The organism is Microbulbifer sp. TYP-18, assembly GCF_040932045.1.
In the GTDB taxonomy this organism is placed as follows: domain Bacteria; phylum Pseudomonadota; class Gammaproteobacteria; order Pseudomonadales; family Cellvibrionaceae; genus Microbulbifer.
Map to the genome: position 1 here is coordinate 1 of NZ_JBFRBC010000015.1, position 57,671 is coordinate 57,671.

A 57,671-nucleotide genomic window follows, 5' to 3' on the forward strand; every position below is an offset into this window, starting at 1 on the left:
TCGGTAGGGCCTGGAGAGCACTCGCAAGTGTTTGTAAAGGTCGCCACCCTCAGCCTTATCGGCGTAAACAATTTGATAAATCGTCTCATGGTGCAACGACACCTGCTTGTGTCTCAATAGGTAGCCCGCTACTTGTTGAGGGCTATGAAACGGTATCGTATTTTGGGAGGACATTGTAAGACCTGCTCGATGCGATCATCCTGTTTACCTGATTCACAGAAAAACCGAGCCCGCTTCGTATACAGGAGTCTTCACCAGAGTCATATAGACAAGGTCCGCCGCAGGCAAAGTACCAGACTCTTCAAATTCAAACTGACGGAGCGAGCCTGGAAAGTGGAAGGGCTGTTCGGCGAGGCGAAAGATAACCACTGTCTCCGACGGGCCAAATACCGAGGATTGGCAAATGCCCAAATTCAGTTTTACCTGACCGCACTGACGCAAAACCTCAAACGGGTGGCAGCGATGAACCCATTTTTGCGTAAATTAGCGATTAAAATTCTAAATATGGCTTCCTGGAGGGCCGTTCAGGGCGTCTGGGTAAAAAATGATGGCTATCGCCTCGAATTCCTTCCAACGGCAGTCGAGCGGTCAGCGCATTGGGAAGTCGGGTAATAAGAGAAAAATGGGTGGTTTTTCAACAGCCCGTCTGAACTACTACATTTAAGCAGCTGATTAAGCACAGCTTCCATTAAATCACGACCCTGTGATTTAATGGAAGCTGTGCCTAACCTAAACATTTAACGATCGACTGGTATTTTATTAACCCTCACTAGCGGCCGCTCATTAGACCTGAAGGTTTCGCTAATATGGTTCACTTTGCGCGTAGCCTTCTATCCTTTCAAATGTGTACCCAAATATGCCAAGTGCATAGTCATCTCGAAGAATGGTAAGGAAGTGATCCCCCAGATCGGGATTCCAATAACGATTTAGAGGTGCGAAACCAGATCGAGAATTAGAGGAAACATATCCTTCCTCTGTCACAAATTCATAGCCAAATGCAGCAAATCCTGGGTCATTGCGCGTTATAGTAAGAAAACTATCACCCAGTGTTGCATTCCAATAGCGATTTAAGGGCACAAAACCAGATCTGGGTTTTGAGGATACATATGCTTCTATCTTTTCAAGTGAGTACCCAAGAAATGCATATAGGTTGTCATTTCGATCGATTGTGAGAGTGTGATCACCAATCGCGCTATTCCAATAACGATACAGTCCAACAAGAAGATCGTCCATAGCGTTAACTGCGGCTGCAGCATCGACAATTCCTGCGCCACAACCATTGCAGGTACCTGGCGCTATTCTTGCGGTTTCTTGTAGAACTATTGAAATCTGCTCTGGCGTTGCTTTCGGCTGTACGGACAGCATTAGTGCCGCCACGCCGGCGATATGCGGCGCGGCCATGGATGTGCCTTCGTAAAAAGCGTAGGTGTCAGAACCCGGGGAGGTTACTCCTGTATTGAGTGTAGATAGGACGCCATTCTGGTTTGATTTGTTACCCGAAGTTTCCCCTCCTGGTGCTGCGATTTCAACTGTGTTGCCAAAGTTTGAGTAATACGCTCTATTTCCTGCTCTGTCAGTAGCAGCGACAGTAATAACACCATCACAATTAGCTGGGCGACGGGTGGAGGCATCAGTGTTTTGATTGCCTGCAGAAACAACAACGACTGAACCCCTATCCGTGGCGCCATTGATGGCCTTTTGATAGGTTTCACCACAAGCGCCGGAACCACTCAAAGACAGGTTGAGCACCTTCGCTACATTGGCATTTGTAGGAACACCAGGGACATTGCCACCGGAGGTCCAGGTGATCGCATCAGCAATATCAGAAATATATCCGCCACCACAACCCAAAGTACGAGCCGGTACTATCTTCGCGTCAAAGGCCACGCCCGCAACACCTATAGAATTATTCGTCTTGGCCGCTATCGTTCCAGCAACGTGCGTACCATGCCATGAATCTGCCCGTCCAGAACATCCATCACCTGGATCGATCGCATCACTGTCACGACCGTCACCATCCAGCGATACATTAGGATCGTGAATGAAATCATAACCAGGCAAAATGTTCGCAGTGAGATCAGCATGTGGCCGATATCCAGTATCAATTACGGCTATATTAACGCCCGAGCCAGTTGATTTATTCCATGCACTGGGCGCCCTTATGCCGCCAGTGCTTTCGAAGTAATGCCATTGTTCATTATATCGAGCATCATTTGGGACAAAGGCAGGTTGCATCAAGGTATCTGCCTCTGCGTACTCTATGGAACTGTCTACTTTAGCGATCGCTTTAGCAAGATTTTCAACTACCTCATCTGGAAGCTTTTTGTCAAGACGGACAACTTCTGCCCCCAAGGACATTGTTCGTTGGCTAGAAAGAGCAACGCCGTAATGTGAAGCAACCTGTTGTATTCCATTTAGTTTTTGTGCAAATTGATGACCTGAGATTTTTCCCTTGTATTTGATAATTAGTTGATTGGTTTCCTGACTTTTGACAACTCCACTTACCGCTAATAAAAAAAAAGAGATGCATAAATAATTCATAAACCGAAATCTGAAAAGCTTTTTCATGTTCTTATCCTTTATAATAATTTCCTTTTTATGTATTCTTCATTACGGTATCGCTTTTTGACTTTATTTCATCGAATTTTCGTTTCCTCCATGATTTTCGAATAGAATATGAATTGCTTTGTAATTTTTATGGATTAACTTAAATATTTTTACTATTTTGCAGCATATTTAAATACGATTTCATGGCTATCTTCTTTCAAAGCATTATTTGATTTTTTAAAGAAGAGTATCACTTATCTTATGTAGGGTGAAGTAACTAAATTTATAATTAAAGTTATTAATAAAGAATTTAATATTTCTAATTGGTATTGATGAAATAGATTGCTATTGATAATTTGATCTGGCAGTTCAGATTTTATTTGTAAATTTTTTAGTAACTCTAACTAATAATTAACCAATAACAAGGAAGTATGCAATGCTTAAAATATCTACATTGCTCGTAACAGCTGTATTTTGTTTCTTTGCGGTTACCACTATGTCAGCTGAAGTTTCAACTTATGCTAGTGATCATAATATTGTTACTACTGAGCAAATTATCAGTTATTCTGATCCTGTTGTGTCTGGTGGAGGTTCTTGCATCGAATATTTATGCGAAGGCGCTTATACTTGTGGCGGTCACCTTTCTGGGACAACCTATTGCCCTAGTTCGTGGAACTTTACCTTCCCAGGGCAGTCAGGAAACTTCCCGGATAGCGTTTGTGTTGGTGGCTGGGGTATCAATCCCAAATACTCTGAGCGTACAGGTAAGCTTATAGGCTTTCAGTGTCTTATTTTTTAAGAAATGTTTGTTAGCTCTATCTCTAGAGAAATTTCATCTTTTTTAAATTAAGCCCGTCCAGTGCGGGCTTTTCCGGCTCTGGTGATCTTATGTTTAATAGCGATTGTGTCATTGAGGTGGAGTTGTCCGGTTTGTGTTGAAGAAATATCCGTCTAATTCTGAAACAATACCCATAGGTTGTTGAACCTCATATTAGCGGCGCCTACACAGCCTGGTTGGTTTTGGATAAACTACGTTTGCTTATGCGTGGTGTGAGTTTGGCATACACGGCGGAGCGGGCTTCTGCCTCCAAAGAATATGCTTCTGAAAATCATGGAGTATGTACACAGAAAGGACTGGCGCCTAACTAAACACTGAGGTTACTTTGAAAGCTTGGACAAAAAAACAGACTGTATGTATTGACAGTGCGCAGTGAAATTGCTATTTTCCGGTAAGCTGCAGCAGAAGTATGTGCAGCTATCATCCTGATAGGCCGCCATAAGTCGGCTTTTACTGTAAAACAAATACTCCCCTAACTCACAACCTCGCCGGTTGATCCTGGCGGGTTTTTTTATTTCCGGTGATCCCATGTTCAAGAACGACTACTTCACGGAAGAGGAGTTGGCTTGCCGTTGTTGTGGCAAAAACCACTTCTCGGATGACACCTTGCACCGATTGATCAGGGTGAGGGAGCGGTTTAAGAAACCAATGGTGATCAACTCGGGTTATCGCTGCCCGGCGCACTGCGCCTTTACCGGCTCCATGGAGTCCGCGGACCGGGTTAAGGCGGCGCTGGTGGACCTGTGTGTGGACCTGTGTACGGAGCTGGAGCGCATTCAACCGGAGTTGGTGGACTTCGATATTGAGTTTGGGGAGATCTACGCACGGCCCAAAACACTGTGACTGCACCATGCTGGGTGGTCGCAAATCGGGTTAGATTGAACGACAGAGGAGGGGCGCTGCTAATCAACTAAAATCGAGGTTATGTCGTCGGGCAGGCTACAGCCCATGTGCCACTAAGCCTCTCGCTATGTCGTATACTGTTTAGCATTAGACATAGAATATAAAGACCAGTAAAATGAATTTCCAATTGAAAACCCGGACTTCAGGCTTACTCATGGCAATTCGTAAACCCATTCCGTTATATCCCACATATGGCGAACTCAAGGACTTCAGCTTCAATGATTATCCAGATGTCCGATACTTTCTGGAATCCGGTGAGCCCTGGTGGCAAGCCCACTGGCACTGGGGTCAGGAGTTCCTGAACTACACGGGCCGTAACAAGTCCGAGCATACCTTTACACGCTTCCGAAATGAAACCGAACGTTTCCTGTTGTGGGTGTTCCTCGTCAAAGGTACACCCATGGAGCGACTGCGCAAGGCCGATATTCTCGAGTATGCGGATTTCTGCTGGCAACCGCCAGTATCCTGGATCTGCCTGGCCAACCACGGCAAGTTCATGCTCAACAACGGCCGATATATTCAGAACAAATCGTGGGCGCCGTATAAGCTCAAGCTGCCAAAAAACAGTGACACTAGTAACTCAGCTTCTGACAAAAAAAAGTACAAGCCGTCACAACAAACCTTATCCGCCACATTTACCGGGATTATTGCTTTCTATAAGTATTTGATGGACGAGGAATATCTGTTCGGTAATCCTGCGCAGATTGCCAAACGCGACTGCCGTCATTTCATTAAGGATGCCCAGGTAAAGGAAGTCCGACGGCTTACCGAGGCTCAGTGGCAATATGTGTTTGATGTTGCACTTACAATGGCCAACGAAGATCCTATCTATGAGCGGAGCTTGTTTGTAATTTGTGCATTGAAAGCCTTGTTTTTGCGAATATCAGAGTTATCTGAGCGTCCCCAGTGGACCCCTATCATGAGCCATTTTTGGCAAGATTCTGATGGCAACTGGTGGCTAAAGATTTTCGGTAAAGGCCGAAAATTACGCGATATAACGGTCCCAGATAGCTTCATTCCATTTCTCAAACGGTATCGCGCTTATAGAGGCTTAAGTCCACTGCCAACTTCAAGGGAGATTCAGCCCATCGTCGAGAAAATTCGCGGACAAGGCGGTATGACTTCCCGGCAGCTTACCCGCGTAGTCCAGCAAGTTTTAGATCGGGCCTACGATGAAATGCGTCAGGCTGAGAATGAAGATAGTGCGCAGAAACTTAAAGAAGCATCTACACACTGGCTCAGACACACAGGTGCGAGCATGGAAATTGAGCGCGGGCGCCCACTCAAAGATCTATCTGAGGATTTGGGGCACTCTAGTATGGCCACAACCGATACTGTTTATGTCCACACAGAACGCAAGGTTCGAGCTAAGAGTGGGAAGCAGAGAGGCGTAAAATAATCGAGTTTGACGATATACGCCGCCAAACAAGAGTTGAGCTGGTAGAGGGTTATGCAATGAGGGAGAGCACATCCATCGTCAATATACAGGCAGCTCCATACCGGCAAAGATCTCATCCACCTCCGCGCGGGAAGAAGCATAGGCTGCCTGGTCCACCAGTTCACGGGTCAGATGTGGGGCAAATTGCTGGATGAATTCATACATAAAGCCTCGCAGGAATATGCCCTTGCGGAAGCCTATTTTGGTGATACTGGATTCGAATAGCCCACTGGCATCCAGAGCTACAAGGTCCTCTTCCGCTTCGTCCACCGCCATGTCGGCTACGATGCCGATACCCAGGCCAAGCCGCACATAGGTCTTGATGACATCCGCATCGGCGGCGGTGAACACCACCTTCGGGGACAGGCCTTTTTGCAAAAACGCTTCATCCAGCTTGGAGCGTCCGGTAAATCCGAATACATAAGTAACAATGGGGTGCTCTGCGACCTCTTCCAGGGTCAGCCTGGAGGTACTGCACAGAGGGTGATCCCGCGGCACCAGGACGCAGCGATTCCATCGGTATACGGGCATCATGACCAGGTCGCTGAACAGCTCCAGGGCTTCGGTGGCGATGGCAAAGTCGGCGGTGCCGTCCGCCGCCATCTCCGAAATCTGCATAGGGGTACCCTGGTTCATGTGCAGGGACACTTCCGGATAGCGGGTAATAAAGGATTTGATTACGGCAGGCAGTGCGTATCGCGCCTGCGTGTGGGTAGTGGCAATAGACAGACTGCCTCTCCGGTCATTGCTGAATTCCTGCGCAACCTGTTTGATGTTTTCCACCTTGCGCATGATTTCACCGGCAGTTTTGAGAATTGCCTCGCCAGCGGGCGTGACCCGGGTCAGGTGCTTGCCACTGCGAGCGAAAATCTCCACACCCAACTCATCCTCCAGCAATCGAATTTGTTTGCTGATACCGGGCTGGGAGGTGAACAGGCTCTGTGCTGTGGCAGATACATTGAGGTCGTGGTGGGCAACTTCCCAGATATAACGCAACTGCTGCAGCTTCATAGTCGATCCCTTGGTAATTTTCCCTATTGTCGCCACCCCTGCTGTGTGAAGTGGCTCTCCATGTACAGTTATAAAACTACGGAAAGATATGCAAGAAAAGAATAGCAGCCAAGTATCTTGCTGGGCAAATAACGGGGTGAATTTGCGCAGGAAAGACACCGCAAGAGGCGCCATTACCCATTGAATACCGGGCCAACCTGTCTCTTTCCCCTAATTTTGCCGGGAGGCCTGGGGCAGAACTCCGACCATTACAGAGGGACGGATGCCGACAACGCCTAGTCTTCCAGGTTGGCAATCCCGTGGGGCACATGTCCAGTGGCCACATGTTCCGCCGCGGATGCACAATGATTGGGCTGATCGTCGAAAAATACGTCAGCTCCGAAAGCGCGCAGAAACTCTCCCTTGGGCAGTCCACCCAGGAACACCGACTCGTCGATGCGGATGTTCCACTCCCTCAGGGTGCGAATGACCCGCTCATGGGCCGGCGCGGATCTGGCAGTGACCAGGGCGGTGCGGATGGGGCAATCGGGGCCGAACTCCACTTGCAGTCGCTGCAGGGCCTCGAGAAATCCCTTGAAGGGCCCTCCTCCCAACGGTGTCTGTGCCCTGGCCTGCTCGGCTGCGGTAAATGCGGCCAGCCCTTCCCGCTTGAAGATTTGCTCAGCCTCGTCAGAGAAGATGACTGCATCGCCGTCAAATGCGAAGCGCAGCATGGGGTCGGAGCGGTGCCCTTCCCCGCCGGCGACCAGTGTTGCAGCCGCAACCCCCTGTTCCAGCGCCCGGCGCACATCCTGTCCGTCACTGGATAAAAACAGGTGACACCCAAATGGCGCAATATAGCGATAGGGGCTGTCGCCGTTACAAAAGGCCGCGCGGGTAATATTCAGGCCATAGTGCTCAATGGAGTTGAAAACCCGCAGGCCTGTGTCGGCACTATTGCGGGACAGTAGAATTACTTCAACGCCAGCTTCGCCACTGAGCAATTGGTTGATCCGCAGGAATTTTTCCACCAGTGGAAAGGCATCGCCCTTGGCCAGAACGTCGTTCTCTTTTTCAATCTGATAGGCGGCAAAAGCCTCGAGCCCCCGCTCTTCAAACACACGGTGGCTATCTTGCAAGTCGAACAGGGCCCGGGACGATATTGCAATCACCAGTTTGTTCGACAGGTGCATCAGGGGGACTCCACGTCGTCGAGTCCAGCCGGCCGGCGCTCCCTTCGGTGGCGACTCAGCAGGGTCAGGAGCATCGCCTGCAAATCCTCCTGGGTGCGTGCGGAGCGGACCCCGCACTGGTTGACGACTACCAGCAACAACGCATGGCAGGACTCCAGGGTGGCACGCGCGAGGCGATTCAATTCATTGGGCGGGCACAGAAAATCGAGGCGCCTGAACATGGCGATCAGATGATTGATCACCAGTTCGTCATGCCTCTCGTCCAGTTCGTGTAATTCCGGTATTCCCCACATGGCCTGTACCAGCGGCAGCAGGCCCTGTTGCTCGCGGTAAACAGCGACCAGCCTGTCCAGCAGCTCCTGCACGAATTGTTCCAGCGGCATTAGCTCCAGTTCACAGTCCGCCAGAGCTTCAAGTGCCGTTGTCATACTGGTGAGCCACTGTTCTCCCATAGCGTAAAGGATGGCATGCTTGTTGGGAAAATAGTGGTAGAGGGAACCCACAGAAACGCCGAGTTCCCGGGCAATGAGGATGGTGGTGAGATCGTTGAGGCCCACTTCCTCCAACAGACGCCCGGTGGTGTCGAGAATCTGCCGGGTACGCTCCCGTGCGCGGGCCTGAACCGGAGCCCGACGGGGGGCCAGTTGGCTCTTGCGTTTACGTTGTTCAATATTGGACAAAGCGGACTCCCCCTGTGCATGGGGTGGAGTTTACCACCAAAACCATCGCTTTGACCTGAGCTATTCGGTGGGTATCTGCGGCCAAAAAAGCCGGCATCACTGCCGGCTTTGGTATGGAGGCGGCCTGCGATTCAAAAGCGGTAATCCAGATTAACGCCGAGAACACGACCGCGGGATGGATCTGTCTTGGTGGCTGGCAGATTGTAGTCTGCTTCCGCGTATCCCCAGTGGTAGTATTCTTCATTGGTGAGATTTTCGGCATAGATGCCCGCTGTCCAGCTGTCGTCGGCGGAAGTGAGCGCCACGCGCAGGTTTATGATATTACGCTGATCGAGCCGTACTTCTTCGGTGTTCTCCAGGTCGGAAAACTGCTCACCGGTATAATTGTATTCGGTGGATACGGATACTTCACCAAGGTCTGTCATGTGCGAGTAGGTGAGGATCGCGGAGGAGGAAAAATTCGGAGACAATGCCATTTCATTGCCATCACAGCTCTCACACAACTCTTGGGGTGCGCCACTGAACTCGGTATCCAGCCATGCCAGCCCGAGATAGAGATCCAGGTTATCGGTAATCAACCAGCGTGCATCCATTTCGAGACCCTGGCCTTGGGACTCCCCTACGTTGCGGGTTACCGCCGCTGCACCGACAAAGAACGCCTGCTGCAGATTATCGTAGGTATAGTGGAAGGCCGCCGCGTTCAGCGCCAATCGGTTATCCAGCAGGCGCGCTTTCACGCCCAACTCATAGGACAATACCTGCTCCTCGTCAAAGCGGTTGGGTTCGGCATTACCAGCGTTTACTTCGTAACCCTGTTCTTCCAGCCACTGGGCCTGGCTGTCTTCGTCGGTGCCGTAAGCGGGGTCGATGATGTGGTAGGTCAGATAGTCAAAGCCGCCGGATTTATAACCGGTCGCGACACTGGCATAGGCCGTGACTGCATCACTGAGCACCTGAGTGAGCGTTGCACGACCGGATACGTTACTCCAGGTATTGTCACCGCTGATGGGGCCATCCGTGTACAACGCCTGGTAGTTCCAACCGCTGGTAAACGTCTCGGGAGTGGGGGAATCCACGCTGAATTTCTTCCGGTCTTCGGTATAGCGTATCCCCAGACCCAGGGTGGTGGCGTCAGTCAGATCGAAAGTAGTATTGGCGAACACACCCCAACCGGAGTATTCGCCACGGGTATCGGCGGCTTCGATGGAGAGTCTGCCGGGGGCGTATTGCCAGGCTTCACCCTCGAGACCAAACGCCTCGTCGAGAACGTCTTGGGGCAGGCTCGCGCAGGTATCGAAGCTATCCAATCCCTCCTCCCACTCAACCGCATAGATACCGTCGCAGATAAAATCCTCATTGTCGGTACCGGCAAAGGAGGCATCGAGATCTTCCTGATAATAGGAAGCTCCCAAGACCCAGTTGAAGGGGCCACTGCTGTTTGAGGTCAGGCGAAATTCCTGGCTGAAAAAGTCACCACTCTGATCACGGGTGTAGACATCGATAGGATCGCTGGTACCGTCGAAATCCTCCAGGTAGCTGTAATTGTGGGTCTTGTAACCGGTGATGGAGGAGAGAGTGGTGCCACTGGCCAGGTCGTGTTCCACGGTTAGGATGACATCACCAATTTCAGATTCGTCTTTGCCCTGGGCGTCGTTGTACACCTGATCGTAATCACCGTCGGTGTCCAGCGCGCGGTAAATGGTACCGTCACCCTCGCGATCTTCGTACTGCGCCATCAGGGTAATGGAGGTGCTGTCAAAACCCTGGTAAACGGTGGTGATCCGCACAGCGTCGGTTTCGCTGGCCCCCAGGTCCCGTCCACCGGCGAGGTTTTCGATGTGACCATCTTCCTGGCGGTGTATTCCGGCGATGCGCACGGCGAAGTCTTCGCCCAGTGGCAGGTCTACGCCACCCTCGAAGTTAGCGCGATTGTACTCTCCGGCGTTAATGGAAAGGTCCCCGGCAAAGGTGTCGCCGGGCTTCCGCGCCACCATGGAGATGGCACCGGAAGCGGTATTGCGCCCAAACAGGGTACCCTGTGGTCCCTTGACCACCTCGACCCGCTCCAGATCGTAGAGACTGGGAGTGGCCCCGGTGCGGCTCTGGTAGACGCCATCCAGAAAAACCCCCAGCGCGGGATCGCTGCCGCTCCCGAAGCTGTTGTTGTTCACACCGCGCACAGATACTGCATCGAAGAAGGAGTCATTGGTCTCACCGGAAATACCCGGGGTCAGGGCAAAAAGGTCTTTGAAATCGTTCAGGTTGCTCTTCTTGACCATATCGCCGGTGAAAGCGCTGACCGCTATGGGCACATCCTTGAGGGATTCGGCGCGCATCTGTGCGGTTACGGTGATCTCCTCAATCTCGGCGGCAGAGGCGCCGGTACTCAGTGCAATGACAATACCACCGATGGCGGAAGCGAGAAGGTTTCTACTGGACTGCAAGTACAAGTCTTTAACAGGCATCTTAGCCCCCGTCTTTGTTTTTGTTCAGGGTTGTCCACCCGATACAGCGATGGCCGCACCCAACGATAATGAAGTTGCTAATCTCGGTTATCTCATAAACCGAATTATTATTCAAATTTATCCTGCGCCATGCCGTTGATCTCAGCTCCCAAGCTTGTCCTTGAGGCCGTAATAGAGCATACCGGCCACCAGGCCAGGCCAGCGCAACAGGGTGCCGCCAGGAAAAGTTGGAGTCGGTATCTGCGCCAATACGTCAAAACGCTCCTCTGTCCCCGCCACCGCCTCGGCAATCACCTTGCCGGCAAAGGTAGCTGTGGGCACTCCATGACCGGAGTAGCCTTGAGCGTAATAGACGTTGGGCTCCAGGCGGCCTATGTGGGGCATGCGGTTGAGGGTAATCGCCAGGGTTCCACCCCAGCCGAAGTCAATCCTGGTGCCCGCTAACTGTGGGTAGACTCTCAGCATATATTTGCGGACAAAACTGCGGACATCTTGCGGATACCGGGATGTATAGTTCTCGCCGCCACCAAAAATAAGGCGGTTATCACCGGAAAGCTTCCAATAGTTGATCACAAACAGCGTGTCCTGCAGCGCGTAATCATTGCCTATCAACTCTTTCGCCAGTGCTTCGGACAGGGGTTCGGTGGCCAGGACAAAATTGTTGATGGGCATTATCTTGCCCGCCAGGCGCGGCTCCAGCCGACCGAGATAGCCATTGCAGGCCAGGATCACATTCTTGGCGTTTACTTGCCCTTTGGCAGTTTCCACCCGGCATGGGCTACCACCCCGATAGCCTGTCACGCGGCTGTACTCGTAAAACTCCACCCCGGCGCTGGCGGCCGAATCCGCAAGTCCCAGAGCAAAATTCAGGGGGTGCAGGTGCAGAGATCCACTGTCCAGTTGGGCACCATAATAGCGCTCGGATCCCACCAGGCTTCTGGCCTGGTCGCGGCCGATATACTGGATCTGCTCGTATCCGTAACGTTGGCGCAAAAGCGCCGCTTCCTGCTCCAGGTCAGCATCGTGGCTTCGCTTGGCGGCAAGGTGCATAATGCCGCGTTTGAGATCGCATTGAATCCCGTGGCGCGAGATCAGATCCTCCACTAACCCTACCGCCGCGACACCCATGTCCCACAGCTGCCGGGCGGTATCCAGGCCGAACATATGTTCCAGGTCATCCTGTCCCCGGCGCTGGCCGACCCCCACATGCCCACCATTGCGTCCGGAGGCGCCCCAACCGACCCTTTCAGCTTCGAGGACTACTACCTTGTAGCCGCGTTCCGCAAGGTGCAAAGCGGAGGATAGGCCCGTGTAACCGGCGCCAATGATACAGACATCCGCATCGACAGTAGTTTCAAGCGAAGGATAAGCGGACGTCGTATTGGCGCTGGCAGCATAGTAGGACTCGACGTGCCCGGGGAATATGTCAGCGGTGCCGTTGGCGGACATAGAGTTTTCTCCAGTGGTGTCCAGGGAATAACCGAATAACTCTTCAGTAAAGTTGAATAATAATTCGGTTTTCTGCAATAATCAAAACCTGTGCACCGGAAAATCCACCGGCCAGCGGATGGGCGGCTGTGTTTAAGCGACTGTCACCTGGCAGTCTGCCAACGCAGGCGCGGTGCGTATACTAAGGGCTATTCACACTAAACTCGATCCCCCCTGGAGACATGGATCGAGAGGCAGAGTTCTGTGCTGCGCAGGCAAGTCAGCCCATGCCGTTGCTGCGGCAAAGGCAACAGGCCTCCAGCGCGCCCCATATAACTGAGCGATACACAGCACTGCCCACAGGGGCGGATCATTTCGAGCAAGGTGAACAATGGACAAAATCACACAGTGGCTCAGAGAGCATAATATTTCCGAGGTAGAGTGTCTGGTGCCCGATATGTCCGGCAATGCGCGGGGAAAATTCACTCCCACGTCCAAGTTCCTGGCTCAGGACAGCCGCCTGCCGGAGAGCATCCTGGTGCAGACAGTGACGGGAGACTTTGTCGACGAGCACAACGAGTTGGTGGACCCTGCGGACACGGATATGCTGCTGGTTCCAGACCCGGATTCGGTGCGACTTAACCCCTGGGCCAACGAGCCCACCGCACAGATCATACACGACTGTTTTACCCGGGACGGCCAGCTGCATCCGATCAGTACCCGCAATATCCTCAGGTTTGTCCTGGACAAGTACGCAGCTAGGGGCTGGAAACCGGTGGTGGCGCCAGAGGTGGAGTTTTATCTCGTCAAGCGCAACCTGGACCCGGATGAAAAGCTCTCAGCGCCGGTTGGCCGGTCCGGGCGCACCGAAAAGACGCGGCAGTCCTACAGTATCGATGCTGCCAATGAATACGAACCCATTATCGAGGATATGTACGACTTCTCCGAAGCGCAGGGACTCGACGTCGACACACTGATTCACGAATCCGGCACTGCGCAAATGGAAATCAATTTTCTCCACGGGGATCCATTGAAGCTAGCGGATCAGGTGTTCACGTTCAAGCGCACTGTGCGTGAAACCGCGCTTCGGCACGGTATATACGCCACCTTCATGGCCAAACCAATGGAACACGAGCCCGGCAGCGCCCTGCATATTCACCAGAGTATCGTGGATGTGGAAACGGGGCAGAATATCTTTGTGGATGCTCAGGGCGAAGAAAACCGGACTTTTATGCACTTCATTGGCGGAATGCAAAAATACATTCCCGGGTTTATCAGTTTCTTTGCGCCCAACGTCAATTCCTACCGTCGCTTCACCCCGGAAATGGCGGCACCGACCAGTTTGCACTGGGGCTATGACAACCGCACCACCGGCCTGCGGGTACCGGACAGCGCACCGCAGGGAAAACGCCTGGAAAATCGTTTTCCGGGCGCAGACTGCAATCCCTACCTGGCGATCGCCGCTTCGCTGGCCTGTGGCTATCTGGGCATCATCAACGAGATAGAACCGGACAAGCCCTATGAAGGTGACTGCTCCTACGAGCCTATTTCGCTTCCGCGGACACAGGAACATGCGCTGAGTCTGTTGGCGGAATGTGATGAGGCTGCAGAGATGTTTGGAGACAAATTTGTCCGCGCATGGAGTGCGATCAAGCGCGATGAGTATGAAGAGTTCAATCGGGTGATCAGTTCCTGGGAGCGGGAGTATTTGCTGCTCAATGTCTGAATTTGATCACCATTAAAAAAGGCGGCCTCTAAGGCCGCCTTTTTTATCCGGGTTTCACCTACTTGTGACTCGGGTCCTTCCAGTAGTCCTTGACCGTACCCTTCATTTCCCGTGCCAGAATGGAAATACCAAACAGGTTGGGCAGGGTCATAATTACAATGGTCACCGCCGACAAGTTCCAGATCACAGTAGTATCCTCTATCGCGGCCCAGAAGAAGGCAACCACATAGACCAGGCGATAGGGCATGACCGCTCGGGGGCCGAACAGGTAAATCATGGAGCGATCACCATAGTAGGACCAGGCGATCGCCGTTGAAAATGCGAACAATAGAATACCCAGAGTGACAATCAGGCTGCCGTAATCTCCCAGGAATCCCCGCTTAAAGGCAATATTTGTCAGGGCGACGGAATGCACCAGAGAATTACCCCAGATTTCAATATCGGGATTCACGAACTCGCCGTCGACTACCGTCAGCACACCACTGAACGCATCTTCGCCCACACGATACTCAACATCCTCCGCCACTGAGCGGGCATTGATTACTGTGAACTCTTCCTCATTGAGTGCACGTCCGTCGGCCACCACAAGGTGACCGTTAAAAGGCTTAACCTCGCTGTCGCCGCCGCTCAGATAACTGAACAGCGTCTGTACATCTTCCGCCTTGGCATCCGAATAGGTGCCATCGACCACCAGCAGATCCGCGCGCTCGAAGCGATTCATATGCTTCTCGGTCCAGACACCGGAAGACAGGATAACCAATCCGGTGAGGGTACAGATGATAATGGTATCGATGAATGGTTCGAGCAGTGACACCATACCTTCGGAAACCGGCTCATCGGCTCTTGCTGAGGCGTGCGCTATGGGTGCAGACCCCTGCCCCGCCTCGTTGGAAAAGAGCCCGCGGTTGACGCCCCGGTTGAAGGCGTAGGCGAAGGTGGCGCCGAGGAAGCCGCCGGCCGCCGCGGTACCATTGAAGGCATCCCGGAAAATCGCCTCAAAGGAGGGAATGATGTTCTGGTAATTGTAGATGATCACCGCCAGCGCACCGACAATATAGAGCACCGCCATCACCGGCACTATAGTGGAGGTCACTTTGGCGATACGGGTGATACCGCCAATGATCACCAGGCCCAACAGGATAGCCAATACGCCACCGGTCAGCGCCTTGTTGAGGCCGAAGGTATCGTGCATTGCCTGGGCGATATTGTTGACCTGCGGCAGGCTGCCGGTGCCAAAGGAGCTTATGACGGTGGCGATGGCAAACAGAACCGCAAGCCATTTCATATTCAGGCGCCGTTCCATGTAATACATGGGGCCACCGGCATAGTATCCATCGGCGGCCTTGACCCGGTACTTGTGAGAAAGGGTCACTTCGACGAACTTGGTTGTCATGCCGAGAAACGCGGTCACCCACATCCAGAACAGGGCTGCGGGCCCACCGAGAAAAATTGCCAGACCGACACCGCCGATGTTACCGGTACCAACAGTACCCGAGAGCGCCGTGGACAGCGCCTGGAAATGTGAGGTATCCCCCGGGTCACCGGGTTTGTCGTACTTGCCCCTTACTATCTTGATGGCATGGCCGAAATAGCGGATCTGGGGAAATCCCAAATAGAGGGTAAAGAAGAAGCCCACTCCCAGCAAAACCCAGGGAAACCAGAAAGCCGAACCCAGGAAGCCATCGAGGGTCAGCAGCAGATGATTAAAAGATTCCAAGCGAAGCCCTCACTACTGTTACTATGTTTTGATTGTTTTGTGAACAAAAAGGATCCAGATTCGCTGCGCAGGTTAGCAGTTTCCCGGCACCTAGAACAGTAACCAGCCTGTTCAGGGAGGGAAAGAGAAGTGTTCCCGGTGGGGAAAAAGGCCGAATTGCCCTCCGGTATGCACGAATACCAGGTTGTCACAATCGCTGTAGGTCCCCTTGCTGAGTTCCTGCAGCAGTCCATAAAACGCCTTGCCGGTATAAACCGGGTCCAGTATCAGCCCCTCCAGCCTGGCCACTTCGCTGATGGCCCGGTAAACCGGCTCCTCCGCCAGTGCGTAGCCCGGGCCGATATAGTGCTCATTGACGCGAATGTCCAGGGCCCGCTCATCGGCATTGCTGCCCGTGGCCTGCCGCCACTGCCCCACATCCTCGAGCACCTTGCGCCGAAAATAATCGGCACTGTCACATACGGCAAAGCCGGTGACATGGGTCCGGACGCCGGCGATGTGCGCCCCAAGGGTCAAACCCGCCTGGGTACCGCCACTGCCAGTTGCACAGACTATATGCTCCGGCTCGAACCCCGCGTTGCGACAATCTTCCAACAGCTCCTGCACCCCGGCGATATAGCCCCAGATGCCCAAACCGTCACTGGCACCAGTGGGGATACTCAGCGATTTGTGCCCCAGCTGTGCATGATAGTCACGCCAATGCTCGAACAACTGCTCCAGTTGACTGAAGTATTGCCCGGGTGAATAAAAAGCCACCATGGCGCCCGCCAGTTCGTCCAGCAGAAGATTGCCGTCGGCTGCGCCACTGTGCTGCCCGCGCAATATCAGCTGCACGCGCAGCCCCAGCCGAGCGCCCACCAGGGCGGTGGTGCGACAATGGTTTGACTGGATACCGCCACAGGTGATCAAGGTATCACAACCCTGTTCCAGTGCGGCGCCGGCGACGAACTCCAGCTTGCGCAGCTTGTTGCCGGACATGCCGCTCTCGGTCAAATCGTCACGCTTGACCCAGATTCTCGGTCCGCCATAGGGCTTTGAATACTTTTCACTGATGCGATTCAGTGGTTGCAGCGGAGTGGGGAGCTGGGCCAGGGAAACCCGGGCGGGAAAGGCGAGAGACATGGCGCACCTTCACAGAGGGTGGACAAAAAACCCGGCCAGGGCCGGGCTCAGACGATTCCGGTACAGCTGTATCCGGTCCGTTTAGACGTTTTTGATCGTACCCTTGGGCAGAACCGCGTGCACCGCCACCTTCTGGAACCTCAACGACATCTTGTCAGCCACTTCCAGCAGTATGTAGTCATCGTCTACTTTTTCGACACGGCCCAGCATACCGCTGCTCATGACCACCTCATCGCCCTTCTTCAAAGCGCTCACCAGTTCCTGATGTTCCTTCTGGCGCTTGCGTTGTGGCCGGATAATAAACAACCACATAAAGGCAAACAGGCCCGCAAACAGCAGCAGGGTCACCATCGGATTACCCTGCGGTGCGGGAGCCGCCTGCTGTGCCATTGCAGTGGGGATAAAAAAACTCATTCGCAAACCTCGATAAGAGTCAGCCTATAAATTTGCCGCCAACTCTAACGGGTTTAACACTTGGAAGCAATGTCGGGCGGGCCGCGCGACCGAAGCCGCGCGGCCCTGTGACACATTTAGAAGCGCTGTCGAACCTGACGCCGATAGCCGGTTGGGGACATACCGGTCCAGCGCTTGAAGGCGCTGGTGAAGCTGGTCCGGTCGGAGAAATCCAGGATCCTGGAAATACCATCCACACTCAGCGCAGTATCCTTGAGGAAATGCACCGCGTGGCGGAAACGGACATGGTCGCGCAGCGACGCGAAGCTGAGGCTGTGCTCCTGCAGGCGGCGCTGAAGCGTGCGGGTCGACATGCTGAGGTCCGACGCCACCGGGCGAATGGCGAGCGATGCTTTGCCTATGCGCTGTTCCAGTACATCGATTACCCGCGCGGCTATGCCAAAGCTGGTGGCCTCCGGCGGTGCCAGTAGCTGGTCGAGAATATTGGGATCTCCCGACGCCATGGCCTGCTGGAGTGGTTTGTCTTCGGAAAGAGAGGTTTGGTCTGGTTGAATATGATTCATCGAGCTGCTCCTTATAAGTTCCGTGAGCCGTAGTTATTTTTCTTTGTCCGCATCCTGCGAATCCCTTAACACCTCAGTCTGTCCCATCGCCGCCTGGCGAGCGGGTCGTGAACCGATTGAAAGGATGTTACTGAAGCAGACATCGAACCCTCCATAGAGCTGTTCAATTTGTAAACTACTTAGCGCCCCGGCAACTCCCGAAAGGGATACAACTGGGTTACCGGCGCACCTTTCCTTCACACAGTCGAGTATAGACCAAGATTTGAAATGCAAGGGATGCCAGGAGGTTTTTTTTTTGACGATTGTGAAAAAACAGTCAAACGCCAATTTGGCGTACCCCTATACTAATTAATTCGATAATCCAGTGGGGTCCGGAATAACACAAAAGGGATTTTTACGCCGTAGCAATCTTACAGACCATAGAAACGGGACTTATCAATCAATGAATCTATTCATATAACCGTGGATTGGTACTCGAATTGTTGCACACCAACCCGGCAGCGATTTGACCTCACCGTCAGGTGGAAGTTAGTTTCGACGTCACCCGCCCTTCTAATCAAATTATTTTCGATAATTTTAAAATTTCGGCTGGGCTGTCGAGCAATTAGCCCCTTGCGTTATAGAGGCATGCGCAGGATCTGCTTTATCAATTAAAAAAGAACTTATAAACCAGCGCCCCTGGGAAGGGCGCCCAAAGCGACGGTATAACCCCACCGGCGGTGAGGGATTATACTGGAGGAGGCCTTCATCCGAGTCGAGCAAACAAATAGTCGCAACAACCGGCACCCTCCAGGTCTGAGGTTACCCAACCGCTTAATAATCACCCGACAAAGCGAAACCGTAAACAGGCCAAAAACCTTTCGGATTTATTTTCTGCCTTCACTCAAGATTATCGCAAATCCAACTCAGCACATCATCGTGGTGGCTTTTGGTTTTCACTTTGTCGATGATGTGCCGCAGGCGACCCTGCCGATCAATAATGAAAGTGGTTCTCAGCAGACCCATGTACTCCCTGCCCATGAACTTCTTCAGCCCCCAACAGCCGTACTTGTCTGCGATTTTATGGTCCTCATCGGCCAGTAGATCGAAATTGAGGCCGTGCTTGTCGATGAATTTCTGTAACTTGCTCTCGGGGTCTGGGCTGATACCGAGTACCACCGTGTCCGCCTTTGCGAACTGGTCGATGCTGTCCCTGATGCCACAGGCCTGGGTGGTACAGCCCGGCGTCAGCGCCTTCGGATAGAAGTACAACACCAGGTTTTTCTTGCCACGAAAGTCCTTTAGCGAAACTTTTCTGCCATCCTGATTCGTCAGCGTAAATACCGGCGCGAGATTGCCCAATTTTGGAAAAGCCATGCCCCTCCCCTCCTGTAACGTCGATTCAAATGCTGGCGATTATAATGAAAATACTGCCGGGCATTGCTAAAAATCTTTTTCGCGGTAGTGCCGCTCCCTGCGTGCGCAAATTCCGCACTGACCCAGTTTGCACACCAGATCGGCCAGTTCCGCGTCGGTAAGAAAGCCCCCGACTTCAAGACAACCCTCGGGGCCACTGAAGCTCAGCGATGCCGGTTGCCCGCTGCCTGCCTCCACCCGCACCAGGACCGACAAGCTGTCGCGGATAAACTCGCGTCGATAGATACTGCGCAGGCGATGCCCCCGACAACAATCGAGTATTACCCGCTGACCATCGATTCGGATCACTTCGCGCCTGGTCCCCTGCAGGTAGACATAACCCAACAAAATACACAGCAAGGCGGCTTCCAGGCCCGCGAACGGCAGTATCATCCAGGCCCCGGATAGAGCGAAAGCGATGCTGATACCCAGAGAGACCGCGAGCAGGGAAACCAGGACCCACAGGTTGCCGGCCAGCGAAAGGGACTGGTTCGGGGCCAGTAGAATACAGGCGTTGCGCGGAGAGGTTCGGCCCACTTCAGTAACCATGGCACAGTGTCCTCAGGCCAGCTAGGGAACCTCTGGTTAGTTCAGTACTGCCTCAGCGGAGTTGCCGGGCGGGTCCTTTCAGTGTAGACGCGCAACAGAGAATAGTTGAAATACGCGCCCGGCCGGACAGTTAGCAACCCGACAACTATAAGTTGCCGGGTTAATGGGTTACAAGGAAATGCCGCCGCGGGATGGAGGCCTGCGCAGCCCCTGTCGCACGATTGCCCGGCTTTCAAGGGCGACAATCCAATGGGTGAAGGATCAGCTATTGGATTGCCCGCTTAACCGGGTCTGGGCATCGGCACTTTCCAGAAGCGAACCACAGCGTTGCTGGAACGGCGGACCCAAAACGGCAATCCGCTCACTGGGCGGATTGCCCCGGGCAGCTATTCCGAAGGGATCAGGGTAGCAGATGCGCCACCGCGTCACGCTCTTCGATCAGTTCCCGTTCGGTGGCCAGCATTTTTTCACGGGAAAACTCGTTGATGTCCAGATCCTGAACAACACTCCAGTCCCCATCACGACAGGTGCAGGGAAAGGAGTAAATCAGACCCTCCTCTATGCCGTAGGAGCCATCGCTGTATATCGCCATGCTGGTCCAGTCGCCATCCGCTGTGCCCAGCGCCCAATCACGCATGTGATCGATGGCAGCGTTGGCCGCTGATGCAGCGGAAGAAGCGCCACGGGCTTTGATGATGGCCGCACCGCGCTGCTGGACGGTCGGAATAAAATCGTCCTCGTACCAGCTCTGCTCCACCTTATCCATAGCGTTGCCACCGGCAACCTTTACATGGTGGAGATCCGGGTACTGGGTGGAAGAGTGATTGCCCCAAATGGTCATATGGGTGATGTCGTTTACCGATGAGTCGGTCTTGTCCGCCAGCTGCGACAGTGCGCGATTGTGGTCCAGGCGGGTCATGGCGGTAAAGTTGCGCGGGTCCAGATCCGGCGCATTGCGCTGGGCGATCAGCGCATTGGTATTGGCCGGGTTCCCGACCACCAGCACCTTGACACTGCGGGAGGCGACATCGTTCAGTGCCTTGCCCTGGGCGGAGAAAATTGCCGCATTGGCTTCCAGCAGGTCCTTGCGTTCCATTCCCGGACCCCGCGGGCGGGCACCCACCAGCAGGGCGTAGTCCGCGTCCCTGAACGCCACCGTGGCGTCGTCGCTTTGAATGATGCCCGCCAGCAGCGGGAAGGCGCAATCCTGCAGCTCCATGGCCACCCCTTTGAGTGCCTCCAGAGCGGGGGTGATTTCCAGCAGTTGCAGAATGACCGGTTGATCTTTGCCCAGCATTTCGCCCGAAGCGATGCGGAACAGCAGAGAATAGCTGATCTGGCCAGCCGCGCCGGTGACGGCAACACGTACAGGTGCTTTCACAATGGTTCTCCCTCGATTGTAGGCGGGCCGCATTATAGAGACTTGGGGACAAATTTCACCTGGCCCGGTCCCTGGCAGGCCAGTGAAACGGCTTCTCCAGCAACCTGCTGCCCCCAGCAAAGATGTTCGGGTCGCAAATCAAGCGCGCAACCGCTTGATCCGACACGGAGGGCATGGGGACATCTGCCGCAAACCCGGACCGGGCAAAGCCGGGGAAGGCTTTCTGCCGCCCGTTAGTGTGAACAGGTCCTAGTTAGCCGGAGCTTTGGACACGGCTCTGTAACGCTCCGCCAGGGCCCTGTAGAGTTGCTCTGCAAAGTCCGCCTCGCCCGTATCCAGGCTATCGGTAAGCTCGGCCAGGTGCTCGTTGTCCTCGCGGCCGCACCACACCTTGACGTAGGTACCGTCTTTATACCCGTGTTCCTGTCGAAAGCGGTTGAGAATATTCTTACCTACATAGCGCCGGTAGAGCTCATCGAAACCCATGTCCACGTCGGCCAGCAGTTGCGCGAATCCCGTGAGATCGAACTGACGGCTGGCGAGGGTATTGAGGGTAAAAGTCTCCAGATTCGCACGGAAATCGCCGGCAATTCTATTTTGCCCGCTCAGCTCCGCCTCCATGGCACTGGCCACTTGATCCGGACTGCCCTGCTGCAGCTCGAGGCTGAGGCCAAAGTGCCAGATATCGACCAGCTCCAGCTTGACCTGGTCCAGCTCCGGCTCCTGCTTTTTCCACCACTTCCAACCGAAATGATCCAATAGTTCGGCGCTCTCCACCCAAATGGCCCGGTACCAGGGAAAATTCTGCTGCCGCCAGTCAGTGTTGACAAGCGTATTGATTTCATCCTGCAGGGTCAGCATCAGCTGCAATTGTCGCTGCATCATAGAGAGTAAAATCCTGTAATGGGCTCAAATGGCCCGGGGAAACAAGCGAAAAAAGTTTTCAGTGGTCGCTTCGGCCAGCCGTTCGAAGGGCAAGCCGCGCAGATCTGCGACAAACTCCGCCACCTCGCGTACATAGGCGGGTATATTGGATTTGCCGCGATAGGGAACCGGTGCCAGGTATGGGGAATCGGTTTCCACCAGCAGTCGGTCCAGGGGGATCCTGCGGGCAACGTCGCGCAGCGCCGCCGCATTCTTGAAGGTCACTATGCCGGACAGGGAGATATAGTAATTGAGATCCAGCGCGGCTCTGGCCATCTCCCAGCTCTCTGTGAAACAGTGCAGTACCCCGGCGTGCTCCGGATTTCCATGGGCCCGAATCAGGTCGATGGTTTCCTCGCGGGCATCGCGACTGTGCACTATCACCGGCAGCCCGGCCTGCCCGGCCGCCTGCAGATGCGCGGTAAAGCTGCGCCGCTGAATTTCCTTGGTGTCGGTGCTGTAATAAAAATCCAGACCGGTTTCTCCCAGCGCGACGACACCAGGCTTGCGTGCCAGCGCCAGCAGGGTGTCGACTTCCGCCAGCCCTGACTCCACATCCAGTGGATGCACACCGACGGAGCAGACCACGTCACTATAAGCGGCCGCCAGCTCCACTACCCGCTCGACATTGTCCAGGCTGATGCCCACACACAAAAACTTATGCACGCCACGATCGCGGGCCAACGCCAGTACGGCATCGAGGCCGCCATCGAATTGATCCAGCTTTAGCCGGTCCAGGTGACAGTGAGAATCAACAAGCATGGGGTATTTACAGCGTGTGAGTCGGTCGGTTCGATTCCAGCGATCCGGCCAGATAGGTCTCAATCTTGTTTTGCGCTACGTGGTCCTTATCGCTGAATTGGATCCCCACGCCGGGAGTGCGGTTGCCCTGGGCACCGGTGGGGGTGACCCACACTACCTTACCCGCCACCGGGACCTTCTCCGGCTCATCCATCAGGCTGAGCAGCAGGAAAACGTCATCGCCAAGGTTGTAGGCCTTGTCCGTACTGATAAACAGGCCGCCGTTTTTGACATACGGCATATAGGCCGCATAGAGCACCGACTTGTCGCGAATCTTCAATGAAAGGATGCCGTTGCGGGCACCGCCTCCCATGGCCTTCATGATCGCCCCCTGTTGTTCCCGTAACGGGATAACTTATCCGAGCAGCCGGCGGCTGTCCAGATTCCACAGAACCCACACCTCACCGGTGCGGTAGCTTCGTCGCAACCGGTCACTGGTAGAGCCTCCCCCATCGCACCAACAGTTCCTCCAGCAGCAAAACCCGATTGGGATTGGCTCCGCTCACCAGTGCCTGGCGCCCCTGGGACAGGTGATCGTAAAAGCTGAACAGAGCGCGCAGATCTCTCTGCCCCACCCTGGGCAGTCGCTGCAGCAATCCCATGATTTGCGGGTCCAGGGTCAGATCGCAACTGCGCGCACGCAGCATCTGCGTAACCCAATGCTGCCAGAACTGCAGCAACATAGTGAGTTCTATATCGCCGGATGGGGTTGCCCAACGCCCGGCTATCGCCACGGCGCTAGCGCCAGCGCGGCTGAGCGCTGACAGATCCTGTAGGAACTGATCACGGGCTTCCCGGAACTCCGGTTCCGCCAGCTGCAGCGCCAACAGCGGCGCACCACTCGCCAGCGCCAGTACCCGCCGCCCGATCTCGCCATCGAGACCGCCCGCCTTCAGCCAGCTCAACGCCGTATCCTCTGGTGGCGCCGCAAAGGGCAACAGTTGGCAACGGCTGCGAATCGTCGGTAACAGCCCTGCCGCTGCGTCGGTGATCAGCAAAAAGATCACCGCCGCTGCCGGCTCTTCCAGGTTCTTCAGCAAAGCGTTGGCCGCGCTGGCATTCATCGCCTCCGCAGGTGCCAGCCAGATCACCCGCGCCCCCTCTCTGCCGCTGGTCCTGGCAACAAATTCCCCCAACCGGCGAATCTGTTCCACCTTGATGGGACCACCGGATTTGTCCGGCTCGACCCGGAGAAAATCCGGGTGCGAACCCGCCTGCCACAGACGGCAGCCCCGACAGTCGCCACACGCCAGTCCATCCCGCGGCTGCTCGCACAGCGCCAGCGCGACAAAAGCTTCTGCAAAACGCCGTTTACCGAGACCCGCCTGCCCGCTTAACAACAAGGCGTGCGGAAAGCGTTCCGCCCGCCACTGGGCGCCGAGCCGCTGCCAGGATTCCCCCTGCCAGGGCAGAGGTGACGGGGTCGCGGATGGCGTGTATTTGTTACTGTCCGGCACTGGATACCTATCCCGTCCTATTTAAGTCCACTCACCCGAAAACCGAGATCAAGCATTAAGTTAAATATTTAACCTACCGATTTGCATATAAATAATTGGGTGCGCGCATCACAAAACCCTGCCCAAAATAATCCACCTCTGGCCACCTAAGCTTCCAGCAAAAGGCGTTCCAGCTCACACTGAAGCTGGTGTTGAATACTTTCGAGAGATGCACTGGCGTCGATGATCGTATAGCGCTCCGGTGCCACCGCGGCCCTCGCCCGATAAGCCGCCCTTACCCGTTCGAAAAAGGCGATCTGTTCACTTTCGAAGCGGTCCGCAGCCCCTGTTCCCGCAGCCCGCTGCAGGCCCACCTGGGGGTCCAGATCCAGCAACAGCACCTTGTCCGGGCGCAGTTCCCCTTGCACCATCTGCTCCAATTGCCCGATCAACACGCCGTCCAGCCCCCGGCCGCCGCCCTGGTAGGCATAAGTTGCATCGGTAAACCGATCGCAAATCACCCATTCACCCCTTGTCAGTGCGGGCTGGATAACCTCCGCCAGATGCTGGGCGCGGGCCGCGAATACCATCAGCAATTCTGCAGTGGGGTCCACCTGCTCCTTCCGCCGGCTCAGCAGCAACTCTCTCAGTTGCTCTGCCAGAGGTGTGCCGCCGGGTTCCCGGGTCTGTACGAAACCGACGCCCCGCTGTTCCAGCCAGCGGGTGATAAACAGCAGGTTGGTGGACTTGCCGACACCCTCTCCCCCTTCCAGGGTGATCAATTTTCCACGCTTCAAGTCAGTCCCCTTGTGCCGGGCTGGAGCGGTAGTCGCTGCGGCGCTTGAGCTGGTAGGCGCGCACAGCGCGGTTGTGTTCGGCCAGCGTCGCCGAAAAATGGTGATACCCGTCACCCTTGGCGACGAAGTAAAGGCTGTTTCCATCCGCGGGGTTGAGCGCAGCCCGAATCGCCTCTCGCCCGGGCAGGGCGATCGGCGTAGGCGGCAGTCCCCGAATGACATAGGTATTGTAAGGTGTTGGCCGCTGCAAATCAGCGCGGCGCAGATTGCCATCGTAGGTCTCACCAAGGCCGTAGATTACCGTCGGGTCCGTTTGCAGCCGCATACCTCTATTGAGCCGGCGCACGAACACGCCGGCAATGGCTTCGCGTTCGGATGGCTGACCCGTCTCTTTTTCCACCAGCGAAGCCATGATCAGGGCCTGGTACCGGGAGTCGTAGGGGAGCTCCGCAGCGCGGGCCTGCCACTCCTCCTCCAGCACCTGTTGCATCCGCTTGTGGGCCTGCCGAAGCAAATCCATATCCTTGGTCCCGGAGCGATAGATATAGGTATCGGGAAAAATCCAACCCTCGGGACTTTCCCCTGCGAGCCCCAGTGCCTGCGCCGCTGCCTCTGCGGTCTCGCCCTGCGCGGTCTTGACTATTTTCCGGCCGGAGCGGACCTGATTGAGCGCCTTCTGAAAGGTCCAGCCCTCAACCAGTGTAAGACGGTAGCGGGTTACATCGCCGCGATTGAGACGGCCCACCAGATCCATGGCATTGGAACCCTGAGGGAGCAGGTATTCCCCCGCGTGGATGGCCGTTTCCCCACGCCAGCGCGCATAGAGCACTGCGAGACGGGGCCACTGGATCACACCCTGCCGGCTCAGCCGGTTGAGGACACGGGACAGATTGTTCCCCTCCTCCACATCGATACGCAGCCCCTCCCCGGGAATGGCCAGCGGGCGCACCAGGCTGGCCTGCGCCGCCCACAGGGCAGCACCCGAAACCACTGCCGCCACCAGGACAGTGCCGATTACAAAGCGACGGATAGGCGCCTCCAATTTGCTTGTCTACTCACCACAACCCTTCCGCGACCAGCCGTTGCAGGTTTTGCGTTGCCTCACCGGGCCTCCAGCGGCGAAAACCCAACAGTTCCACCACCGGGACTATGCCGCGAACACTGTTACACACCGCCAGCTCTTGTGCTTGCAGTACAGAGTCCAGCGAGCAGGGCCGCTCCAGCAGGGGAATCCGGCTGTGGAGCCAGTCCCGCATCACTCCCCGCACACCTGCGCCGATCAGGTCCGGAGTCACCCAGTCGCTCCCCTGCCGCAGCAGAATATTACCATGCAGTGTTTCTATCACCTGGTCGCTGTCGTCCATCAGCAGGCCTTCGCAGGGGCCGCACTCCGACGGCAGCTCAGCGGCGGCGAGATTATATCGTTTCCGCGATAGCGTTTTGCAGCCGGGGTTCACGCCCCGGGAAGTGAGCAACCGGGTCTTGCACAGGAATAGAGTGGCGCCCTGTGCCGACAGGGGGCCGGAATCCAACTCCGAGACAGTCAGATCCCAGTAGCGGTCACCGCCCATCCTGCCGTATCGCAACCGGAGTTTCAGCGCCCGGTCCTCCAGCCCGTCCACTGCCGTCCTGATCCCCTGTTCCAGGCTTTGTAGCTGGTCCGCCGGTAAAACGCCGCTGCGCTGCAGCCGCGCCAGGTGCAATGGCCACAGCGGCAAGTTGCCACCCTGACAGCGCATGGTTTCCAGCAGGCCATTGGAGATGCTGTGGTCCGGGGGCAATTCCGTCACCGCCGCGCCGTTCTGAAAGTAAAGGGGAAGTGGAGCCATAGGCACTGTGGGCACGCCGGACCTTTGCTGAACCCTGCTTGTGTCGTGGTCAGCAGCTTTCATGGGCATCGCATCGCCTGCCGTTTGAGGGCGGCCGAGTGTAGCAGGATGCCGGGACGCCTCCAAGGCCAGGGATATTACCCCAGTCACCAGGAGGAATAAGGGGTGTGGGCATATATCCAAACTGTATATTTAAGTTTAAAAAATTATTATAACTAATTGATTTTATTAAATAAATTTAAGCTGATAATAAATCTACAAATAGCTCACGGAGCAAACTGGAGCGCCGATTTATCCCTGGTGGCCTGAGGGCCGGAATTCTCTCAAGTACTCAGTGACCAGGATCCAGTTGCACTGCATCGGACCAAAAGGCGGATGGCCGCAGACAGTTGGCTAGGCTGTAAAGTGGAAGGCCGCGAAGTGTTCCCGGTCTGCAGTATTGACTCGGGGCGTGGTAAAGGCGTGAAGAGTTCTCCGATATGGATTCCAGTGGTCTGCATCCTGGTAGTGACCCTGGCCCTCGGCCTGATTCTGTATTTCGATCTCGACGACCAACTCGTCACCCTGCTTCAGTGGCTCGACGGCCAGGGCTGGCACGCGAGCCTGCTGTTCGTTCTGATCATGGCGGCGGCAATTGTCTGCCTGGCCCCGGGGGTGGTTTTCACCATGGGGGCCGGATTCGTATTCGGTGTGATAAAGGGCACCATCTTCGTCCTGGCCGGTACTGTACTCGGCGCCACCATCGCGTTCCTGATCGCCCGCTACTGCATAGGGCCCCGCCCTTCGCGCTGGCTGTTATCCCACGTGAAACCGCCCAATTTGGGGGAAATCATGCGGGACGAAGGTTGGCGCTTGATTATGCTCACGCGACTGGTGCCGCTATTTCCGTTCAAACTGTCCAATTACTTTTTCGGTCTCACGCCTGTGCGCCTGTGGGATTTCGTTCTGGGCAATTTGATCGGCATCATCCCGCTGACGGTACACAATGTTTATATAGGTTCTATCGCCTCCGACCTGGCCACAATGGGCAGCATGGACGCCGGGCGCACCCCGGTGCAATGGGCCTTCTATGTGCTGGGATTCATTCTGGCTATCGTCGGTGTGGTAGGACTGATGCGTTTTGCCCGCCGCGCTCTGGCGCAAAAAATTGATATCGAGGATCTCTGATGCCCTGGATGAAATGGTTGCCCTGGCGGTTCATGGTCGGCAAATTCGCCAGAGCACACGGTTTTCTCGATCCGCTTTCGGTGATGGCGCGCCTGCAGCGGTTTTCGGAGCCCTCGGAAGTTGCCGAACCCATAGAATTGCTGCGCGCAGGAGTTGTTTTCCACGCCCGCGCGCTAATGAACAGCAAGGTGATTCAGCACAATCTGGACTGGGTCTGGCCCTACTGGGTGGAACGCCAGTTTGACCCCACCGACAAGTCGTTTATTCCCCGTGCCTTTTCCATCACTCACTGCAATCTCAGCCACCGCAACTGGACCGCCGTGGGCCAGCCAGACTGCGAGGAAATGCCTATCGTCGACCCCCGCGGTCTGCTGATGCCCTATTACGACGGCTGGTCGATTGATGTATGGGTGGTGGATGACGGCGGCGACAGGCTGATACCGGCTAAGGCCGGCGACTGCTGCCAGAAACTTGAAATGGGGAGCAATATTGCCGTGGTCACCGAAACCGCCAGTGGTGACAACCGCCTGCGCAACCGGGTTTTGGTCGAGGGCGGCATTGAAGATCGCCAGTGTGTACTGGAGCTGACAGCTGAGTGCCGGCAAGGCGGCTGGCTGGTGGTGGCACTGCGGCCATACAACCCCGAGGGTGTCAGCTTTTTGCACAAGGTGCGGCTGGATGAGCGCCGCCGCAGCTGGTTGATTGAGGAGAAGCAGGCGGTGGAGTTCGACCGCCCGGTGGAGCGACATCTGGCCTCCGATTATCGGCACGGCGATGTTTTCCTGCACCTGGAGGATACTGGAGGCCGGACCCACAGCGAATGTGAAGTGGGCATGGCTACCGCCGGCGCCATGTTTCGCGTTGAATCCGGCGACCCACTGGATATTAGCGTGCATATTCCACTGCACAGCGACAAACATACTTCCGGCCCCGCCCAGCGCTGGGCCGACTGCCTGCACAATCACTGCGCCCTGTCGGTACCAGACCCGCATTTGCAGTTTATCTATGATGCGGCCATACGGACCCTGATACTGCATTCGCCCTGCGATGTTTACCCCGGCCCCTTCACTTACAAACGGTTCTGGTTTCGCGATGCGGCTTTCATGATCCAGTCACTGCTTTATGCCGGACTTGTGGAGCGCGCCGAACGGGCTCTGGATCAATTTCCGAAACGGCAAAAGGGTGATGGTTTCTTCCACTCCCAGGATGGTGAGTGGGACTCCAACGGAGAGGCCCTGTGGATTTTCGATCTTTTCTGCCAACTGACCAATCGGCACCTCAAGTCCCGCTGGCGAGAACCGGTTTTGCGCGGGGCCCGCTGGATTGACTCTAAACGCAACCCCAGGGACGGCAGTCGCTGCGGCGGCTTATTACCGGCAGGCTTCAGCGCCGAGCACCTGGGTCCAAACGACTGCTACTATTGGGACGATTTCTGGGGGCTGGGCGGACAATTGGCAGCCGCAGCCATCTGCGACCGCGACGGACTGCAGCATGAGCGCGAGGCCTTTACCACCCAGGCGATGGATTTTCGCCAGACTATCGACGCCAGCCTGGCTTCGGTGGCCGAACGGCTGGGACGACCCGCGATGCCCGCTTCCCCGAATCGGCGGCTGGATTCCGGCGCCATTGGATCCATCGCCGCGGGTTACCCCCTGCAGCTCTATCCCGCACAGGATCCCCGCCTGACAGACCTGGTGGAGTATTTACTGGACAACTGCTTTGTCGGTGGTGGTTTCTTTCAGGATATGATCCACTCCGGTATCAATGCCTACCTCACCCTGCATATTGCCCAGGTGATGCTGCGCGCCGGGGATAGCCGCTGCCTCCAGCTTATGCGCAATGTCGCGGCCCTGGCCTCACCCACAGGTCAGTGGCCGGAAGCCATCCATCCCCACTCCCTGGGTGGCTGTATGGGCGACGGCCAACACGCCTGGGCGGCGGCGGAGTGGATTGCCATGCAGCGCAACTGTTTTGTGCGCGAGGAGGGCGAATCCCTCATACTGGCTTCCGGTTTGCCGCCGGAATGGCTCGCCGACGAATCGGCTCGGGCGCCAATCACCTTCGGCCCCGCCCTCACCCGCTTTGGCACAATCTCGCTGGAAATCATCCCCGGTACCAGGCCCCAGGTCCGGTGGATGGCGGAATGGTATCGCCGGGAGCCCTCCATCGAGGTGCGACCTATTGGTTTCGTCGCAGCCGTGGCGGGCGCGGACACCAGCCAGGTGGAGCTTACCGCCCCGTGAACATTGTGATGCTCACCAACACCTACCTGCCGCATGTGGGCGGGGTCGCCCGCTCGGTGGCTGCCTTCAGTGAGGAATACCGGCGGCGGGGACACCGGGTGCTGGTTGTAGCGCCGACTTTTCCGGCTGAGATAAGGGGTGAGCGCGACGTTGTGCGCATTCACGCCCTGCAGAATTTCAATGGCAGTGATTTTTCCGTAGCTCTGCCTTTCAGCGGCGACTTGCGGGAAAAACTGGAGGATTTCCAACCGGATATCGTCCATTCCCACCACCCTTTCCTGCTGGGCATGACCGCACTGCGTATCGCGCGGGAGCGGGAACTGCCACTGGTTTTTACCCACCACACCCTTTATGAGCGCTACACCCACTATGTCCCGGCAGATTCACAGGTCTTGAAGCGATTTGTAATCGAACTTGCCACCCGCTACGCCAATCTGGCCAGCCTGGTGTTTGCCCCCAGTCAGAGTGTGGCCACGCTGCTGAAGTCACGGGGAGTCACTACACCGATAGCGGAGGTTCCGACCGGAGTATCTGAACTCCAGTTCACCCCCGGAGACGGTCTCTCCGCGCGCACCCGCATGGCAATACCCGCCGGGGCCTTTGTGCTGGGCCATCTGGGCCGGCTGGCGCCGGAAAAGAACCTCGACTTTCTCGCTGGCGTGGTGGCCAGCTTTCTGCGAACCCATAGCGACGTTCACTTCCTGCTGGTGGGCAGCGGCCCCAGCGCCGCAGGTGTTAAGGCCCTGTTTGCCAGTCGCGGGCTCATCGACCGCCTGCACATGCCCGGAACCCTGCAGGGGGTGGAACAGCGGGATGCCTACGCCGCCATGGATGCGTTCGTCTTTTCCTCTACCAGCGAAACCCAGGGTATGGTGCTCACGGAAGCCATGGCCGCTGGCACGCCGGTTATTGCAGTGGATGCCAGCGGCAGTCGCGAAGTGGTACGAGACAGGGTAAACGGTCGCCTGGTAACACCTGGCAGCGCCGCAGAGTTCACGCAAGCGCTGGAATGGCTATACCAGCTCGACGGCGCCGGACAGCAGGCATTAAAAAAGGCAGCCCTGCAGACCGCACAACATTTTTCCATGCACACCTGTGCCGATCTGGCATTGAAACTCTATCAGCCGCTACTAAAACACGACTGGCGCCTGGACGACTCCCTTTATGCCCAGTGGCTGCGCATGCGCCATTTGGTTGCGGCACAATGGGAAATCATCGAAGGCGTCACCAGTGCCGCCGGTGCCGCCCTGGGTGGCGAACAACCCCGGCACCCGGATTGATATGTTATCCCGAATTGAGTCCCGTCTGCGCCGCTGGCGCCGTCACTTCAGCCGCAGCGAGTGGATGGCGAAGCTGCTTAAGCTCTCGCGCAGCGACAGCCACCCCAACGACCACGGTCTGATTCTGATCCAGATCGACGGCCTCGCCTACCCACAGCTGCAAAAGGCGCTCGCAAACCGGAAGATGCGCTTTTTGCGCCGCCTGATTCGCAAGGAACACTACCACCTGCAGCATCTTTTCCCCGGGGTTCCTTCCACCACCCCCGCGGTACAGGCAGAGCTTTTCTACGGCGTCCGCGCAATCGTACCCGCATTTGGCTTTATGATGCGCGAGACCCAGGAACTGGTCAGGATGTACGACCCCAAAACAGCCACACGGGTCGAGGAAAAACTCAAAGCCTGCCACACCGAGCCCCTGCTGCGTGGCGGCAGCTGTTACCTGAGCCTGTTTCGCGCCGGTACCGAGGATGGCGAGGCCCACTTTTGCCCCGCCTCCCAGGGCTGGGGCCCCGCCCTGCGGGACGCCGGCCCAATTACCGTACTACTGGTTTTGCTCAGCAATCTCTGGGGCTTTGTCCGCACCGGCACCCTGCTTCTGATCGAATCGGTGCTGGCGCTGGTAGACTCAGTGCGCGGCATCATTGCCGGCCAGGACCTTTGGCGGGAACTGATGTTCGTGCCCACCCGGGTCGCAGTGACCATTCTGATGCGGGAACTGTGCACCTTTGGGGTCAAGATAGACATAGCCCGTGGCTTGCCTATCGTATACGTCAATTTTCTCGGCTACGACGAACAATCCCACCGGCGCGGGCCCGGATCAGCCTTTGCGCACTGGACCCTCAAAGGCATCGACAATGCCATCTCCAGAGTCTGGCGGGCCGCGCACCGCTCCCAGCGGCGGCACTATGATGTGTGGATTTTCTCCGACCATGGCCAGGAATATGCGCAACCCTACCAGGAGCGCTACGGGCGCTCGCTGGCCGACGCGCTGGCTGAAGTTCTGGCTGAACTGCCCGCGAAAGCCCAGGGCTTCCGCAGCAGTGGCCACCAGGGTGTGCAGTTACAGCGCGCGCGCCTGTTCGGCAGTGAGTGGATCGAAAAAATGATCCCCTCAGACCAGGGCGAAACAGTACACAGTGAATCCCCCCTGGCGCTGGCCGCCCTGGGCCCTGTGGCCATGTTGTACAACGTACGCCTAAATGGCTGCTCCCGCGCCGACATAGCGCGCGCGGTGGTGGAGAAAGCCGGAGTTCCGCTGGTGCTCTACAAAAACGGGGAGGGACCGGACGCACCCGTGGCCGGCTGGCACCTGAGTGGCGCAGTGCAACTGCCGCGAGATGGCCCCCGCCTGCTCGGTGACGACCATCCCTTCAGGGACGAGACCGCCGCGGACCTGGCCCAGTTGTGCCGGCACCCGGATGCGGGGGATTTCCTCATGTTCGGTTGGTGTGCCGGCCAGGAACCCATGACCTTCGCGGTGGAAAACGGCTCCCATGGCGGCCCGGGCCCCAACGAAACCAACGGCTTCACGCTGCTGCCCGCCGACATTCACACGCCGGCCAAGGGTTTTTGGCGGGCTGAGGACCTGCGCCGCGCCGCACACCAGTTCCTGCAGGATTCGAGACTTGCCCTGCCCTCCCCCAGGTCGGTAGGCGCCAGAACCCTGCGTATCATGACGTACAATGTCCACAGCTGCCTCGGCATGGATGGAAAATATGCACCCGGACGCATTGCGCGCATTATCGCCCGCTACCAGCCGGACGTAGTTGCGCTGCAGGAACTGGACGTCAGCCGAGCCCGCAGTGGGGGCGTGGACCAGGCGCAGCAGATAGCGCACTACCTGGAAATGGAGTTTCAGTTCCATCCGGCCATCCACCTGGAGGAGGAGCGCTACGGCGACGCCATACTGTCTCACCTGCCCATGCGCCTGATCAAAAAAGGGACACTGCCGGGTCCACCGGGACTGGGCAGCCCCGGCTTTCTACCGGGACTGAACGAACCCCGCGGTGCAGTCTGGGTCGAAATCACCCACAACGGCGAAAAGATACACCTCATCAACACTCACCTGGGCCTCAGCAAATCGGAGCGCCTGCGCCAGATAGAGGCTTTGCTGGGCCCCCGGTGGCTCGCCAACCCCCGCTGTAAGGACCCCAAGGTCTTGATGGGCGATTTCAACACCCTGCCGAACTCGGTCGAATACAACCGGCTGGCCAGGCGCCTGCACGACGCCCAGCTCCATGCCCCGGGACACAGGGCGCTCGGCACCTTCCCCAGTCGCATGATTCAGGTCCGCATTGACTATGTGTTCATCGAGCGCCACATCCGGGTCACCAAAATACAGGTGCCACGCACCGAGCTGACCCGCCTGGCCTCGGACCACCTGCCTCTGATTGTCGACATAGAACTGCCGTTAACCAGCCACAACCCCTGCTGAAGTCTGGCCCGCTCAGCCCCAGAACCACACTTCGACTTGATGGTCCAATCCAGTATCGATATGATTCATCTCAATCGTTCACTAGCAGGAGTCGCTAATGCAACCAAGAGTCTATTCACAGTCCGCCGTAGTGGATCGTCAGGAAACGGCCAAAGTACTACGCAACACCTATACCCTTCTGGCCATGACAGTGCTCTTCAGCGCCTTTACCGCCGGTATCGCAATGGCTCTGGACATGGGCCGGGGACTGGGCCTGCTGTGTTCCATCGCCGCCATTGTGCTGGTCTGGTTTGTGCTGCCGCGCACCGCCAACTCGTCTGCCGGCGTGGGCGTAGTATTTGCATTCACCGGTCTGTTGGGCGCCTCCCTGGGCCCCTTGCTCAACCACTACCTGGGTCTCGCCAGTGGTGGACAGGTGGTCATGCAGGCACTGGGCACCACCGCGCTGGTTTTCTTCGCCCTGTCCGCCTATGTGCTGACCACACGCAAAGACTTCAGCTTTATGGGTGGCTTCCTGTTCGTGGGCCTGATCGCGGTGCTGGTATCCGCCTTGGGCCTGATGATCGCGAGCTTTTTCGGCGTCTACCTGCCGATGGCGCAGGTGGTGTTGAGCGGTGTGATCGCACTTCTATTTTCCGGGTTTATCCTGTATGACACCAGCCGCATCATCAACGGTGGAGAAACCAACTACCTGATGGCCACCACCGCCCTGTATCTGGATATACTCAACCTGTTCACTGCCCTGCTGCATCTGTTCGGCTTCGCCTCCGACGACTGATCCCGCAGCGGTGAACCCATTGGTGCCCCGCCCTTGCGGGGCACTTTGCGTTTAGCCTTCTATGAAATTCTCGCTCGCAGTTTACGCCGCCCCCCACTCGTCCGAGTCCGCATTGACGGCACTGCGCTTTGCCCGCGCCCTGCTGGCCGCCGGGCACCAGATCTACCGTGTATTCTTTTACTGCGATGGCGTGCACAACGGCAGCGGCCTAAGCGCACCGCCCCAGGACGAGCCGGATCTGCTGAGCCAGTGGCAGGCCCTGCAACAGGAGCACCAACTCGACCTGACGATCTGCATCGCCGCCGCCCAGCGGCGGGGTCTGCTCAGTCAAGCGGAGGCCAGACGGCTGGAGAAACCCGCAGCCAACCTCGCCCCAGGCTTCGACCTGGCCGGCCTGGGACAACTGGCTGACGCCGTCGCCCGGTCGGACCGCCTGATCACCTTCGGAGGCTGAGCCATGACAAAAAAATTGCTGGCCCTATGCCGCCAGGCCCCCTATGGCAATGCACTGGCACGCGAGGGATTGGAGGCGGTACTGGCGGCAGCTGCAATGGAGCAGGCCCCGGACCTGCTGTTTAGCGGTGACGGCGTCTTTCAGCTGCTGCCACAGCAGTCCCCCCAGGCGATCGGACAGAAAAGCCTGCAGCGCAACCTGCAGGCGCTGCCGATGTTTGGTATAGAAAGGGTATACGTGTGCAATAAAAGCCTGGCACAACGCCACCTCTCCATAGAGCAACTGGCCCGGGAACAATTCGAAATAGTGCCCGTCGCCGACAGCGGTGCTTTTATCGGGAATTACGACTCAGTAATGAATTTCTAACCATGACCCTGCACATTGTCAGTAAATCGCCCTTTGCCAGCAACGCGCTCAGGGACTGCCTCTCCGCATTTGCCGACGGTGACACCCTTCTATTGATCGAAGATGGCGTCTATGCACTGCAGGGCAACCAATGGGAGGCCGTTGGGCCCGTCTATTGCCTGGAAGCCGACGCCCAGGCAAGGGGCATCCCCATGCGACCCGGCGTTCAGGCCCTGGATGAATCTGGCTGGGTGGATCTCTGTACCCGTCACAACCCCATTGTCAGTTGGTTCCAGTGATGGAAACGATGCGAGTCAACGGCAAAGCCATCACCCTGGACAAGGATGGGTACCTTCGTCACCTGTCCGACTGGAATCCGGCAGTGGCGCAGGCACTGGCCAAACGGGAGGGAATAGAACTTACCGAGGCCCACTGGCAGCTTATCGAATTATTGCGGCAATTCTATCGGGAATTCGAATTGGCCCCTGCCATGCGCCCACTGGTAAAGTATGTAGGCCGGCACCTGGGAGCCGACAAGGGCCGTAGTATTTATCTGATGCAACTTTTTCCACCAAGTCCCGCCAAGGTCGGTAGCAAAATCGCCGGATTGCCGAAACCCACCAACTGTCTTTAGCAACTATCAATCCAGCAGCAGCTGTCGTCAAGTTTCATTCGGGGAAATTTGCTGATAATCCAATGGACCCGGAATTTCCCCATGGTAGGGTTTCCTGTTGAACGAAATCGAACCAATTATCGGATAAGTGTTCACCGAAACTCAAAAAATACCTGTATTCATAACATTCACAGCCAACCGAATTTTTCTGATTATACTCGGCCTCAGTAGCCACAAAAAAAATCAAATGGAAAAATAACTATTGCTTTTAACGAGGCAACCAAATGAGTTACCGGCTAACAAGAAGCTTCCGGGTTAGCCCTCAATTCAGAAAGAACAGGCCCCCTTTCGATAATCCTGCCTCATAAGGAGGTCAAGCCATATTCAAGAAGGGATAGCGCTGTCAAAATATTTCAAGCGGAGCTTGGGCTTAACAAATAATCTATAAATCCCTGCAAAAAATACATACGCATTTAGCAGATTTTTATTGAGTAATAACTCCCGACAACCCCCTATTCCCACAATCAATTTTTCCTGCACCTCAAAAGAAATATCAAAAAGAATAATAAAGTGCCATTTTTGGAATAAAAATTTCCTCAGTTCTGGTACACCTGTATAGAAAAAAGATAACTATTGTGATAATTTCGAGTTGATGCTCTGAAGGTCTAGCACAAAGAAAATAATAGTACACCGCAGTTGGCACGCTGTGGAAAAAGGACCAGCCTTACACCGGCAATCATTATTCTTTTGGTGTTCTCCACCGTAGTTGTGTGCCCATATAACAACAAATCACTGGAGAGTTCGATGAGCAAACACCAATTCATTGTACGATGTCCACTGGCATTGGCTATTGCCATCAGCACACAGGGCCTGGCGGAAGATCTGACCCTGGAGGAGGTTACCGTCACCGCCCAAAAGCGCGAACAGAATGCACTGGACGTGCCGGTAACCGTGGACATCTTTTCCAGCAACGATATAGACAACACCAATGCGCTCAGGTTGAGCGATATGGCCAACTATATTCCTGGCTTTGATGTCAGCTCCGGTATCACTCAATCGGCGTTAAGCATCCGCGGTATCAGCAGCCCCACCATCAGTGCCGGCGGCGACCCCTCGGTGTCCGTTTTCTACGATGACGCCTATGTTCCCGGTCCGGCTACCTCCATGTCATTTACAGATATCCAGCGGGTGGAAGTGCTAAAAGGCCCTCAGGGTACACTGTTCGGCCGCAATGCGGCGGCCGGCACAGTCAATATATTGCCCAATCCGCCACAGAGCGATTTCGATGGCTTTGTTTCAATGCGCATAGGTAACTTTGGTCTGCGACAGCTGGAAGGTATGGTAAATGAGCCGATGACCGACCACCTGTTTATACGCGGTAATCTGATCAGCTACCAGCGCGATGGATTTGTCGAGAATATTTACCCCGGTGGTGCGGATTCAGGGGCCGAGGATCTTGTAAGCGGCCGCCTGGCTGTGCGTGGGGAAATCAGTGACAGCACCACCGTGCAATTTGCCTACGACTGGGACAAGGTGAGTAATGCACCTCGCCAGGCCATAGGTGTCAGTCCCTATGGTTTCAGCACAGACCCCTTCGCCGGCAAGGTGGAAAACGATGTGCGTGGTGATGGCGAGACCCGCTCTATGTCCACACTCAACGCCAAATTGATGCACAGCTTTAATGATGACTGGAGCCTGAAGTGGGTATCCAGTTACCGCCGCTGGGAAACCTATAATCGCGAGGAGGAAGATGGCACGGCCGACCCCAGCCGCTACCTGGATACCAACAATATTTTCGACTCAGATATCAGCTACCACGAACTGCAGGTGAATTTCATCCGCGAGCGCCTGACCGCGGTCATGGGAGTCAATTACTCACACGAAAACATCTTCCAGAGCACCGAAGTCACTGCCACCGCCAACTCGTTGACCCGTCTGGTAACCACCAATATCATCAGTGACCCGATTCTGCGTGAACAGATCGCCAGCGGTGCCGCGCTGTCCGTGGGGGGTTACCAGGGCGATGGCAGTGCCGGTGATCTGGCTGCTGATCAGGCGCTTGCTGCGCTCGACACTGTCGATCATCTGTGGGAAGCGGACGACTGGGCCACCTTTACCACCCTATTGACAGGGTCCGAGTTACCACAAACCGGGGTTTTATACGAGATAGTCGCCTACAATGTGCTCGGCACCGGTATGCTGCTTGGCCCTATCTACGCAGACTGGAACTGGGTTGAGCGGGTGGAAAACACTGGCGACTTTACTAACTGGGGCATCTATTTCGATCTGGATTATGCCTTTACCGACAAATTTAACCTTATTGCCGGCCTCCGCTACAGTGCCGACGAGAAATCCTTTACCTGGCTGACACCCGGTACAAATTTCCGCGGGCGACGCACAGAAATAGAGGAGGTGATTTTCTCCACCGCCGACAACTACAACGTCGGACAGGGTGTGCGCCGGGCCAGCGATAAGTGGAGCGCAACCACCGGTCGCCTGGTGGGGCAGTATCATTTCAGCGACCGGGCGATGGCATTTTTATCCTACTCCACCGGTTACAAATCCGGCGGCTTCGACTCCCTCAATCTCCTCACCGCCGACACACCCATCGAACCGGAAGAGGTGATAAATACCGAACTTGGGCTGAAAGGCGACCTGCCCGGCAATCTGCGCGTACAACTCAGTTATTTCGATATGGTCGTGGACAACCGCCAGCGCAGCGTAGAGAGCAAACCGCCCGGCTCCGCCAACGCCCTGCCCCGGGTTATCAATGGTGACCAGAAGTTTAACGGCTTCGAGATCACCCTCGACTGGCTTCCCTTGGACAGACTCCGCCTGGGCCTGGTGACCACGATCCGCGACCAGGAATCCCAATGGGACCCCTTCTATGATGCAGAGGGTGAATTACAGCAGGATCGCGATAAATCCTCCACCAATACCGCCTACACCCTGGCCATGGACTGGACACCGGCGATACCTGTGGGATCGATACAGTTACACATGGACTACATCTACGCTGAGAACAACGACCAGCTGGACCCCAATTACCTGGCCAGTTTTGGTGCCATCAAGGGTATCGGTGTGGACGACAAACGTCTCAACGGTCGCCTGTCATGGCAGAATAGCAGCGCCAGCTACGAACTGGCACTCTGGGGGCGCAACCTGTTGGATAACCAGCGTGCAGCCATTCCGAGCGGTCGCACCCTGGAAGTGTTTGGTACGCCTTACACAAATATTTTAGAACCCCGCAGCTTTGGAGCTGAGATACGCTATAATTTCTAAATTTTATTGAGGGGCAGAGGGAATTTTACCGCATAATCGAACAATATTTCTTCTAACCTTTTATGCTCGCGGTTTGCCTGACATGCTCTCCACTTTCCAGTCCGCGCAGCTTCAAACAGTGTCCACCACTTACGAGAACGATAGTTTAGAAGCCAGTGGAGCCATAGCCTCAGAAAAGCTTCCACAAACCATAGTGCGTCGACCAATCGAGCAATCTCAAACGTATAGTACCTGTCATTGGCGAGAAAAAACCCTTTTCTCCCGCCACACATAAAACTCTGCATCGAACCCTATCCGAGCCTCAATCCACTACTTGCGCCGAATACTATTATTTCATTTGAACTTTAACTGTAATTGCCTGCTAAACGGCCATGATAGGGAATTCAATTGTTTGCCCCACCACAATTGAACCTGTATTCATAATTACAGACCTAAACCGACTTAGGCTCAATTCGGCAGGAGTAACATTTTGTCGGATACCGGTAGTCTGCTAGATAAGAAACGCAACTGAGTTCTATGTATTCGTCAGGCAGTATTGTATTGAAAACTGCAGTGGTGAACCTTTCATCTAGCTAAATTGGTGCCAGTCAAGTCTTTTGCGCATAGTGGACCGCGTAATTTGCTCCGGGGTCTAACCAGTGCTCGACCGGTGTAAAGCCCGTTGCACAGAGTAATTGGTTGAAACTCTCGATGGTGTACTTGTGGCTGTTTTCGGTATGGATAGTCTCCCCTTCCCGAAAACTGATTTCTTCACCTGCCACGGTGACCTGGTGGTTCGCCAGACAAACCAGATGCATTTCAATCCGCTTGCGTAAAGGATGATAAAAGGCGCGATGCGCAAACAAATTCAGATCAAAACTGCCGCCCAATTCGTTGTTTATACGGACCAGCAGATTTTTATTGAAAGCTTCGGTAAGGTGCTCGCTGTCGTGATAGGCGCGCTCCAAGACTACGGAATCCTTATCGAGATCAGTGCCCACCAATAGTCCATCGCCAGAGGTTAGCGCTGAGGCAAAACAGGACAGCAGCTGCTGTGCCTCCTCTTGCTCGAAGTTTCCCACCGTAGAACCGGGGAAAAAGATTACGCGGTTACGGCCGCTGCCGATGGACAACCCTTCCCAGATTTCACCACAGGTAAAATCGCCAATCACTTCGCGTACTGTGAGATTTGGCAGCCGACGGCGGATTCGCGCTTTTGCCTTCAGCAGAATCTCTGGAGAAATATCCATCGGCACATAAGCCACTGGATCAGCAAGTTTGGCGAGAAGGGGTTCCACTTTTTCACAGTTGCCGGCACCGGGTTCGATAATGACTGCTTTTGGCCCTATCCGTGCCGCCATCTCGTGAAGGTAGTCCGAGAAGATCTCAGCTTCGGTACGGGTGACGTAATAGTCCTGCAGTTCGCAGATTCGTTCAAACAGGCGCGAGCCAGTTTCATCATAAAGGTACTTGCATGGCAGGGTCTTTTGCGTACTTCTTAGGCCCGCCAATACATTTCGCAGAAATTCGGTGCGCTCTAGGTTATCGTCCCGGACAATTCTCAATGGCATATTCATGACAGATCCCCCGCGAGGCGCAGGCCGGTGAACTGCCAGCTTTGGTGTGGATAAAAAAAGTTGCGGTAGCTCAGCCGAATGTGGTCAGCGGGCGTGATACAGGAGCCACCTCGCAGGACTTTCTGATTACACATGAATTTACCATTATATTCACCAATCGCATCGACATTGGCTTTGAAGCCGGGGTATGGCAGATAAGCGCTGGAAGTCCACTCCCACAGATCACCAATAAACTGGTGCCGGCCACTACGGGATCGCAGTGGTTGATAAGCGCGGCTTTCCAGCAGATTCGCGCTAGCCAACTGGTCCGGCTGGCGCAGCAGATAGGCGGCCACTTCCCATTCAAATTCGGTTGGCAGCCGATTGCCGGCCCAGGTTGCATAGGCATCGGCTTCATAGTAATTGAGGTGGCAGACCGGCTCATCACTGTGCAAAGGCTGCAACCCCGAGAGGGTGAACTGATACCACTGCCCTTCCCGCTCGTGCCAATAGGCGGGATGCCGCAAATTCTGCTGTTGTAACAGGGCCCAGCCATCGGATAGCCAAAGGCGCGGTTCAAGGTAGCCGCCGTCTTGGATAAATTCCAGGTATTCGCCGTTGGTCACCAGCCGGGAGGCGATACGGTAGTCTCCAACGAGGTGCTGGTGTGCCGGCCCTTCGTTGTCAAAGAAAAAGTGCTCTCCCTCACTGCCGATACCGTAGACACCGGCAGGAATTTCCAGCCAGTCGAGGGCCTTAGCACTCAATCCACCCTGGTTGTCCGTGTACTCCGGGTCTGTATAGGCCGGGAGGGCGGGGTTCAGGGAAAAAGCATGTTTGATATCGGTGAGCAGCAGCTCCTGGTGTTGCTGCTCATGATTCAAGCCAAGAACCAGTAAATCGAGGGTGTCGGTTTCTAACGGGGAGTTTTCCAAAAGGTCGGTTACGGCAGTATCGACCGCTTTGCGATAGGCTAACACTGTTTCCATGTGGGGCCTGGACAGTAAGCCCCGCTTCGACCGCTTGTAAGCCGTACCCAGCGAATTGTAGTAAGAGTTGAACAATTGGTGAAAAGCGGGATCGAAGGACCGGTAACCCGACTGCTGTTGCAACACAAAGGTTTCAAAAAACCAGCTGGTGTGGGCCAGGTGCCATTTGCCGGGACTGGCATCGGGCATTGACTGCAACTGCATATCCTCTGCCGAGAGAGGCTCCGCCAAGTGTTCTGTTTCACCCCGAATGCGCTGGTAGCGCGAGAAGACTTCCGCCTGAACTTCCGTGTTCACTTCACGCTCACATATGGTCATGATCCGGCCAACTACAATTGTTTTGAAGGCATGATACGCAGTTCTGGCGCAATTCCTATGGCATAAACCACAAAGTTGACAGATTTAACGCCACTTTCTAAGTCTATCAGGACCTAATTCGATCAAGCAAAAGGCCGGCGATTGCCGGCCTTTTGCTTTGGGAACAGATTGGACTTACTTAGAAGCGTATAGTGAAATCCGCTCCGTAGGTGCGCGGCAGATAGCGCCAGCCGGGGCTGGCGCCGATGGCGGCACCAGTGCCACCGAAGCCACCGGCAATGTCCTCGTCGGTGGCATTTTGCATCCACAGTGCGGCGGAGTAGCGGTCGGAAGCACTGTTCCAGGCGGCGCGCAGGTTGACCAACTGGTAGTCATCAATGATACGTGCCGGATCGGTGATGGAGCCGATACGCTCGTCCGTCCAGTTGTAGTCGGCACGCAACCTTACCTCAGCTCCGGAGTTCATGGGCACAGTGTACTCGGCCATCAGGTTGAGCTTGTTTTCGGGCGTGGATACCCGGGGCTGCCCAACTCGCGAGTCCGCTTCGGTTTCACCGATTGCCTCGATAATCTGATAGCGAGTGAATTCCGTGTCCAGATATGAGTAGTTACCGGCAATAAACAGATTGTCGGTAGCGGCCCATTGCAGCTCTATTTCAGCGCCGGTGCCCTCGGCATCGGCATTTCGCAGGTTATAGCTGGGGATGGGTGCGCCCACCAGATCCAGCTCCTGCAGATTGTCATACTGATAGGAGAATACCGATGCATTGAAGCGTACCCGGTTGTCGAACAGGCTGCTCTTCAGACCCAGCTCGAGATTGACCACATTTTCCTGATCGAAAGATGCATCAACGCCAGGACCAAAATTCAAGCTGTTGAACCCCCCAGCCTTGAAACCGTTGGCCAGCGAAACGAAGGTCATCACATCGTCGTTCCAGCGGTAGTCCAGCACGATACGACCGGAGATATCGCTCCAGCTATCGCTGAGCTTGCTGTCCAGAGACGGCTGGCCGTTATTGTAGAAGGCAAGACCAAAAGGTTGCTGTATATCTACTTGCGGCAGGGGCAGGCTGTTCAAGCTTACCGGCACTATAACGCCGGGCTGCACTTCGACCGGAATGGTAATGGTCAGGGGATCGCCATTCTCGTCCACCAGTCTTGTGTCGCCACCCAGGGTGATCGGCAACAGGTTCTGATAAGCGGTTTCAATGGTGAAATCCTTTTTATCGGCGGTGTAACGGGCGCCGACGGTCAGGTCCATCTTGTCGGTCAGGCTCCAGGTAAAGTCACCGTAAATGGCCGCAGAGCGATAGTCGCCGGTATTGAGCACATTCTCGTTCCAGGGGTTGTCCCCGGCAACCCAGGGGGCTATGCCTCCCATCAGCTGAGTTACTATATCCTCGCGACTCAAGTTGGCGGCGGTCAGGCCCAGGGGCCCCAGCCCATCGGCCATGGCGGCATCCAATAAGCCGGTCCCCAGCAGCAGGTCGTATACGAAATTGGATACTGCGAAGCCCTCAAGACCGGCCTGCCTCAACTGCGTACGCGTCGCCACGGCCAGATCTTCCAGCTCAGTGGTGGTCAGGTTCAAGCCCTCACTGGCCGCCTGGACACCCTCGTACACGGCGAAAGACTCCAGTGAACCGGTGGTGAAAAAGGCCTCAGTCAGATGCTCAAGCTTTTCCTGTGAGTAGGAGGCACCCAGGGTCCATTTCAGGTTATCGGTGGCGCCGTTGAAACGAAATTCCTGGGAGAACTGGCTCTGGTCGTCGAGGTTGGCGGAACCGAACATGTAATCGGCTTGTGCCGTGCCGTCTTCGTCCTGCTGCAGATGGGCGTCGAAGGCGCTATAGGCGGTGATGGAGGTAAAGGTAAAATTGTCGAAATCTTTAGTGATGGTCAGAGAGGAACCCCAGGTTTCGCGATCCTCGATGGTCGGGGTATCCAGCGCATAGTCCCCAAACACGTCGGTACCGCCATCACGCTCCTGCAGCGAGGGAACCACGGAAGAGCGCAGTGCACTGCCCTGGTCCAGAACACCGTAGTTTGCGCGCCACAACACCTCTGTATTGTCCCCTGGTTCCCACAGCAGGGCCACGCGGTAAGTCCGGCTATCCTGGTCACCGGCACTGAAGCCTCCGGCCAGGTTGTCGGCCCAGCCGTCGCGGCGGTTGCTGGATAGTGTGGCCCGGCCGTACAGGTTGTCCGCCAGCTGATAATTGAGCAGCAAGTCGCTGGATTGACGGCCGAAGTTGCCCGCGGTCAGGCTCAGTTCGGTCTCATTGCCGGCCTGAGGCTTCTTGGTGATGATGTGGATGGCACCACCGGTGGCGTTGCGCCCGAACAGAGTACCCTGGGGACCTTTCAGCACTTCCACCCGCTCGATATCGGTCAGTGGTACTTCGGCACCGGCACCGCGACTCGCGTAGACACCGTCAACATAGACGGCCACTGCAGGATCGGAGCCAACGGTAAAATCACCGGTCTGAATACCGCGCACGTTATAGGTGGGCTGTAGCGGGGTATCGTTGTTCATCTCGACCCCGGGGGTGAACTTACCCAGATCGGTAAGGTTCTCGACTCCCAGGTCATTGAGGTTTTCGCCGGTAAAGGCACTGATGGCAATCGGCACATCCTGGAGGTTTTCCGCACGTTTCTGCGCAGTAACCACCACCTCTTCGATTTCCGCCGCATGCACGCCACCACTGAAGGCTGTGGCAATTGCAATGGCTCCTGAGAGAGTGGAGAGGCTGAAGTGCCGGGTTTTACCGGGCTGATCGGCGCTTTGCATCATCGCGTCCTCGCGTTTGTTGTTATCAGCTAAGGGAATTATTTTTTCTAGTAATTGGCACCATGTTACGATTCCGGTGAAAAATTGGAAGCCCCGATATGACTTTTCCCCGTTGACTGGTCAGTTCTAATTGGCGGTTAAACCCACAAATGAACTTTTGTGACTTTCATGACAGCTCTTTCCGGGGAGCCCATTCAATGACGGCAGCTTCATTCAAAACAACAATTTGATTGTCCCGCGGGGCTGGTAGACTGCCCCATCGATAAAAATACACCTCTCTAATCTGGAGCCCATTGATGGCCATAAAAGTATCCGCTGTACGCTGGCTCACCTTTGTGGGGCTGACAGTTGTAGGAGTCCTGGTGTTGGCCGTGGCGGTGACATGGATATGGCTGCGGGGCAGCCTGCCTCTACTTGAGGGAGAACTTGAAACCGGACAGCTGAACAGCCCTGCGACCATCTACCGGGACACCCAGGGCATTCCTCTGATCGAATCGGAGGACCGCAGCAGTATTGCTTTCGCACTCGGGTTCCTGCACGCACAGGAGCGCTTTTTCCAGATGGATCTGCTGCGACGAAATTCCGCCGGCGAGCTGTCGGAGCTGTTCGGGGCGGTGGCACTGGAGCACGACCGGGAGATCCGCCTGCACCAGTTCCGTCAAAGGGCCGAGCGCAATATAAAGGCGATGTCTCCGACTCACCGCCGGATACTGAAAAAGTATGTGCAGGGGGTGAATAGTGGCTTGCAGCAATTGGGCCGTCCTCCCTGGGAGTATGCGCTACTGCGTCGGCAACCGAAACCCTGGACGGCGGCGGACAGTATGCTCACCATTTTCAGCATGTACCTGACGCTGCAGAGTCATAACGGCGATCACGAGCGTCGCGATACGGCACTTGCCAAACTGCTACCGGCGGATCTCTATCAGTTTTTTTTCCCCGCTGGCGGTAGCTGGGACGCCCCGCTGATTGGCGACGCGCGCGGCCCGGTTACCCTGCCCCGCACACCCATCGCAGCTCTGATGGAAGACGGCGACACTATCGCTTACCGGGAAATGACCAGCGACGACCAGGTATTCGGCAGCAACAACTGGGTAGTGGGCGGTGCCCTCAGCGGGCATGGGGGCGCTATTTTGGCCGATGACATGCACCTGTCCCTGGGAGTACCCAATATCTGGTATCGGGCCGGATGGCAAATTCCCGGTACGGATCGCCATATGCGCGGCGCCACCCTACCCGGGGGACCCCTGGTGGTGGTGGGCAGCAATGGCCTGGTGGCCTGGGGTTTTACTAACACCATGGGCGACTGGGGTGACCTGATCCCGCTGGAGGTGAGCGAGGCTGGGGACCGTTATCGCACACCCGATGGCTGGCGGGCCTTCACCGTCGATCGCGAAAAGATTGTGATCAAAGGTGAAAAGCCGGAAACCTTGCTGGTGCGCAAAACCATCTGGGGTCCGGTTGTAGCTGAGGATTATAGTGGCACTCCCCTCGCCTACCGCTGGGTCGCCCACGACCTGCAAGGCGGCAATATCAATCTGTTGCGGATGGAGGGGGTCGAGACCGCCGAAGAGGCACTCGACCTGGGCCCTCTGTTGGGTATACCACACCAGAATCTGGTGGTTGCCGACAGCCGCGGCAATATCGGCTGGACAGTGGGCGGGGCCATACCCCGCCGCGTGGGACTGGATGGCAGCCGTTCGGTTTCCTGGGCCGACGGCACCGCCTTCTGGGATGGTTACCTGGCGGCAGAGGAGCAGCCGCGGCTATACAATCCCCCGTCGCACCGTATCTGGACCGCCAATGCGCGCACTATGGATGGCCCTTTCCTGCAATTGATGGGAGACCAGGGCTACGCTCTGGGTGCCCGGCAGCAGCAGATCAGGGATGACCTGTTTGCCCGGGAGTCATTTGATGAGGGGGACATGCTGGATATCCAGTTGGACCAGCGCGCACTATTTTTACATCGCTGGCAGCAACAGCTGCTGACGCTGCTGAAAAATGACAAGCGCTATGAGGCAGTGTTGGAACGGATCGAAAATTGGGGCGCCCAGGCCAGTGCGGACTCAGTGGGCTATCGCATAGTGCGCAACTACCGGTTGAAATTTCTGGAACTGACAACGGCCCCACTGCTCACTCATATGCAACGCCGCCAGGCGGACTTTGCTTTCGGTTCGCTCAAACGCCAGCTGGAGTATGCGGCCTGGGAAATGCAGACGATGGAACCGGCACATCTGTTGAATCCGGATTTTGAGTCCTGGCGGGCACTGAAACTGGCCGCTCTGGATAGCGTCCTGGCGCGGATGGCCGAGGGTGGGCGGCCGCTGGCTGAACAGACCTGGGGGGTGCAGAATACGGCCGAAATTCGCCATCCCCTGGGCCGTGCCGTTGAGGTGGTCAACTGGTTTACCGCCATGCCCGCCGATCAGCTCTCCGGTGACAGCCACCTGCCCAGAGTCCAGTCATCCCGCAGTGGTGCCTCACAACGTATGGTGGTGGCACCGGGTCGCGAACAGGAGGCGATTTTTCATATGGCCACCGGCCAGAGCGCCCACCCCTTGTCGCCTTTTTTCGCCAACGGACACAGGGACTGGGTAGAGGGCAATCCTTCCCCGCTCAAAGAGCAACCGGCGCGCTATACGCTGCTATTGAAGTAGGCGAGCTAAGGTCGCCGATTGGACTCAAACGGTTTCATCCAAAATGGCAAAGGACAGCAGGGATGTGAACAGGCTCAGCGCAAGGACAAAGGGGACCAGCGGGAAGCACAGCATCAGCAGGCAGCTGCCCAGCCAGAGTTTTTTTACCCGTTTTTGCCTGGCGCGGTAGGCACGGGTATAGCGCCGGGCCTGAGCGTCATGGGGGCTTGGGAGGCGGATTTCGCCAGCTACCGGCAAAAATGCACCCAAAAACAGCATGCAGTAAAACCGGACAATTGCCACAGTCATGACGGCCACCCAATCGGTATCTATCCTCCAGTATAGTGGCTCTCTCCAATGGCTCTCTGGGGAGAGAACCCGGTAGCCCGAGGGGACTGAATCAGGTCAGCGGCGAAACCAGCTCAATTTATCCCGGAGGCTCACGACACCGCCGATGATACTCAAGGCGGGCGCCTCAATTTTTTCCCGTTCCGCCAGCCCCGGCAATGTTTCCAGGTCGCCCACCACTACCCGCTGATCCGGCGTGGTGCCCTTTTCAACCAGGGCAGCCGGGGTTTTTTTTGACAGGCCGTGATCAATCAGCTCGCGGCAGATTGTCTCAATCCCCGTGAGCCCCATGTAGAAAACCAGGGTTTGGCCCGGGGTGGCAAGCTCGCCCCAGGGTAAAGCCAAAATCCCATCCTTCAGGTGACCGGTGATAAACCTTACGGACTGGGCGTGATCCCGGTGAGTCAGGGGAATGCCCGCGTAACTGGCGCAGCCGGAGGCGGCAGTGATTCCCGGCACAACCTGAAATGGAATGCCCGCATCGGCAAGGCGATCGATCTCCTCGCCGCCGCGACCAAAAATAAACGGATCCCCGCCCTTTAGGCGAAGCACCTTGTTGCCCTGCCGGGCCAGGTCCACCAGGCGCTGGTTGATATCCTCCTGGGGCACGGCGTGAAACTGCTTTTGCTTGCCCACGTATATTCGCTCGGCGTCGCGGCGCACCAGTTCCAATACCGCCGGAGATACCAGCCGGTCGTAGAGCACTACATCCGCCTCCTGCATAAGCCTGAGGGCGCGAAATGTGAGCAGATCAGAATCCCCGGGACCTCCACCCACCAGGTAGACCTCCCCCCGGGGCTCGGGGCTGCCCTGCCACTCACCAAGGCTGTGCAGCAGCTCCGCACGCGCTTGCTGGACCTGTCCCGCCTCCACTTTGCGTGCTACAGGACCACTGAAAACCCAGCGCCAAAAATCCCTGCGCACAGGCTCCGGCAGGGCTGCTTTCACCTGCTCGCGGGTGCTTGCGGCCAGCTCTGCCACAACTCCCACAGCGGGCGACAACAGCGCTTCCAGTTGTGCGCGAATTCGCCGCGCGAGCACCGGGGCACCGCCACCACTACTGATACCTATCGCGAGCGGGCCCCGCTCCACTATGGCGGGAAAAGTAAAGGTACAGAGTTCGGGGGAATCCACCACATTCACTGGCAGATGCCGCACCCGTGCATCCGCACTAACCGCGGCATTGACCGAGCTGTCGGAGGTGGCGGCGACTACCAGATCAACGCCGTCCAGGTGACGTGGCTCGTAGCGTTCGGAAAGCCAGCGCCCACCACTTTCCCGCACCAGTTCCAGCAGTTCTTCCCCCACTTCCGGCGCCGCCACCAGCAGCCGCGCACCGGCCTTGTGCAGCAGGCGCGCCTTGCGCGTGGCGATGCCACCCCCACCCACCAGCAGACAGGGGCGGTCCAGCAGGTCGAAGGCGAGCGGAAGGTAACGCAAGGATAGATTCCCTATATTGATCAGCTGATAGTGGTGACGCCCCCCATGTAACTGTAGAGGGCCTCGGGAACTTCGATAGTGCCGTCTTCACGCTGGTAGTTTTCCAGCACGGCAATGAGGGTGCGTCCGACCGCAAGGCCGGAGCCGTTGAGCGTGTGCAGGAGTTCCGGTTTAGCGGTTTCCGGATTGCGCCAGCGGGCTTTCATACGGCGTGCCTGGAAGTCGCCTACCAGTGAACAGGAGGATATTTCCCGGTATTTGTCCTGGGACGGTATCCACACTTCAATATCGTAGGTTTTGCGCGCTGAAAACCCCATGTCTCCGCCGCACAACACCACAGTGCGATAGGGCAGATGCAGTTTCTCCAAAATGGTTTCTGCGTGGCGGGTCAGGGACTCGAGCGCCTCTTGTGACTGGTCCGGACGCGAGAACCAAACCAGCTCCACTTTTTCGAATTGATGCTGGCGAATCATGCCGCGGGTGTCGCGGCCGTGAGAACCCGCCTCGGAGCGGAAACAGGGCGTGTGGGCCACGTATTTGTGCGGCAATGGATTCCCCTCCGGAACTATTTCATCCCGGTAAAGGTTGGTGAGGGGAACCTCCGCGGTGGGGATCAGATAGAAGTCCCGCTCGTCCTCCAGCTTAAACAGGTCTTCGGAAAACTTTGGCAGTTGCGAGGTGCCGTAGAGAGACTCCCCGTTGACAATCACTGGTACGTTGGCTTCACGGTAACCGTGCTCCTCGACATGCACATCGAGCATAAACTGAGCCAGGGCGCGGTGCAGCTTGGCCACCGGTCCGCTCATTACTGCAAAACGCGAGCCGGTGAGCTTGGCCGCGACTTCGAAATCCAGCCCCCCCAGTTGTGCTCCCAGGTCCACATGGTCCCGGATCTGGAAATCAAACCTGCGCGGCTGCCCCCAGCGGCGCACTTCCACATTGTCATCTTCGCTTTCCCCTTCCGGTACCGATTCGTCGGGAAGGTTGGGGATGGCCGCGAGAACCGCGTCGAGTTCCTGCTGCAGCGCGTGCAGTGCCTGCTTGGCTTCCGCCAGCTGGCCGCCGAGAGATTCGACTTCCTGCAGCAGCGGCTGGATATCCTCTCCTGCGGCCTTGGCCCGGCCGATATTTTTGGACTTGCTGTTGCGCGCATTCTGCAGACTTTCGGTGCGTACCTGCAGTTCTTTACGGCGCGCTTCGAGGTCTTCCAGGCGGTCGGTGTCCAGCGTCACGCCGCGCTTGGCGAGTGCCTTGGCGACCAGCTCCATTTGCGTGCGAATAAGTTTTGGGTCGAGCATGTTTGAAATTCTTACTGCGTCAAAAGTATTTTGTGGTCAGGGCTACGGCCGCGGCGGTGGCGCTGAGGCACGCTGCCAAACTGATCGCGACATAGGCCAGCGCCGTGAGCGGGGCGCCATTGTGCCACAACAGCAGGGTTTCCAGCGAGAAGGTAGAGAAGGTGGTCAGAGCACCGAACAGTCCGGTCATCAGCAGCAGGCGCCACTCGTGTCCGAACAGCCCCCGCTCAACGATCAATACGTAGACGATCCCGATCAGGAATGCGCCGGTGATATTGACGATAAGGGTGCCCAGGGGAAAGCGGCCCTCAAATACCGGGTAGGCCCAGAGACTAACCAGGTGCCGGATCAGTGCTCCCACGGCGCCACCTAAGGCAATTGCCAGCCACTGCATGGATTATCCTCGCTCGTCATCGCGATAACGCTGTTGTTCACTTTCCAGATTGCGGCGGCGCAAATCCGCCAGTTTGTCGGCAATCCTGAGTTCCAGGCCGCGCGGCACCGGCTCGTAATAGCGGCGTCCGGCAATTTTTTCCGGAAAATAATTTTCCCCCGCGGCAAAGGCGTCCGGCTCATCGTGGGCATAGCGGTATTCCGCGCCATGGGCCATGCTTTTGGCCAGCTTGGTGGGCGCATTACGCAGGTGGATCGGCACTTCGTAGCTGGGTTCCTGCCGCACATCCGCCGACACCTGTTTGTAGGCGCTGTAAACCGCATTGCTCTTGGCCGCCACCGCCAGGTAGGCCACTGCCTGGGCGATGGCCAGTTCCCCTTCCGGGCTGCCCAGACGCTCCTGCACATCCCAGGCGTTCAGAGAGAGGGTCAGCGCGCGTGGGTCCGCATTGCCAATGTCCTCGGAAGCCATCCGCACCAGCCGCCGCGCTATATACAAAGGGTCGCAGCCGCCATCTACCATACGGACGAACCAGTATAGGGCGGCGTCCGGATCCGAGCCCCGCACCGATTTATGCAGAGCTGAAATTTGATCGTAAAAGTAGTCGCCACCCTTGTCGAAACGCCTGATATCGGCACTCAGGACCTCCTCCAACACGGTTTCGTCGATTATCTGGCCACCATCGGTTTCCGGGGCCAGGTCGCAGGCAATTTCCAGCAGGTTCAGGGCGCGGCGGGCATCGCCATCGGCGGCGTCGGCAATTTGCTGCACAAGCTCCGCGCTGATGGAGATATTCCGCCGCAACAATTCCCCGTCAGTTTCCAGCGCCCGGGCCAGCAGGGTCCGCAGGTCGGCGGTACTGAGGCTGCGCATCAGGTAGACGCGGCAGCGGGACAGCAGGGCGTTGTTGAGCTCAAATGCAGGGTTTTCCGTGGTGGCGCCGACAAAGGTGACTACACCTTCCTCCACGTAGGGCAGAAACGCATCCTGCTGGGCTTTGTTAAAGCGGTGCACTTCGTCTACGAACAGGATGGTGCCACGGTTGTACTGGGCCCGGTACTGCTCGGCCTCGGCGACGGCCTGGCGAATATCCTTTACTCCCGCCAGCACCGCGGAAAGGGTACTGAAGCGGGCATCGCACTCCTGGGCCAGCAGCCGCGCAAATGTGGTCTTGCCCACACCCGGAGGCCCCCACAGCACCATCGAGTGCAGCTGTCCGCGTTCCACCGCCTCCCGCAGGGGTTTGCCCGGTCCCAACAAGTGGGCCTGGCCCACAGTTCCGGCCAGGGTGTCGGGCCGCATGCGCGCGGCCAGCGGCTGGTGTCCGCCGGGGGGCTGAAACAGGTCATTCATCTTTGATAACGTCGGTACCCGCCGGCGGTTTGAAATTAAACATCGAAGAGGACAGGCTGGGGTTGGCGGTCATGCCGCTGAAACTGATCCGGGTGGTTTGCCCCATGCCGTCGCGAACGGTCATCTTGGAGGGCATACCGTTTTTACCAAAGCGGATTTCCATGGTTTTGAAGGGTGCGGAAGCGCGCTTTGGCACCAGCTGATAGCCCCCCTTTTTCCTGGATACCTCGAAAGACCCGCGAATCTCGCCCACCTCTCCACCCAGCAGCAGTGCCGGGGTCTCCTTGAGACGGTTGTCCACCGGGCGGATAGTCACCTGCTCCAGGTCGGGATCATAGAGCCACAGCTTCTTGTTGTTGGTGACTAGAAGCTGGGCAAAGGGCTCACCGGTTTCCCAGCGCAGTTTACCGGGGCGCTGAACTGAGAAGCTGCCACTGCTCTTCTGCAGCACTTCACCCCGTTCGTCCAGCATCGTCTGTTGGAATTTTCCGCTGAGGGAGGCCAGCGGTTGCAACAGGCGGCTGAGATCCTCGGCGGGATCCGCCCAGGCCGACGCCGTAGAGACGAGGCATAGTGCGAAAAAGCTGCGCAAAATCAGTTTCATAAGGGTCTTCCACTGCAGGGGTTTCCATAAAGCCTAGCCGGTGCCTCTTGAACAGTGGCTGAATTACACCGGCGGCGGTGCCAGTACTTCGCGGTTGCCGTTGTGCCCGGCTTCCGACACCACGCCGGCCGCCTCCATTGCATCGATGATGCGTGCGGCGCGATTGTAGCCGATACGCAATTGGCGTTGCACGGAGGAGATGGATGCTTTGCGCGACTTGGTGACGAAAGCCACTGCCTCGTCGTAGAGGGCATCGCTTTCCGGATCACTCCCCTCCCCGGCCTCAGTCTGCAGACCGGGAACCGGGATACTGTTGTTGGTGTCATCGACAATTCCATCAATGTAGTCGGGTTGTCCGCGCCGGCCCCAGTCCGCCACTACCTTGTGCACCTCGTGGTCATCGACGAAGGCCCCGTGTACCCGAATCGGTACACCGCTGCCCGGCGGAAGGTAGAGCATGTCGCCGTGTCCCAACAACTGCTCGGCACCTCCCTGGTCGAGGATGGTGCGCGAATCCACTTTGGAGGAAACCTGGAAGGCGATTCGCGTGGGCACATTGGCTTTGATCAGGCCGGTAATCACATCCACGGAGGGCCGCTGGGTCGCCAGCAGCAGGTGAATGCCAGCGGCTCTGGCCTTCTGGGCGATACGGGCGATCAGCTGCTCCACCTTTTTACCGACGATCATCATCATATCGGCAAATTCGTCGATCACCACCACTATGGAGGGAAGTGGCTTGAGTTCGGGGGCAGTCTGATCGGACTCAGGCACACTGGACAGGGGATCCGGCTGCCAGGTGGGGTCCGTTAGTGGCGTGCCCTGCTCGGCGGCCTCCTTAACCTTGCGGTTGAATCCGGCCAGGTTGCGGACACCCATTGCCGCCATCAGTTTGTAGCGGCGCTCCATCTCGCCGACACACCAGCGCAGGCCGTTGGCGGCATCGTTCATGTCCGTGATGACCGGCGTCAGCAGGTGTGGAACCCCCTCGTAGACCGACAGTTCGAGCATTTTTGGATCCACCAGGATCAGGCGCACCTGTTCCGGTGTGGACTTGAACAACAGGCTCAGCAGCATCACATTGATGCCCACCGACTTACCCGCACCGGTGGTCCCCGCCACCAGCAGATGGGGCATCTTGGCCAGATCGGCCACTACCGGCTGCCCGGCGATATCGTGGCCCAGGGCAAGTGTCAGGGGTGATTTGGCACTGTCGTACACATCCGCCGACAGGACTTCGGAAAGGCGCACCATATGCCTTATCTCGTTGGGTATCTCGATACCCACCACCGATTTCCCCGGGATCACTTCCACTACGCGCACGCTGATCACTGCCAGGGACCGCGCCAGGTCCTTGGCCAGATTGGTGATACGGCTCACTTTGACGCCGGGTGCGGGCTGGATCTCGAAGCGTGTCACCACCGGGCCGGGAAGTACTGAAACCACTTCGGCGATAACACCGAAATCCTTGAGTTTGAGTTCCAGTAAGCGCGACAACGCTTCCAGGGAATCCCGCGAGAAGCCCTCTTTTTTGTTCCGGTCCGCCGGGTCCAGCAGTGACAGCGGCGGCAGAGTTCCGGTAACCGGACCGGTGAAGAGTTCGCCCTGCTTTTCCTTGGCGGAGCGCTGGCTGAGTTTGGGCTTGGGGGGAGCAGCCTCTATCGCCGGCGGCAGTCGCTTGGCGGAGCGCTGCTTCTCTTCCTCAACAGCGGCTTTACGCACCATTACCGCCTGCTGCGCGGCCCGCCGCTCCGCGCGCCGCTGGTGGGCCAGGCGCAGTCGGGCGGTTATCCAGGCGCTGAAGCCAAGCACATTGCGCCCTATGGCCTCGCACAGTTTAAGCCATGAAAACCCGGTAAAAACGGTGATGCCGATAGCGAACAGCGCCAGCAGCAATATGGTTGCACCCACATAGCCGAGGCCGGCCTCAGTATTGCCGGCAACGGCAGCGCCGACGATGCCGCCGTTGGAGAATGGCAGTGGGGGTGTACTCTGTTCAAAACACAGGGAAGCCAGTCCGGCGCCGGTGATCAGCAGTACCAACAGGCCCGAAACCCGGAGTGAGAAGAGTGCACCGTGAAAGCGCGCATTGCGATCGCGCAGAATCCGGTAGGCGCGCAGGCCGATAAACAGGGGGAACAGATAGGCCATCCAGCCCAGCAGGGACAGGCCGACATCCGCCAGCCAGGCACCAGCCGGGCCTATGGCATTGCGTATCTCGCCACCCTCTCCGGTGTGGGACCAGCCCGGGTCTGCGGCATCATAGCTGAGCAGGCTGATACCCAGCAGCAGGGTGCCCGCCAGCAGAGCGATCAGGGCCCCCTCCCGGATCAGGCGCGCTATCAGGGATTCCGGGAGGGCTTCGCTGTCGGCTTCAACATCATTGATCGCGCTTTTGGCCTTCAATGGCTTACCTCTATCTGTCTTTTTTTGCAGGGATCGGCAGGGCGCCGCGGTTCGGGGCCTGCGCCAGCGGACTGTGTACTACAGACCCGGGTGAATTGCCACCAACGGGCTTTTAAGAGATTACTTTAGAGTCAATCTACCCTTTTGAAATCAATTAGTTAAGAGCAATTTTTCGCCTACACTGTAACCCCTATGCACAGCTGTACAGCAACCGCTCCCCAGGGTCGCTGCCAGGCATTGCGGAAAGACTCTGTTTACTCAGCTATTTTATATAAATCAATGAGTTAACTCAGTTATCTCATCTTTTCTATAACCAGTAGCAGATCAAAGGCTGGGGGCGGTTGTAAGGGATAGGCACCGCTAATGGCACAAATAAAGTGAGACTATTTCGCTGGCCCCTGTCCTTCGCCTATTATGTGCGCCATGTTGATAGTCCCCGCTGATCAAATACTGTCCAGGGACAATCGAGCGCACTAAAGCGAATACACTTTTTTAGAGGCTGATTTGAAGAGCAATTCATGAGTAACAACCACCATCGTCTGATCATTCTCGGTTCCGGCCCCGCCGGATATACGGCAGCTATTTATGCCGCTCGCGCTAACTTGAAACCGGTGGTGATCACCGGAATGCAACAGGGTGGACAGCTGACCACCACCACCGAGGTGGAAAACTGGCCCGGCGGTGTGGCCGACCTCCAGGGGCCGGACCTGATGGTCCAGATGCAGCAGCATGCGGAACGTTTCGATACGGAGATTGTTTTTGACCACATCGAATCCGTGGACCTTCAGCAGCGCCCCTTTACCCTGCGGGGCAACGACACCTATACCTGCGACGCGCTGATCATTGCCACCGGCGCCTCCGCACAGTACCTGGGACTGCCTTCCGAACAGGCATTCCAGGGGCGAGGCGTCAGCGCCTGTGCCACCTGCGACGGCTTTTTCTATCGCGAACAAAAAGTCGCCGTAGTGGGTGGGGGCAACACGGCGGTCGAGGAAGCGCTGTATCTCTCCAATATCGCCAGCGAAGTGACACTGGTCCACCGTCGCGACGAATTGCGCGCGGAGAAAATCCTGCAGGACCGCCTGATGGACAAAGTCGAAAACGGCAATATCAATGTCTGCTGGCACCAAACCCTGGACGAGGTGCTGGGCGATGACAATGGCGTGACCGGCATACGGCTGCGCAGCGCGCTGGACGATTCCACCAGGGAACTGGATGTCTCCGGTGTCTTTATCGCCATAGGCCACAAGCCCAACACCGATATCTTTGCCGGCCAGCTGGAAATGAACGGCGGCTACATCCTGGTGCAGAGCGGTCTCGATGGCAACGCGACCCAGACCTCCATCCCCGGGGTCTTCGCCGCCGGCGACGTCTCCGACCATATCTATCGCCAGGCGGTGACCTCGGCTGGCAGCGGCTGTATGGCGGCACTGGATGCCGAGCGCTTCCTGGACGCACAGCCGTAACCTCGGGGAGGTCGGCAGCCTCTAGCCGCTGCCGGCATCGTCTTTGAGCAGGGATAACAACCCCATACCGGCCCTGCTGGACCCAACACAGATTGGGTTTCCGCCTGGCCGGCACGCCCTCAGCGATCCCAATGGCCTGCTGGCCATTGGTGGAAGATTGACTCCCGCCTGGCTGGAAGCGGCATACCGACGAGGAATTTTCCCCTGGTACGAGGAGGGACAACCGATCCTCTGGTGGAGTCCCTCACCCCGCTGCGTGGTCTTTCCCCAGGAATTCCGTATAGGCCGTACCCTGCGCAAGCTACTGCGACAGCAGCGGTTATCGGTGACCTTTGACCGGGCATTCGGACGGGTCATCCGCGCCTGC

General features: G+C 56.6%; 48 protein-coding genes and 1 pseudogene (1 of these 49 running past the window's edge). 18 read left to right on the plus strand and 31 right to left on the minus strand.

Annotated elements, in window-relative coordinates; all coding sequences use genetic code 11:
- A pseudogene (locus tag ABVT36_RS12525) lies at positions 1 to 144 on the minus strand (IS30 family transposase); the annotation flags it as partial.
- Between ABVT36_RS12525 and ABVT36_RS12530 the strand changes: the two are divergent.
- On the plus strand, positions 145 to 612 hold the full coding sequence (locus ABVT36_RS12530) for a transposase (RefSeq protein ID WP_368456873.1): 468 nt from the start codon (positions 145 to 147) through the stop codon (positions 610 to 612).
- 189 nt (positions 613 to 801) lie between these two features.
- On the opposite strand, the gene ABVT36_RS12535 is transcribed toward ABVT36_RS12530, so the two are convergent.
- Positions 802 to 2,568: a S8 family peptidase gene (locus tag ABVT36_RS12535; RefSeq protein WP_368456874.1), complete on the minus strand. Its 1,767-nt coding sequence runs from the start codon at positions 2,566 to 2,568 to the stop codon at positions 802 to 804.
- 415 nt (positions 2,569 to 2,983) lie between these two features.
- On the opposite strand from ABVT36_RS12535, the gene ABVT36_RS12540 reads away from it, so the two are divergent.
- The 3 genes from ABVT36_RS12540 to ABVT36_RS12550 all read left to right on the plus strand — a co-directional run bounded on the left by ABVT36_RS12540 (position 2,984) and on the right by ABVT36_RS12550 (position 5,687).
- Positions 2,984 to 3,346 (plus strand): hypothetical protein, encoded by a 363-nt coding sequence (locus ABVT36_RS12540; RefSeq protein ID WP_368456875.1) that lies wholly within the window; start codon positions 2,984 to 2,986, stop codon positions 3,344 to 3,346.
- Positions 3,347 to 3,913: 567 nt separating this feature from the next.
- Positions 3,914 to 4,228, plus strand: coding sequence for a D-Ala-D-Ala carboxypeptidase family metallohydrolase (locus ABVT36_RS12545; RefSeq protein ID WP_368456876.1), 315 nt, complete (start codon positions 3,914 to 3,916; stop codon positions 4,226 to 4,228).
- Positions 4,229 to 4,442: 214 nt separating this feature from the next.
- A complete protein-coding gene (locus tag ABVT36_RS12550) occupies positions 4,443 to 5,687 on the plus strand; it encodes a tyrosine-type recombinase/integrase (protein ID WP_368456877.1) in 1,245 nt (414 codons plus the stop codon).
- 78 nt (positions 5,688 to 5,765) lie between these two features.
- Here ABVT36_RS12550 and cysB read toward each other — a convergent pair whose 3' ends face one another.
- From cysB to ABVT36_RS12575, 5 genes are all read right to left on the minus strand, one after another.
- Entirely contained in the window at positions 5,766 to 6,737 is a 972-nt protein-coding gene (cysB, locus tag ABVT36_RS12555) for an HTH-type transcriptional regulator CysB (protein WP_368456878.1), read from the minus strand.
- Between the two features lie 275 nt (positions 6,738 to 7,012).
- Positions 7,013 to 7,909 carry a 5'-nucleotidase gene (locus ABVT36_RS12560; protein ID WP_368456879.1) on the minus strand — a complete coding sequence of 299 codons (897 nt, stop codon included), beginning with the start codon at positions 7,907 to 7,909 and terminating at the stop codon, positions 7,013 to 7,015.
- Complete coding sequence (locus ABVT36_RS12565; protein ID WP_368456880.1) at positions 7,909 to 8,589, minus strand: TetR/AcrR family transcriptional regulator; 681 nt, start codon at positions 8,587 to 8,589, stop codon at positions 7,909 to 7,911. The genes ABVT36_RS12560 and ABVT36_RS12565 overlap by 1 nt, the downstream gene beginning before the upstream one ends.
- Positions 8,590 to 8,720: 131 nt before the next feature.
- Positions 8,721 to 11,054 carry a TonB-dependent receptor gene (locus ABVT36_RS12570; RefSeq protein ID WP_368456881.1) on the minus strand — a complete coding sequence of 778 codons (2,334 nt, stop codon included), beginning with the start codon at positions 11,052 to 11,054 and terminating at the stop codon, positions 8,721 to 8,723.
- Positions 11,055 to 11,195: 141 nt separating this feature from the next.
- Positions 11,196 to 12,503 carry an NAD(P)/FAD-dependent oxidoreductase gene (locus ABVT36_RS12575; protein ID WP_368456882.1) on the minus strand — a complete coding sequence of 436 codons (1,308 nt, stop codon included), beginning with the start codon at positions 12,501 to 12,503 and terminating at the stop codon, positions 11,196 to 11,198.
- Between the two features lie 370 nt (positions 12,504 to 12,873).
- On the opposite strand from ABVT36_RS12575, the gene ABVT36_RS12580 reads away from it, so the two are divergent.
- Complete coding sequence (locus ABVT36_RS12580; RefSeq protein WP_368456883.1) at positions 12,874 to 14,208, plus strand: glutamine synthetase family protein; 1,335 nt, start codon at positions 12,874 to 12,876, stop codon at positions 14,206 to 14,208.
- Between the two features lie 58 nt (positions 14,209 to 14,266).
- Here the strand turns inward: ABVT36_RS12580 and ABVT36_RS12585 are convergent, their stop codons facing one another.
- The 14 genes from ABVT36_RS12585 to ABVT36_RS12650 all read right to left on the minus strand — a co-directional run bounded on the left by ABVT36_RS12585 (position 14,267) and on the right by ABVT36_RS12650 (position 27,199).
- The gene (locus ABVT36_RS12585) at positions 14,267 to 15,925 is read right to left on the minus strand and encodes an alanine/glycine:cation symporter family protein (RefSeq protein WP_368456884.1); all 1,659 of its coding nucleotides are present in this window, start codon (positions 15,923 to 15,925) and stop codon (positions 14,267 to 14,269) included.
- A gap of 111 nt (positions 15,926 to 16,036) precedes the next feature.
- Positions 16,037 to 17,047 carry a D-cysteine desulfhydrase family protein gene (locus ABVT36_RS12590; RefSeq protein WP_368456885.1) on the minus strand — a complete coding sequence of 337 codons (1,011 nt, stop codon included), beginning with the start codon at positions 17,045 to 17,047 and terminating at the stop codon, positions 16,037 to 16,039.
- An 81-nt stretch (positions 17,048 to 17,128) separates the two neighbouring features.
- Entirely contained in the window at positions 17,129 to 17,461 is a 333-nt protein-coding gene (yajC, locus tag ABVT36_RS12595; protein ID WP_368456886.1) for a preprotein translocase subunit YajC, read from the minus strand.
- A gap of 116 nt (positions 17,462 to 17,577) precedes the next feature.
- The gene (locus ABVT36_RS12600; RefSeq protein ID WP_367150355.1) at positions 17,578 to 18,024 is read right to left on the minus strand and encodes a helix-turn-helix domain-containing protein; all 447 of its coding nucleotides are present in this window, start codon (positions 18,022 to 18,024) and stop codon (positions 17,578 to 17,580) included.
- An 879-nt stretch (positions 18,025 to 18,903) separates the two neighbouring features.
- Entirely contained in the window at positions 18,904 to 19,380 is a 477-nt protein-coding gene (gene bcp / locus ABVT36_RS12605; RefSeq protein WP_368456887.1) for a thioredoxin-dependent thiol peroxidase, read from the minus strand.
- Between the two features lie 66 nt (positions 19,381 to 19,446).
- On the minus strand, positions 19,447 to 19,968 hold the full coding sequence (locus ABVT36_RS12610; protein WP_368456888.1) for a DUF2244 domain-containing protein: 522 nt from the start codon (positions 19,966 to 19,968) through the stop codon (positions 19,447 to 19,449).
- A 400-nt stretch (positions 19,969 to 20,368) separates the two neighbouring features.
- Entirely contained in the window at positions 20,369 to 21,349 is a 981-nt protein-coding gene (locus tag ABVT36_RS12615) for a malate dehydrogenase (RefSeq protein WP_368456889.1), read from the minus strand.
- A 249-nt stretch (positions 21,350 to 21,598) separates the two neighbouring features.
- Positions 21,599 to 22,231 (minus strand): dUTP diphosphatase, encoded by a 633-nt coding sequence (locus ABVT36_RS12620; protein WP_368456938.1) that lies wholly within the window; start codon positions 22,229 to 22,231, stop codon positions 21,599 to 21,601.
- Between the two features lie 27 nt (positions 22,232 to 22,258).
- On the minus strand, positions 22,259 to 23,035 hold the full coding sequence (locus ABVT36_RS12625; RefSeq protein WP_368456890.1) for a TatD family hydrolase: 777 nt from the start codon (positions 23,033 to 23,035) through the stop codon (positions 22,259 to 22,261).
- A 7-nt stretch (positions 23,036 to 23,042) separates the two neighbouring features.
- The gene (locus ABVT36_RS12630; RefSeq protein WP_367150347.1) at positions 23,043 to 23,396 is read right to left on the minus strand and encodes a PilZ domain-containing protein; all 354 of its coding nucleotides are present in this window, start codon (positions 23,394 to 23,396) and stop codon (positions 23,043 to 23,045) included.
- 109 nt (positions 23,397 to 23,505) lie between these two features.
- A complete protein-coding gene (locus ABVT36_RS12635) occupies positions 23,506 to 24,531 on the minus strand; it encodes a DNA polymerase III subunit delta' (protein ID WP_368456891.1) in 1,026 nt (341 codons plus the stop codon).
- A 146-nt stretch (positions 24,532 to 24,677) separates the two neighbouring features.
- Entirely contained in the window at positions 24,678 to 25,307 is a 630-nt protein-coding gene (gene tmk / locus ABVT36_RS12640; RefSeq protein ID WP_368456892.1) for a dTMP kinase, read from the minus strand.
- Position 25,308: 1 nt separating this feature from the next.
- Positions 25,309 to 26,349 carry an endolytic transglycosylase MltG gene (gene mltG / locus ABVT36_RS12645; protein ID WP_368456893.1) on the minus strand — a complete coding sequence of 347 codons (1,041 nt, stop codon included), beginning with the start codon at positions 26,347 to 26,349 and terminating at the stop codon, positions 25,309 to 25,311.
- Positions 26,350 to 26,362: 13 nt separating this feature from the next.
- A complete protein-coding gene (locus ABVT36_RS12650) occupies positions 26,363 to 27,199 on the minus strand; it encodes an aminotransferase class IV (RefSeq protein ID WP_368456894.1) in 837 nt (278 codons plus the stop codon).
- A gap of 399 nt (positions 27,200 to 27,598) precedes the next feature.
- Here ABVT36_RS12650 and ABVT36_RS12655 point away from each other — a divergent pair, with 399 nt between their 5' ends.
- The 10 genes from ABVT36_RS12655 to ABVT36_RS12700 all read left to right on the plus strand — a co-directional run bounded on the left by ABVT36_RS12655 (position 27,599) and on the right by ABVT36_RS12700 (position 39,732).
- The gene (locus ABVT36_RS12655) at positions 27,599 to 28,303 is read left to right on the plus strand and encodes a TVP38/TMEM64 family protein (RefSeq protein WP_367150341.1); all 705 of its coding nucleotides are present in this window, start codon (positions 27,599 to 27,601) and stop codon (positions 28,301 to 28,303) included.
- Positions 28,303 to 30,546 carry a hypothetical protein gene (locus tag ABVT36_RS12660; RefSeq protein WP_368456895.1) on the plus strand — a complete coding sequence of 748 codons (2,244 nt, stop codon included), beginning with the start codon at positions 28,303 to 28,305 and terminating at the stop codon, positions 30,544 to 30,546. The genes ABVT36_RS12655 and ABVT36_RS12660 overlap by 1 nt, the downstream gene beginning before the upstream one ends.
- Entirely contained in the window at positions 30,543 to 31,826 is a 1,284-nt protein-coding gene (locus ABVT36_RS12665) for a glycosyltransferase (RefSeq protein WP_368456896.1), read from the plus strand. Before ABVT36_RS12660 ends, ABVT36_RS12665 begins: the two co-directional genes overlap by 4 nt.
- A 1-nt stretch (position 31,827) precedes the next feature.
- Entirely contained in the window at positions 31,828 to 34,260 is a 2,433-nt protein-coding gene (locus ABVT36_RS12670; RefSeq protein WP_368456897.1) for an endonuclease/exonuclease/phosphatase family protein, read from the plus strand.
- Between the two features lie 97 nt (positions 34,261 to 34,357).
- On the plus strand, positions 34,358 to 35,038 hold the full coding sequence (locus tag ABVT36_RS12675; protein WP_367150337.1) for a Bax inhibitor-1/YccA family protein: 681 nt from the start codon (positions 34,358 to 34,360) through the stop codon (positions 35,036 to 35,038).
- Between the two features lie 61 nt (positions 35,039 to 35,099).
- Entirely contained in the window at positions 35,100 to 35,492 is a 393-nt protein-coding gene (gene tusD / locus ABVT36_RS12680; RefSeq protein WP_367150336.1) for a sulfurtransferase complex subunit TusD, read from the plus strand.
- A gap of 3 nt (positions 35,493 to 35,495) precedes the next feature.
- Positions 35,496 to 35,858: a sulfurtransferase complex subunit TusC gene (gene tusC, locus ABVT36_RS12685; protein WP_368456898.1), complete on the plus strand. Its 363-nt coding sequence runs from the start codon at positions 35,496 to 35,498 to the stop codon at positions 35,856 to 35,858.
- 2 nt (positions 35,859 to 35,860) lie between these two features.
- Positions 35,861 to 36,136 carry a sulfurtransferase complex subunit TusB gene (tusB, locus tag ABVT36_RS12690; protein WP_368456899.1) on the plus strand — a complete coding sequence of 92 codons (276 nt, stop codon included), beginning with the start codon at positions 35,861 to 35,863 and terminating at the stop codon, positions 36,134 to 36,136.
- A complete protein-coding gene (locus ABVT36_RS12695) occupies positions 36,136 to 36,471 on the plus strand; it encodes a TusE/DsrC/DsvC family sulfur relay protein (protein ID WP_368456900.1) in 336 nt (111 codons plus the stop codon). Before tusB ends, ABVT36_RS12695 begins: the two co-directional genes overlap by 1 nt.
- A gap of 783 nt (positions 36,472 to 37,254) precedes the next feature.
- A complete protein-coding gene (locus ABVT36_RS12700) occupies positions 37,255 to 39,732 on the plus strand; it encodes a TonB-dependent receptor (protein WP_368456901.1) in 2,478 nt (825 codons plus the stop codon).
- A 587-nt stretch (positions 39,733 to 40,319) separates the two neighbouring features.
- On the opposite strand, the gene egtD is transcribed toward ABVT36_RS12700, so the two are convergent.
- The 3 genes from egtD to ABVT36_RS12715 form a co-directional block, all read right to left on the minus strand.
- A complete protein-coding gene (gene egtD, locus ABVT36_RS12705; protein WP_368456902.1) occupies positions 40,320 to 41,288 on the minus strand; it encodes an L-histidine N(alpha)-methyltransferase in 969 nt (322 codons plus the stop codon).
- Positions 41,285 to 42,553 (minus strand): ergothioneine biosynthesis protein EgtB, encoded by a 1,269-nt coding sequence (egtB, locus tag ABVT36_RS12710; RefSeq protein WP_368456903.1) that lies wholly within the window; start codon positions 42,551 to 42,553, stop codon positions 41,285 to 41,287. The genes egtD and egtB overlap by 4 nt, the downstream gene beginning before the upstream one ends.
- A 199-nt stretch (positions 42,554 to 42,752) precedes the next feature.
- On the minus strand, positions 42,753 to 45,368 hold the full coding sequence (locus ABVT36_RS12715) for a TonB-dependent receptor (RefSeq protein WP_368456904.1): 2,616 nt from the start codon (positions 45,366 to 45,368) through the stop codon (positions 42,753 to 42,755).
- Positions 45,369 to 45,661: 293 nt separating this feature from the next.
- Here ABVT36_RS12715 and ABVT36_RS12720 point away from each other — a divergent pair, with 293 nt between their 5' ends.
- Entirely contained in the window at positions 45,662 to 48,019 is a 2,358-nt protein-coding gene (locus ABVT36_RS12720) for a penicillin acylase family protein (protein WP_368456905.1), read from the plus strand.
- A gap of 24 nt (positions 48,020 to 48,043) precedes the next feature.
- Here the strand turns inward: ABVT36_RS12720 and ABVT36_RS12725 are convergent, their stop codons facing one another.
- The 7 genes from ABVT36_RS12725 to ABVT36_RS12755 all read right to left on the minus strand — a co-directional run bounded on the left by ABVT36_RS12725 (position 48,044) and on the right by ABVT36_RS12755 (position 55,838).
- Positions 48,044 to 48,307, minus strand: coding sequence for a hypothetical protein (locus ABVT36_RS12725; RefSeq protein ID WP_367150325.1), 264 nt, complete (start codon positions 48,305 to 48,307; stop codon positions 48,044 to 48,046).
- A gap of 96 nt (positions 48,308 to 48,403) precedes the next feature.
- Positions 48,404 to 49,786 carry a siroheme synthase CysG gene (gene cysG, locus ABVT36_RS12730; protein ID WP_368456906.1) on the minus strand — a complete coding sequence of 461 codons (1,383 nt, stop codon included), beginning with the start codon at positions 49,784 to 49,786 and terminating at the stop codon, positions 48,404 to 48,406.
- A 20-nt stretch (positions 49,787 to 49,806) separates the two neighbouring features.
- Positions 49,807 to 51,084 carry a serine--tRNA ligase gene (serS, locus tag ABVT36_RS12735; RefSeq protein WP_368456907.1) on the minus strand — a complete coding sequence of 426 codons (1,278 nt, stop codon included), beginning with the start codon at positions 51,082 to 51,084 and terminating at the stop codon, positions 49,807 to 49,809.
- Between the two features lie 19 nt (positions 51,085 to 51,103).
- The gene (gene crcB / locus ABVT36_RS12740; protein WP_367150322.1) at positions 51,104 to 51,478 is read right to left on the minus strand and encodes a fluoride efflux transporter CrcB; all 375 of its coding nucleotides are present in this window, start codon (positions 51,476 to 51,478) and stop codon (positions 51,104 to 51,106) included.
- 3 nt (positions 51,479 to 51,481) lie between these two features.
- A complete protein-coding gene (locus ABVT36_RS12745; RefSeq protein WP_367150321.1) occupies positions 51,482 to 52,831 on the minus strand; it encodes a replication-associated recombination protein A in 1,350 nt (449 codons plus the stop codon).
- Positions 52,824 to 53,435, minus strand: coding sequence for an outer membrane lipoprotein chaperone LolA (gene lolA / locus ABVT36_RS12750; RefSeq protein ID WP_367150319.1), 612 nt, complete (start codon positions 53,433 to 53,435; stop codon positions 52,824 to 52,826). The genes ABVT36_RS12745 and lolA overlap by 8 nt, the downstream gene beginning before the upstream one ends.
- Positions 53,436 to 53,498: 63 nt before the next feature.
- Positions 53,499 to 55,838 (minus strand): DNA translocase FtsK, encoded by a 2,340-nt coding sequence (locus ABVT36_RS12755; protein ID WP_368456909.1) that lies wholly within the window; start codon positions 55,836 to 55,838, stop codon positions 53,499 to 53,501.
- A 518-nt stretch (positions 55,839 to 56,356) separates the two neighbouring features.
- Between ABVT36_RS12755 and trxB the strand changes: the two genes are divergently transcribed.
- Both trxB and aat read left to right on the plus strand, forming a co-directional pair.
- Positions 56,357 to 57,304 (plus strand): thioredoxin-disulfide reductase, encoded by a 948-nt coding sequence (gene trxB / locus ABVT36_RS12760; RefSeq protein WP_368456910.1) that lies wholly within the window; start codon positions 56,357 to 56,359, stop codon positions 57,302 to 57,304.
- Positions 57,305 to 57,347: 43 nt separating this feature from the next.
- Positions 57,348 to 57,671, plus strand: the start of a protein-coding gene (gene aat, locus ABVT36_RS12765) for a leucyl/phenylalanyl-tRNA--protein transferase (protein WP_368456911.1). It continues 396 nt past the right edge of the window; the window shows 324 of its 720 coding nt (coding positions 1-324); the start codon lies at positions 57,348 to 57,350; the stop codon falls past the right edge of the window.

Bases quoted from the DNA above. Each gene is read 5' to 3' on its own strand.
- ABVT36_RS12530 (WP_368456873.1), top strand. From the start codon at position 145: ATGAAACGGTATCGTATTTTGGGAGGACATTGTAAGACCTGCTCGATG.
- ABVT36_RS12535 (WP_368456874.1), bottom strand. From the start codon at position 2,568: ATGAAAAAGCTTTTCAGATTTCGGTTTATGAATTATTTATGCATCTCT.
- ABVT36_RS12540 (WP_368456875.1), top strand. From the start codon at position 2,984: ATGCTTAAAATATCTACATTGCTCGTAACAGCTGTATTTTGTTTCTTT.
- ABVT36_RS12545 (WP_368456876.1), top strand. From the start codon at position 3,914: ATGTTCAAGAACGACTACTTCACGGAAGAGGAGTTGGCTTGCCGTTGT.
- ABVT36_RS12550 (WP_368456877.1), top strand. From the start codon at position 4,443: ATGGCAATTCGTAAACCCATTCCGTTATATCCCACATATGGCGAACTC.
- cysB (WP_368456878.1), bottom strand. From the start codon at position 6,737: ATGAAGCTGCAGCAGTTGCGTTATATCTGGGAAGTTGCCCACCACGAC.
- ABVT36_RS12560 (WP_368456879.1), bottom strand. From the start codon at position 7,909: ATGCACCTGTCGAACAAACTGGTGATTGCAATATCGTCCCGGGCCCTG.
- ABVT36_RS12570 (WP_368456881.1), bottom strand. From the start codon at position 11,054: ATGCCTGTTAAAGACTTGTACTTGCAGTCCAGTAGAAACCTTCTCGCT.
- ABVT36_RS12575 (WP_368456882.1), bottom strand. From the start codon at position 12,503: ATGTCCGCCAACGGCACCGCTGACATATTCCCCGGGCACGTCGAGTCC.
- ABVT36_RS12580 (WP_368456883.1), top strand. From the start codon at position 12,874: ATGGACAAAATCACACAGTGGCTCAGAGAGCATAATATTTCCGAGGTA.
- ABVT36_RS12590 (WP_368456885.1), bottom strand. From the start codon at position 17,047: ATGTCTCTCGCCTTTCCCGCCCGGGTTTCCCTGGCCCAGCTCCCCACT.
- yajC (WP_368456886.1), bottom strand. From the start codon at position 17,461: ATGAGTTTTTTTATCCCCACTGCAATGGCACAGCAGGCGGCTCCCGCA.
- ABVT36_RS12600 (WP_367150355.1), bottom strand. From the start codon at position 18,024: ATGAATCATATTCAACCAGACCAAACCTCTCTTTCCGAAGACAAACCA.
- bcp (WP_368456887.1), bottom strand. From the start codon at position 19,380: ATGGCTTTTCCAAAATTGGGCAATCTCGCGCCGGTATTTACGCTGACG.
- ABVT36_RS12610 (WP_368456888.1), bottom strand. From the start codon at position 19,968: ATGGTTACTGAAGTGGGCCGAACCTCTCCGCGCAACGCCTGTATTCTA.
- ABVT36_RS12620 (WP_368456938.1), bottom strand. From the start codon at position 22,231: ATGCAGCGACAATTGCAGCTGATGCTGACCCTGCAGGATGAAATCAAT.
- ABVT36_RS12625 (WP_368456890.1), bottom strand. From the start codon at position 23,035: ATGCTTGTTGATTCTCACTGTCACCTGGACCGGCTAAAGCTGGATCAA.
- ABVT36_RS12630 (WP_367150347.1), bottom strand. From the start codon at position 23,396: ATGAAGGCCATGGGAGGCGGTGCCCGCAACGGCATCCTTTCATTGAAG.
- ABVT36_RS12650 (WP_368456894.1), bottom strand. From the start codon at position 27,199: ATGAAAGCTGCTGACCACGACACAAGCAGGGTTCAGCAAAGGTCCGGC.
- ABVT36_RS12660 (WP_368456895.1), top strand. From the start codon at position 28,303: ATGCCCTGGATGAAATGGTTGCCCTGGCGGTTCATGGTCGGCAAATTC.
- ABVT36_RS12670 (WP_368456897.1), top strand. From the start codon at position 31,828: ATGTTATCCCGAATTGAGTCCCGTCTGCGCCGCTGGCGCCGTCACTTC.
- ABVT36_RS12675 (WP_367150337.1), top strand. From the start codon at position 34,358: ATGCAACCAAGAGTCTATTCACAGTCCGCCGTAGTGGATCGTCAGGAA.
- tusD (WP_367150336.1), top strand. From the start codon at position 35,100: ATGAAATTCTCGCTCGCAGTTTACGCCGCCCCCCACTCGTCCGAGTCC.
- tusC (WP_368456898.1), top strand. From the start codon at position 35,496: ATGACAAAAAAATTGCTGGCCCTATGCCGCCAGGCCCCCTATGGCAAT.
- tusB (WP_368456899.1), top strand. From the start codon at position 35,861: ATGACCCTGCACATTGTCAGTAAATCGCCCTTTGCCAGCAACGCGCTC.
- ABVT36_RS12695 (WP_368456900.1), top strand. From the start codon at position 36,136: ATGGAAACGATGCGAGTCAACGGCAAAGCCATCACCCTGGACAAGGAT.
- ABVT36_RS12700 (WP_368456901.1), top strand. From the start codon at position 37,255: ATGAGCAAACACCAATTCATTGTACGATGTCCACTGGCATTGGCTATT.
- egtD (WP_368456902.1), bottom strand. From the start codon at position 41,288: ATGAATATGCCATTGAGAATTGTCCGGGACGATAACCTAGAGCGCACC.
- ABVT36_RS12715 (WP_368456904.1), bottom strand. From the start codon at position 45,368: ATGATGCAAAGCGCCGATCAGCCCGGTAAAACCCGGCACTTCAGCCTC.
- ABVT36_RS12720 (WP_368456905.1), top strand. From the start codon at position 45,662: ATGGCCATAAAAGTATCCGCTGTACGCTGGCTCACCTTTGTGGGGCTG.
- ABVT36_RS12725 (WP_367150325.1), bottom strand. From the start codon at position 48,307: ATGACTGTGGCAATTGTCCGGTTTTACTGCATGCTGTTTTTGGGTGCA.
- serS (WP_368456907.1), bottom strand. From the start codon at position 51,084: ATGCTCGACCCAAAACTTATTCGCACGCAAATGGAGCTGGTCGCCAAG.
- crcB (WP_367150322.1), bottom strand. From the start codon at position 51,478: ATGCAGTGGCTGGCAATTGCCTTAGGTGGCGCCGTGGGAGCACTGATC.
- ABVT36_RS12745 (WP_367150321.1), bottom strand. From the start codon at position 52,831: ATGAATGACCTGTTTCAGCCCCCCGGCGGACACCAGCCGCTGGCCGCG.
- lolA (WP_367150319.1), bottom strand. From the start codon at position 53,435: ATGAAACTGATTTTGCGCAGCTTTTTCGCACTATGCCTCGTCTCTACG.
- trxB (WP_368456910.1), top strand. From the start codon at position 56,357: ATGAGTAACAACCACCATCGTCTGATCATTCTCGGTTCCGGCCCCGCC.